Raw genomic sequence first — 56,520 nt, 5'->3', positions numbered from 1 at the left:
ACAGCCCGGCGCCCGCGAGCATCCAGCGGAAGCTGCGGTCGTGGCGCGCATCGCGCGATGCGCGCCGTTCGGCGGCGGCGATGAGGGTTTCCTGCATGACTGCAATCCCGCGAGGCTGAAACTCCTCCCCTTCGCGCAGCGAGGGGGAGGCCGGGAGGGGGTCGCTCTTCGGCGATGCCTGAAGCACCCCTCCCCAACCCTCCCCTCCGCGCTGCGCGCGCAAGGGAGGGAGTCGGATGCTTAGTACTTCAACGCCCCCGTCCAGTGCGCCTTCGCCTGCGCCTGCACCTTGGCCGGCAGCGAGACGTAATGCAGCGCACTCGCCTGCGCGGCGCCGTTGGCGAACACCCAGTCAAAGTAGGCGAGCGCGGCTTTCGCATTCTCGGCGTTCTTTGGCTGCTTGGACATCATCACGAACACGGTTGCGGCAATCGGCCAGGCCTTGGCGCCGGGCGCATTGGTGATCACCAGGTTGAAGTCCTGCGCCTTGTCCCACTCGGCGCTGTCGGCGGCGGCCTGGAAGCTCTCTTCGTTCGGCGCGACGAACTCGCCGGCTGCGTTCTGCAGCAGCGCGTAGCTCAACTTGCTCTGCAGCGCGTAGGTCAGCTCGACATAACCGATGCCGCCCTTGATCTGCTTCACGTAAGCAGACACGCCTTCATTGCCCTTGCCGCCGATACCGACCGGCCAGCGCACGGTGATGCCCTCGCCCGCCTTGCTCTTCCACTCGCCGCTGACCTTGGCCAGGTAATTGGTGAAGTTGAAGGTAGTACCCGAGCCATCCGAGCGATGCACGACCGTGATCGCCTGATCCGGCAGGGTGACGCCCGGATTGAGCGCGACGATGGCGGCATCGTTCCAGCGCTTGATCTTGCCGAGGAAGATGTCGGCCAGCACCGGGCCGTTGAAGCGGATGCCACCCGGCGTGACGCCGGCGACATTGACCACCGGCACCACGCCGCCGATCACCAGCGGAAACTGCACCAGGTTGGCGGCGGCCAGTTCGGCGGTATCGAGCGGCTTGTCGGACGCGCCGAAGTCGACCGTCCTGGCCTTGATCTGGGCGATGCCACCACCCGAGCCGATGGCCTGGTAGTTGATCCTGGTCTGGGTGACGGCGCGATAGTCGGCCGACCACTTGGCCATGACCGGGTAAACGAAGCTCGATCCGGCGCCGATCACGTCGGCGGCCGGGGCGATGCCGCAGGCGCTGAGCGCAACCAGGGCGACGAGCAACTTGCTCTTGAGCATGCGCAACATGGTCGTGTCCTCAGAACATGAACTGGAAGCGGGCGGTAACGAGATTGGGGTCGTCGGAAACGCCCGCCTTCTCGCTGCTCACCGCCGTGTAGTCGAGCGAGAGCTTGAAGTTCGAGCGCCAGTACCAGTTGGCACCGACGGTCCAGTTCTGTTCCTCACCACCGAGCACGGCGCCATCGTCGAGGTTGACCGCCGAATAGCGCAGGCCGAGTTGCAGCGCACCCTTGCCCGGATCGTTCGGCACCGGATAGCTGAACACGCCCTGCTTGTAGGTCTTGAACTCGCCGGTCACGAACCAGGTGCCGTACACGTAGTAGCCGTCAGCCACATAGTTGTCGAAGCCGGCGCCGCGCGACACATCGGCGCGCAGGTATTCGCCCTGCACCGCCCATGGGCCATTCGAGTAGGCGGCTTCGAGTCCGATCTGGTTGTTGCGCTCGGCCCCCGCCAGATTACCGGTGTCGACCAATCGGAAATTCGCGAGATCGGCTTCCGGGCGGGTGGAGAAGCGTGCGACGCCCTTGGCCTGTTCCTGCGACAGCGCCGCGATACCGAAATGCAGCGTTTCCTCGAGTTCGTAGATCGGCGCGTAGGTGGCACGGGCGATGACGCCGGTGCCCTTGCCGGCATTGTTGGTCAACTCGCGATCGTACACACCGATCGATGCCGTCCAATTGCTGCCGAACTGCATGTAGTCGACGCCGAGACGGCGTCCGATCGTGAACAGGTTCGGGAGCGCTCGCGACACGAAGTCGATGCTCTTGGTCGAGATCAGCTCTTCCATGTTCATGTTCTGCTTGTACTGGCCGACGCGAACCTGGCCGCCCGGGCCCATCATGAACTTGGCGTAGACATCAAGCCACTTGTCGGCACGCGGGTCGTAGCCGACGTAGAACTCGGTGTTCTTCTCGTTCTTCAGGCGGAAGATGATCTCGGCACGACGGAACTCGGCATCGTTGACGAAATCACGATGGTCGTCGTCGAACCAGTTGGCATCGGTCTGCAGGACACCGTCCACAAAAGCGTCATATTCGCCAATGCGATCGAACTGGTACTCGGCATGCGCCGGCAGGGAAAGCGCACTGGCAACGGCAAGAACGGACAAACGACGAATATGTGACATAGCGGCGACCCCAGGGTGACGGACGGGCGCGCACTGTATTGCCGGGATTTGACTGCTTTATGACACCGCCGCCGATTTGTTGCGACAGCGTGTCGGAATCATGACCGGCCCGAGCCCGGTCAGCGCGTCCAGTCGGCCTCGCAGCGGCGATTCGGTCCCATCCCCCTGCACCCGCATCGCCAAGCTTAGGAGCGGCCAAGCGCCTCGGCGCTCAAGCCACCACCCGCCAAAGCCGCCGAAATCCGTATGGCCCATCGATTCGTAGGCGGCCCAAACCGTCCGGTGCGCACTTGACGGTCGGTCAAGTGCGCCGACGGCACCCTTGGCGCACCTATTCCAGACTGTCGCCGAACAAGCCGTCCGAAAGGCAGGATCTGGAGCGCACGGGATCCACATAAACGTTCATGTCCATGCCGCTTTGAAACAGTTCGCCATCCCCGCGCAATACCGTCCAGCGCCCACCATCATGGGTCGTCGGTCGATAGCGTACATGCACGGTGGAAGGCAAGTAGGTGCCTTGGAAAACGGGCGTAACGAATACGGCTGCACAGGGGGAATTGTTCAGAAGCGGGTGGTCCAGGATCAAGTCCAGACTGGGGCTGACTGCGGCCGCCGCGGTGAAGGCATAGGGCACGAAGTCATTGGCCAATGTGACATCGAACATCGCCCCTGGCGGCATGACGACCATATCTTGATTGAAGACCGCCCAGCGGGCGTTGAAGCTGTCGTACCAGACACCAATGGGATGATCATTCAGCACGCCACCCACGGGCACCGCGCGCTGCACCACCACGGGTTTGGCGAACGGATTGCCATTCAGCGGCGCCCAGTTCAAGTAGCGACATGCGCACTGATATTGCTCACATCGGCTGTATGCGACAGCGTCTGGTGGCGATTGCTGTCGAGCACGAAGAACTGCCGCGGTGGCGAAATCGACTGTTGGTTCTGGCTGAAAATCACCGTGCGAGACGGCGCTGTGATGAAGCTGTATACGCCCAAATGGTTGGGTGCCCAAGCCGGCAATGGGAAACCTTCGATCACGCTCTGCACCATGACCTCACTCAACGGCCGCGACATCGACGTGGGCAAGTTGGTGATGTTGGAGACGGAGTTTTCAGCCGTCGCCCTATGCAGGTCGGCGCCGCCGAATTGATAGTCGTGGGCACCAATGGTCGGAACCGTGCCGGTCACACCGTCGAAATCACCGCCTGCAGGGATCGATGACGCAAGTCCGGCATTGATCGCCGGCGAAGCCGGAGTCAGATGAAAATCGTAGGTTGACGCAAACAACGGGTCTGCCACCACCCAGCCGATTTCACCAACCAAGGTCTGCGGCGTCTGGTGATAGAGATTGTGCGCAGCCAGCACCTGCGCGCCAGCGAACTTTTCCACGCCAAACGTCGCGACCCTTGAGAAGATATTGTTGTCCACCTCTGCGCTCGCCGAAGTGCCCGAAACGGTGACACCGAACAGCCGCGTGCGGATCGTGTTATTGCGGACCCTGGCTTGCAATGCTGTTGCGCCGGATTGGGCGACCAAGCTGACCCCCGCTTCGCAACCGTTGATGAGGTTGCGGTCGATCTCTGCACTGACGGTCGCGCCAGCGAGCGCGTGAAGGGTCAAGCAAGCTCCGATATCGTGATTCAGGGATTCGATTCGATTCCGTCGAAACCTGAACTGCTGGTTGCCGTCCAGCACGAACGTAACTGGGTCACGCTCCACGGTCGTCTTGATGAACTGGCTGTCGGCGATTTCCACGGAAACAGACGGCGGACTGCCATTGTAGCCCACGCCATGACCGCCCACGAAACGCAGGTGGCGAATGCGCAGGGTCTTCTGCGAGGCCGTCTGCGGCGTGGCGACCGAGATCCCCGCCGTTAGGCCGGCCAGGCCGGAAATGTCCAGTTGATTCAGTTCAACCACGTGCTGATCTATCGGCTCGTTGCTGCCCAGGCTGACCGAGATCGGCGTGTTGATCAGTTGCACATTCTCCAGCACATTGACATTGCCGGTGCCAGCAAAGGACGACTGGATGCTGACGGTGGTGTTCCGAAAGCGCCCGCGCGCCAGCGGCGCGCTGCGCAGCGTGATCGGCTTCGAGATCACCAGCGAGTCCGTGATCTCGCCGGCACCACTGCCGATCTGCACCACATCGTTGATCGCAGCGGCGTCCACGCAGGCCTGAAGGGTCGTGTCACAGGGGGCGCTGCCCGGCCAGGTCAATGTCGCGGCGGAGGCCGGAGCCTGGCAAAGGATGGGGATCAGGACCAGCACCAGCAGGGCGGTCCAGCGGATCGGAAAGCGAGTGGATCGGGTCATGGCAGGGGCTCCTGGTCGGGGTCTTGAATGCCGTATCGCAGGAACCCGGAAAAACCGCGCATCCGGGCGGAGCGACCGCCATAATCCGCCGGTGGACCCGACCGACCTGCCGCCCGACACCTTCGCCACGCTCACCGCCACCCTGGCCGACCGGGCGCGGTCGGTCACGCGCATGGCCGAGTTGTTCGCCGTGCTGCACGGGGAACTGCGCAGCGTTGCGCGCAAGCACCGGCAGTCCCTGAATGCCTCCGCCACGCTTGATACCACCGGTCTCGTGCACGAGGCCTACCTGAAACTCAGCGCGGCGCACATCGAGGCACCCACGGACCCGGCGCACTTCTTCGCGCTCGCGGCGCAGTCGATGCGCCAGATCATCATCGACCGGGCGCGACGCACCCTTGCCGGCAAACGTGGCGAAGGCGCCGCGCACGTGCCGCTTGACGACATCACGCTGGCCGACACCGACGAACAGGTGTCCGTGCAGGCCCTCGCCGTTCACCAGGCGTTGGCACAACTGGAACAGGCCAGCCCGCGGCTGGCGCAAACCGTCGTACTGCGGTTCTTTGGTGGCCTGACCGAGGAGGAAGTGGGCGAAGTGCTGGGGCGTGATCCGGCGACGGTCCGTCGCGACTGGACCAAGGCCCGCGCCTGGTTGTTCCGCGCGCTGTCCGATCCGGCCGCATCCGGATCCTGAGCGCGGCCACCGTGCGCCCGTTCGAAGAACTCGAGGCCGCCGTCGATCGCCTGCTGGCGCTGGCACCCGATGGCCGGGCCGCGGCGCTTGCGGAACTGGCCGCGGTCTCCGCTGATCTCGCCCGCGATGCGGCAGGTTGGCTCGAGGACATCGAGGCCTCCCGGGGATTCCTCGAAACCGCGCCCGCCCGGCAATCCGGACAGCGCGTGGGCCCGTGGTCGCTGCTGCGTCCGATCGGTCGCGGCGGCATGGGCGAAGTGTGGCTGGCCGAACGCGCCGACGGCAGTTACCGGAAGCAAGTCGCGATCAAGTTCTTCCGCACCGACCGGGCCGGCACGGCGCGTCGCCTCGAACAGGAACGGCAGGTGCTCGCTCGGCTGGTACATCCGGCGATCGCGCGCCTGCTCGACGCCGGCGATGACCCCGCGCTGGGGCCGTTCCTGGTCACCGATTGGATCGACGGGCAGCCGCTCGACCGCTGGCTCGAAACCCGCCAGCCCGACCGGGCAACCCGGCTCGCCGTATTCCGAGCCATCGCCGACGCCGTCTCGCTCGCGCATCGCGAACTCGTCGTCCATCGCGACATCAAGCCGGCGAACATCCTCGTGGACGGTGCGGACCAACCCTTCCTGCTCGATTTCGGCATCGCGAAGGTGCTTTCGGACGGCGCCGGCCCTTCGGAAACACAGGATCTCGCAGCAACGCCCCATTGCGCGGCCCCGGAGCAATTGCGCGGTGAACCGGTGGGCACGCGCACCGATGTGTATGCCCTCGGCGCCCTGCTGCACCGCGTGTTGTCCGGGCGGGATCCGCTGGCGTTGTCCGGCCTGCCCATCGCCGAGTTGGTGCGCCGGGTCTGCGAGGAGGTGCCGGCACCGGCCACCCGCGACACCGGGCAGCCCGATGCCGACCTCGACGCGATCTGCCGGCGTTGCCTTGAAAAGGAACCGGACCAGCGTTATCCGGGCGTCGATGCCCTGATCGCTGATCTCGATGCATGGCGCAATGGCCAGCCGGTAGCGGCACGCCAGGGGGGCTCTTGGTATCGCGCGCGCAAGTTCCTGCGCCGTAACCGCTGGGCCGTCTCCGCGGCAGCGGCCGTGTTGCTGGCGATCCTGGCCGGCGCCGCCACCACCGCATGGCAAGCCCGCGAAGCCGCGCGCGAGGCCGTGCGTGCCACCGCGGTCCGCACGTTCCTGATGGACCTGTTTGCCACCATCGATCCGGAGGTCCACCACGGTCAACCTGTGCCCGCGGAAGCGCTGGTCGCGGAGGGCGAACGTCGCGTGCGCGCCGAAACCGGCATGGAACCCGCCCTCCGCCACGAGTTGTTGAAGATGCTGGCGCGGATGCGCCTTGACCTGCGCCAGTACGAACCCCGGCGGGCCAACCTGGAAGCAGCGTGCCCGCTTGCCGACCAGGTGTACGGTGCCGGCCATGAACTCGCCATCACCTGCCGCATCGAATGGGCCGACAGCCTGCGGCAACTGAAGCAAACGGAGGCCGCGGAACAGGTCCTTGCCGCCGCATTGCAGCAACTCGGCACCGGCACCCCAATGCCGGCCGTGGAAGCTCTGGCGCAGGAAGTGCAGTTCATGGTCGATCGCGACCAGGGGGAACCGCAGGAAGCGGAACGGGCGATCCGGCGCAGCCTGGCCTTGGCCCGGTCGGCCGAACCCGAGCCCGGCGTGCAAACGCTGAACTCGTCGGAGCAATACGCCATGTTTCTGCAGGCCTCGGGGCGCATGGATGAAGCCGAACCGCTGCTTCGCGCCGTTCTCGACTTCGATGCTGCACACCCGGATCGCCGTTCGCGCACCGAACAGCTGAACACGCAGTGGAATCTGTTGTCGTCGTGGTGGGCGCGCGAGCGTTATGCCGACCTGGCCCCGGCCATTCGCCAGCTCACTTCACAAACAGAACGCAATCTCGGCCAGAACCATGCCACCTGGTTCCGTCTGCGCCAGCTCGCAGCCAATGTCACCGCGCGTTTCGGCGACCCACGGACCGCAGTCGCCCTGCGTGAAGCGACCGACACCACCGAAGGCATCGCCGATTTGGCCGACGGGCGGTTCCGGCAGATGTTATGGGCGGACCAGGTCATCGACCTCGCGGCGATCGGCCGGACCGACGCAGCCATGGCTATGGCAACACGAACGCTCGAATGGACCGAGACCCGTCGTCTGCCGCCGGCGCCGTGGTTCATCGCCAGCTACGGCGCCCTGTACGCGGCACTGCTTGCGGGAGACCAGACGTCGGCCGAGCGCTGGAAAACACAACTCGACACCGCTTTCGCCGACCTCGACCAGAACCTTCAAGGCCCGTATCGCAAGTTCCTTGATCAGGCGCATGCGGCCTTTGCCTTGCGGACGGGCGACGCCTCCGCGGCCGAAGCCGCGATCGAACGTGCGATCGCCGTGGCCCAGCCAGCCGGCGCGCCTAGCACCCATGCCGTCGAACGAATCCGGGCCCAGCGTGCGTTTCTGCTGGTCGATCTCGGCCGGTGGAACGAAGCCGCAGCCGAACTCGAAACCGTCCGTGCCGCGCTGGTGAAACGCCTCGGACCCGATCACCCGAGCCTCTTGCAGATCGACGCGGCCCGTGCGGCGCTGCCCGAAGATCTTCGTGGCGACCTGACCCCGGAACGGATCGAGGTGGCCCGCGCCGGCTTCGAGGCCGTGTATGGGCGCGCGCCGGATCGCGTCCGCCTGTGGTGAGCACGTCAATCCCCGTCCTACCCGCATAGCGCGATGCGAGGAACTCGTACGGTGACGGCGTGAGCGGTGGTTCCGGCTTCTGTGGCTCCGGACGTCTGTGGCTCCATGCTTTGTGGGTCCGGGCCCACAGAGCAGAGCCTTCGCTGCCCGATTCGACTTAGACCGGCGCGGCGCCGTCGAGCGACGACATGTCCGGATCCGACGCGGGATCAGGTTCGTCGGGACGGAACGATTCGAGCACGTGGTCGGCGTCCGTCGTCTGCGTTTCCGGCACCCACACCGAGACGTACCCCGGGAGCAGGCCGAAGCTGCCGGTCAGGTCTTCGCCGTGGATTTCCGCGGGGATGCCGTCGTCGCAGAGCCGATCTCGCACCAGGTGGGCGTCGATCAGGTTCTCGGCGACGTAGATGCAGCGCATGCGCCCTCACTGCTCCATCAATTCGACGCCGTCCAGTCCCTGCGACAGCGAGTGCGCGTCGCCGCCCTGGGCGAGCTTGATGCGCAGACGCACCTCGTTCGCGGAATCGGCGTGACGCAGGGCATCCTCGTAGGAAATCTCGCCGGCCTGGTAGAGCTCGAACAGGCTCTGGTCAAAGGTACGCATGCCGAGATTGGTCGACTCCTTCATCACCTCCTTGATGCGGTGGATCTCGCCGTCGCGGATGAAGTCCTGGACCAGCGGTGTACCGAGCAGGATTTCCATCGCTGCGCGCCGGCTCTTGCCGTCCGGGGTCGGCACCAACTGCTGCGCGACCACGCCCTTGAGGTTCAGCGAAAGGTCCATCAGCAACTGCGGACGGCGATCCTCGGGGAAGAAGTGCAGCACGCGGTCCAGCGCCTGGTTGGCGTTGTTCGCGTGCAGGGTGCACAGGCACAGATGGCCGGTCTCGGCGAAGGCGATCGCGTGCTCCATGGTCTCGCGCGTGCGTACCTCGCCGATCAAGATCACATCCGGCGCCTGGCGCAGGGTGTTTTTCAGCGCGTTCTCCCAGGTGTCGGTGTCGATCCCGACCTCACGCTGGGTGATGATGCAACCCTCGTGCTTGTGCACGAATTCGATCGGGTCCTCGATGGTGATGATGTGACCGGTCGAGTTCTGGTTGCGATAGCCGATCATCGCTGCCAGCGAGGTCGACTTGCCGGTACCGGTGGCGCCGACAAACATGATCAGTCCACGCTTGGTCATCGCCAGGGTCTTGACCACCGGCGGCAGTCCGAGTTCCTCGACCCCCGGGATACGCGTCTCGATACGACGCAACACCATGCCGACCTGGTTGCGCTGGTAGAAGCAACTGACGCGGAAGCGCCCGACGCCCTGCAGCGAAATCGCGAACTGGCACTCGTGCGTTTTTTCGAATTCCTCGCGCTGCGACGGCGTCATCACGTTCAGCACCATGTCGCGACTGACCTGCGGCGTCAGCGGTGCCTGGGTGATCGGCGCGATGCGTCCGTTCACCTTCATCGACGGCGGAATGCCGGCGGTGATGAACAGGTCCGAGCCCTTTTTGTGGACCATCAGTTTGAGAAAGGAGGTGAAGTCCACGCTACTCATGTTTGCTCTCCGGGCCGGGCCAGTGATCAACGCAGATGTACGACGATCACTCGAACAGCTTCTTGTCCTTGGCGTAACTCGATGCCTGGGTACGCGTGATCAGGCCGCGTTTGACCAGGTCCTGCAGGCACTGGTCGAGCGTCTGCATGCCGACCGCGGCACCGGTCTGGATCGACGAGTACATCTGCGCGACCTTGTCCTCGCGGATCAGGTTGCGGATGGCGGGAATGCCGACCATGATCTCGTGCGCCGCGACGCGGCCACCGCCGACCTTCTTCAGCAGCGATTGCGAGATCACCGCACGCAGCGATTCAGAAAGCATCGAACGCACCATCGGCTTTTCGCCAGCCGGGAACACGTCGATGATGCGGTCCACGGTCTTGGCGGCCGACGATGTATGCAGGGTGCCGAACACCAGATGCCCGGTTTCCGCGGCGGTGAGCGCCAGGCGGATGGTTTCCATGTCGCGCATTTCGCCGACCAGGATGTAGTCCGGATCCTCACGCAGTGCCGAACGCAGGGCTTCATTGAATCCGTGCGTGTCGCGGTGTACTTCGCGCTGGTTGATCAGGCACTTCTGCGACTGGTGCACGAACTCGATCGGGTCCTCGATGGTGAGGATGTGGCCGTATTCGTTCTTGTTGATGTGGTCGACCATGCCGGCGAGCGTGGTCGATTTGCCGGAACCGGTCGGGCCGGTGACCAGCACCAAGCCCTGCGGCACATCGATCAGTTCCTTGAAGATCTTGGGCGCGCTCAAGTCCTCCAAGGTCAGGATCTGGCTCGGAATGGTACGGAACACCGCACCGGCGCCGCGGTTCTGGTTGAAGGCGTTGACGCGGAAGCGGGCGAGCCCGGGAATCTCGAACGAGAAGTCGGTCTCCAGGAACTCTTCGTAGTCGCGGCGCTGCTTGTCCGACATGATGTCGTAGACCAGCGAGTGCACCGCCTTGTGGTCGAGCGACGGGATGTTGACGCGGCGCACATCGCCATCGACGCGGATCATCGGCGGCAGGCCGGCCGAGAGGTGCAGGTCGGAGGCCTTGTTCTTGACCGAAAACGCAAGCAGCTCAGCGATATCCATGCAGCACTCCGGGGCGGGTCGTAAACTCGGCTCGACTATAGCCCTTTTTGCGGGCCCGCAAAACGCGAGCGCTCCCGAATCATGACCACCCTCGACGAACGATTTTCCCGCATCCGCACGGCGCTGGCCTCCGCTGCCGACGGCCGTCCCCTGCAACTGCTGGCGGTCAGCAAGACCCAGCCCGCAGCCGCGGTGCGTGCACTCGCTGCGCTCGGCCAGCGCGTCTTCGGCGAGAACTATGTGCAGGAGGCGCTGGCCAAGCAACGGGAACTGGGCGACCTCGATCTGGAGTGGCACCTGATCGGACCGCTGCAATCGAACAAATGCCGGGAAGCCGCAACCCGCTTCGACTGGGTGCAGACCATCGACCGTGAAAAACTGATCCCGCTGCTGGCGAGGTTCCGCCCGACCGGGCGACTGGCGCTGAACCTGCTGGTGCAAGTGAACATCGACGACGAAGCCAGCAAGTCGGGTTGCGCCCCGGGGGAGATCGACGCACTGGCCGATGCCATCGCCGCACTCCCCCAACTGCGCCTGCGCGGCCTGATGGCGATCCCGCAGCCGACCTCGGACCGGGCGCGACGACGCGATGCGTTTGGGCGCATGCGCGAATTGTTCGATCGAACCCGCACCCGCCATGCGCAGGTGGACACCTTGTCGATGGGCATGTCCGATGATTTCGTCGACGCCATCGCCGAAGGCGCCAACCTGGTTCGGATAGGATCGGCACTCTTTGGTCCGAGGCAGGTTTCTTGATGAACCACATCGCATTCATCGGCGGCGGCAACATGGCGCGCGCGCTCATCGGCGGGCTGCTCGCCCGCGGCACCGACCCGCGCCGCATCCACGTCGCCGAACCGGTGGAAAACGCCCGCTACGGTCTCGCTGCCGAGTTCGGCGTGCAGGTGCATGCCGAGAACCGCGATGCGCTGGCCGCCGCCGACGTCGTCGTGCTGGCGGTGAAACCGCAGGTGATGGCTGCGGTCTGCACCGGCATCGCCGATCTGGTCGCGAGTCGCAAGCCGCTGTTGATCTCGATCGCAGCCGGCATCCGCCTCTCGAATTTCCGCAACTGGTTGGGGGCGTCGGCGCGCCTGGTGCGCTGCATGCCCAACACGCCCGCGCTGATCGGGGCGGGCGTGACCGCGTTGCACGCCGATGGCAACGTCGACAACGAATCGCGTTCGCGCGCCGAGGGCATTCTGGCTGCCACCGGCGCCACCGTCTGGATCGACGATGAAGACCTGATGGACACCGTCACCGCAGTCTCCGGCAGCGGCCCGGCCTATTTCTTCCTGCTGATGGAGGCGATGGTCGCCGCGGCCATGCGCCAGGGCCTGAGCGCCGATGCCGCACGCATCCTGGTGTCGAACACCGCGCTCGGTGCGGCGCGCATGGTCCACGAGGGCAGTGACGACCCGGCCACGCTGCGCGAACGCGTCACCTCGCCCGGCGGAACCACCCAGGCGGCGCTCGAGCGATTCGAGTCCGGCGGCTTCCGTGCGCTGGTGGATGCCGCGATCACGCGTGCGACCGAACGCGGCCGCGAACTCTCCGGCCAGTTCGGAGGCTGAGATGGGCCACCTCGCCAATGCCGGCGCGCTGATCGTGCAGGTCCTGTTCGGGCTCGCCATCGGGCTGTTCTTTTTCCGCTTCCTGATGCAGGGACTTCGCGTCGATTTCCGCAATCCGCTGTCGCAGTTCGTCTACCGCGCGACCAACCCGGTGCTGATGCCAGTCCAGCAGGCATTGCCGGTGATCCGCGGCTGGAACCTGGCAGCGCTGCTGGTCACCTTCCTGCTGATGCTCACCGAAACCTGGCTGCTCTACTGGTTGGCCGGGCGCGCGCTGCCGGTGCTTGCGCTCGGGGTGATCGCGCTGGCGCTGCTGATCGAGTTCGCGGCCAATGCACTGCTGTGGACGGTGGTGCTGCGCGCGATCCTCAGCTTCGTCTCGCCCGATCCGCGCAGTCCCTTCGTGCAGATCCTCAATCGCATCAGCGACCCGATCCTGAAGCCGTTCCAGCGACTGATCCCGCCGCTCGGCGGCCTCGACCTGTCACCGCTGTTTGCGCTGCTGGTACTGCAGCTGGTGCGGATGCTGATCGCCGCGCCGTTGATCGAGTTCGGCATTGCGCTGACCGTTGGCGGAAACTGACATGACCGAGATTCTCGCCATCCGCCACGCCCAGGCCTCATTCGACGCCGACGACTACGACCAGTTGTCAGCGCTCGGCGAAGACCAGGCGCAGCGACTCGGGCGCTGGCTCGCGGCCGACCACGACCTTGGCTTCGACGCCATCGTCGTCGGTGCCATGCGCCGCCACCAGCAGACCGTAAGCGCGATCGAGCAAGCGTTCGCGGCGAGCGGGCGCAGTCTGCCCGAAGTCGAGATTGATGCCGGCTTCAACGAGTTCGACCACGGCGCGGTGTTTGCCGCTTTTCTCGCCGAGCATCCCGAGCATCGCCCGGCGAATCGTGACGCCATGCCCGGCCCGCGCGACCGCATGGCGGTGGCGCGTTACCTGATGGCGGCGCTGCGGCACTGGGCCAGCGGCGCGCTCGATGAGCACCTCGACGAAGGCTGGTTCGCGTTCCGCGCGCGCGTCGCCGCGGCGATGGCGTGCCTGACCGAACGCCACCACGGACGCGAGCGCGTGCTGCTGGTGACCTCGGGCGGCGTCATCGCGCAACTGGCGCAACGCGCGCTGGAAGTGCCGGACCTGCGTTCGGTCGACCTGAACATCGCCATCCGCAATTCCGCGATCAGCGAATTCGTGATCTACGAAGGCGGCGTACGCCTGCTCGGCTTCAACCAGCTGCCGCACCTGGCGGCACCCGGCGAGCGCCGGCTCTGGACCCACTTCTGAGGAATCGCATGGCGCTGTCATCGCTGTTTCCGTTCTCCGATCGCGCGCACGCGCTGCACGCCGAACTCGAGCGCTTTGTCGCCGAGCGTGTGTTACCGGGCGAAGCCGCCTACGACGCGCATCTGGAGCAACCCGGGCAGCGCTGGACGATTCCGCCGCTGATGGAAGCGCTGAAGATCGAGGCGCGGCAGCGCGGGCTGTGGAACCTGTTCCTGCCCGACCCGGTGCACGGCGCCGGGTTGTCGGTGCTCGACTACGCACCGCTGGCCGAACTCAGCGGTCGCTCCCTGATCGCGCCCGAGACGATCAACTGCAATGCCCCCGACACCGGCAACATGGAAGTGCTGCACCACTATGGCTCGCCGGCGCAGCAGCAACGCTGGCTGCAGCCGCTGCTGGCCGGGCGCACGCGCTCGGCGTTTGCGATGACCGAGCCCGACGTGGCCTCCAGCGACGCCACCAACATCGCGACGCGCATCGAGCGCGACGGCGAGCACTACGTCGTCAGCGGTCGCAAGTGGTGGGCCAGCGGCGCCATGGACCCGCGCCTCGACTTCTTCATCGTGATGGGCGTGACCAACCCGGACGCCGAACCGCATCGCCGCCACAGCCAGATCATCGTGCCGAAGACCACGCCGGGCGTGACCGTGGTGCGGCCGTTGCACCTGTTCGGCTTCGACGACGCGCCTGGCGGCCACGCCGAAGTGCGCTTCGACGGTGTGCGCGTGCCGCTCGATCACCTGATCGCCGGCGAAGGCTGCGGCTTCGAGATCGCGCAGGGCCGACTCGGCCCGGGTCGCATCCACCACTGCATGCGCCTGATCGGCCTGGCGCAGCGCGCGCTCGATGCGATGGTGCTGCGCGCGCGCACGCGCATCGCCTTCCATCGCCCGCTTGCCGACCAGGGCATGGTGCGCGAGGCGATCGCGCTCAGCCGCTGCGACATCGAGCAGGCGCGCCTGCTCACGCTCGCCGCCGCGCAGAAGCTCGACCAGGGCGGCGCGCGTGGTGCAAAGGAAGAGATCGGCATGATCAAGATCGTCGCCCCGCGCATGGCCCAGCGCGTGCTCGACCGCGCCATCCAGATCCACGGCGCGCTCGGCGTCTCGGAAGACTCGTTCCTGTCGAAAGCCTACGCCGGCGCCCGCGCGCTGAGCCTCGCCGACGGTCCCGACGAGGTGCACATCACCGCGCTGGCGAAGTCGATGGTGGCGGTGCGCTGAACGCGTTGGAAGCCACCGGCGTGTTGACAACCGCTATACACCAATCTCAGAATTCGCATCTCTGATGCACACACAGGAATCGCCATGCGTGATGCCGCCATCAACCTGCGTGCGCTACCAGGGCAGCGCGACCTGATTGACCAAGCCGCCAGCCTGCTTGGCAAGAATCGTTCGGACTTCATGCTCGAAGCGGCCTGCGAACGAGCGCAGGCGGTGTTGCTCGATCAGGTGTTCTTCAAGCTCAACACTGACAAGTTCAAACGATTCACCGCGTTGCTGGATGCGCCGGTCCGTCCCAATCCCGGCCTCGATCGGCTTTTCGCCGTGAAGGCTCCGTGGAATGCCGGCTCGACATGAGTCTGAGACTCGCCGCACCGCAGCCACTTGCTGTCGATCATCTGTTGGACAGCTTCTCCTGCGGCGAGGCAACGCTCGACGAGTGGCTCCGACGCCGCGCGCTGGTCAACCAGCACAGCGGCGCTTCCCGCACCTTCGTCGCGGCTGATCCTGACGGTCGCGTCTTCGGCTACTACTCGCTCGCCGCGGGTGCGGTGTCGCACGCCACGGCCACGACCAACGTCAGACGGAACATGCCCGATCCGATACCGGTGATGGTGCTGGCGCGCCTTGCGGTCGACCTGCGCGCGCAAGGCATCAAGCTCGGCGCCGCGCTGCTGCAAGACGCCGTCCATCGCGCAGCGGCCGTTGCGCAGAATGCCGGTGTTCGCGCGTTGCTGGTCCACGCACTGCACGACCATGCCAAGCGCTTCTACGAGCACTACGGCTTTCAGACTTCGCCACAGCATCCGCTGACACTGATGCTACGACTGCCCGGTTGACGGCGCCGGTCGCCTGCCCCACATTGAATCCGGACCATGCCCTGCCCGTCTCCCGCAGCGGGAGCGGGAACCGCAATCGCGAGCACATGCCATGAGCGACCTCCCACTCGATGCATTGACGGCCTGGTGCGAGACGCATGTTCGTGGCTTCCGCGGGCCGCTGGCGGCGACGAAATTCAAGGGTGGGCAGTCGAATCCGACCTATCGGCTCGACGCCGCCTCCGGCACCTATGTGCTGCGACGCAAGCCGTTCGGGCCTTTGTTGCCGGGCGCGCATGCGGTAGAGCGCGAGTTCCGCGTGCTCACCGCCCTGCACGGCCACGGTGTGCCGGTCGCGCAGCCGCTGGGCCTGTGCCTGGACGAGTCGGTGATCGGCGCCGTGTTCTACGCAATGGCCTTCGTCGAGGGGCGCATCTTCTGGGACCCGTCGCTGCCCGAGATTCCCGTCGCCGAACGCGGCGCGTATTACGAGGAAATGCTGCGCGTGCTGGCCGCCTTGCACGGCGAGGACGTGATCGCACTCGGGCTCGGCGACTTCGGCAAGCCCGGCAACTATTTTGAGCGCCAGATCGCGACCTGGAGCAGGCAGTACCGCGCCAGCGAAACCACGCGCATCGAGGCGATGGAGACGCTGATCGCAGCACTGCCGGAGCGCTGCCCGCACGACGACGGTCGCGTCGCCCTCGTGCATGGCGACTTCCGCATCGACAACCTGATCTGGCACCCGAATGAGGCACGCATCGTTGCGATCGTCGACTGGGAGCTGGCCACGCTCGGTCACCCGCTCGCCGACCTCGGCTACCTGTGCATGGCACTGCGCCTGCCGCGCAACCCGGCGCTGCCCGGACTCGCCGGAGGCGATCGCGCCGCGCTCGGCATTCCCGACGAAGCCGGCATGATCGAGCGTTACCGCGCGCTCAGCCACCGCCGCGACGTCGGCGACTGGGCGTTCGTGCTGGCGTTTTCGTTCTTCCGCCTCGCCGCGATCGCGCAGGGCGTAGCCAAGCGCGCGCAGCAGGGCAATGCCTCGAATGCACGCGCCAGCGAGGCCGGCGCGATGGCGGCGATGCTCGCGGAACTGGGAGCGGCGCAATTGCAGTCGCCAGCCGCGACATCAACATGAGCCTCGGCATCGAGCGCTGGACCGAGACGCTGCGCCTGCTCGGCATCGCGCCGAACGCGACCCAGCTCGCGCTCGGCGAAGACTTGCTGCAGCGTTATTGCGAGCCGCATCGGCACTATCACTCGCTCGCGCATCTCGAAGACTGCCTGCGCCAGGCTGCGAACCTGCGGCCGCAGTTCGCGCATGCCGGCGAGGTCGAATTCGCGCTCTGGTTCCATGACGCGATCTACGACACGCGCAAGACCGACAACGAGCAGCGCTGCGCCGACTGGGCGCGACAGTCGGTGATCACGGCCGGCCTCGACGCCGCCGTCGCGCGACGCATCCACGAGCTGATCCTGGCCACCCGCCATGCCGCGCTCCCGGCAACCGCCGATGCCGCGTTGCTAGTCGATATCGACCTGTCCATCCTCGGCGCCGATGCCGCACGTTTCGACGCCTACGAACACGAGATCCGCAGCGAGTACCACTGGGTACCGAGCTTCCTGTTCAACCTCAAGCGCAAGCAGCTGCTGCGCGAATTCCTCGCCCGCCCGAAGATCTATTCCAGCGCGGAATACCAGCGCCGACTCGAGGCACCTGCGCGCGCCAACCTGGCACGCTCGATCGCGCGCTGATCGTCGGATCCCTCGCTGCGCTCGTTGATCCGACCTACATTCGGGCGGCGCCTGGAGGCCTCGTTGGTGGCGGATCAACCGCCGCGTTCCACCGCCAGCACGAACTGGCTCTTGCCGCTGCGTTTGGCGCGGTAGCAGGCGGCGTCGGCGCTGCGCAGGGCGGCTTCGATGTTGCTGCCGCTGGTGCGGGCGACGCCGATGCTGGCACCGATTCGCGGTGAGGTCGGGCCGCCGGTGACCATGGCCGCAACGCCCTGCACGATACGTTCGGCGGTCTGACGCGCGCGGAACTCGTTGCCGTGCAACAGCAGGCAGAACTCATCGCCGCCGAGGCGCGCCGCCACGTCGACGCCGCTGTTGCGCAAGACCGCGGCGACATCGATCAACACGCGATCGCCGGTCTCGTGCCCAAGGTTGTCATTGACCGCCTTGAAACCGTCAAGATCGACGTACAGCAGCCAGTGTTCGGCACCGACCTCGCAGTTGGCGAGTGCTTCGAGAAAGGCGCGGCGGTTGAGCAGGCCGGTCAGCGGATCGACCGCAGCCATTTCCGCCAGCATGCGGTTCAGGTGTTCGCTCTCGCCACGTGCCTCGCGTTCACTGCGATGCAGTTCGAGCAGATGCTGCTGGATGCGCTCGATCATCTGCTTGAACCAGACCGCGAGGAAGATCGACAGCACCACCATCACCAGCGGGACACGCTGATAGGCGGTAACGTCCCAGCCTTGGACGACGGTGAACAAGGTCGGCACCGGCCGCTGTGCGAGCCAGTAGGCAGCCAGAATCTGCGCCAGGATCAGCAAGCTCCACGCGATCGCACTGCGCCGGTCGAGCATCAGTGCCGCGACCATCACCAGCGTCGGCAACACCATGTTCACGCCTTGCAGGCGCCCACCACCGCCGAGGTTGGCCAGTGCCGTGATCGCGAACAGCAGGCCGATGAACAGATTGCCCCACAGCAACAGGCGCGCACTGCGCCGGAAGCCGAACACGCACATCACGCAGCCGAGCGCCGCGATTGCGTAGATGATGCCAAGGGCGATCATGCCGTGGCTCGCGTCCGCGATCGCGAAGTAGCTGCAGGCGAGCGCACAGGCCAGACCGAAGCCCATCAACAGCATGCTCGACGCGAGTTGCGGCACGTTGTCGCGCGGAAAGCGTGCCGGCGGCAGCAGCCACTCGGCGATGCGCGTGGCGAGCGTGCCGAGCGTGGCCGGTGCTGCGCTCATGGATACAGCAGTCGGTAATGCCAGGCGCCTTCGCGCCATTCGTGGCGATGGCGCTCGTGCAGGCGGAACGGCACGCCATACCAGAACTCGACCAGGTCCGGCACCAGGCGCAGCCCGGACCAATGCGGCGGACGCGGCACCGGGGCATTGGCGTAGCGTTGTTCGGCGTCGGCGAAGCGCTGCTCGAAGGTGGCGCGATCCGGCAACGTCTGCGACTGCAGCGACGCCCAGGCGCCGAGTTGGCTTTCGCGCGGCCGCGTGGCGAAATAGGCGTCGGCCTCGGCGTCGTCGACCGCTTCGACGTGGCCCTCGATCCGCACCTGCACACCATCGCGCAGATGCTTCCAGTGGAAGCACATCGCCGCACGCGGCTGCGCATGCAATTGCCGGCCTTTGTCGCTGTCGAGATTGGTGTAGAAGGTGAAACCTCGCACATCTGCGGTCTTGAGCAGCAACATGCGCGAGGACACGCGTCCGCCGGCTTCCGCTGACGCCAGGCTCATGGCGTTGGCATCGAGCTCACCAGCGGCCTGGGCTTCGGCCATCAGGCGGTGGAACGTACTCAGGATTTCTTCGGACAGCATCGCTTGCACTCCATGCGCCGGAGTGCCAAGGCGATCCGGCCAATCAACGGGAAGAGATCACTTCGCCGGTTCGAGCCGGTAACCATGTTGGTACACGGCACTCAGCACCCAACTGCTCTCGCCGGTCAGCATCATCTTCTTGCGCAGGCGGCTGACGTGGGTGTCGACGGTGCGGGTGTTGACGTCACCACCGAGGTTCCAGACGTTTTCCAGCAGCGCCGCGCGGCTGACGATGCGGCCATGGCGACGGAACAGGTAGGAGGCGAGATCGAACTCGCGGTCGGTCAGTTCGATCAGGGTGCCGTTCAGGGTCACCGAACGCTTGTCCAAGTCGAATTTGTACGGCAGCACTTCCTCGACCCAGGACCCGCCGCCGCCGCTCGCGGTATTGGCGACGCCGCTGCGGCGCAGCACCGTCTGGATGCGCGCGATCAGTTCCGAGGACTTGGCCGGTTTGACCACGTAGTCGTCGGCGCCAGCCTTGAGCCCGGAGACGATGTCTTCCTCGGCCGTACGTGCGGTCAGGAAGATCACCGGCAGTCGCGCATGCGCCGACTGTCGCAACCAGTCGAGCAGATCAAGCCCGGAGCCTTCGCCCAGGTTCCAGTCGAGCAGCAACAGATCGATCGATTCGGCCCCGAGACGACGCCGGAAGTCCTTGACCTCGGTGTAGGCCCGCACCATGAATCCGGCCTGCTCCAGCCATGCGCGATACAGCTCGGCCTGGTCTCGATCATCCTCGAGCAGCCCCACTACTACGGCTTCGTTTGCCATTCCCGTTCCTCGACCGCCCCCGGGCGGTGTGCGCACCGCAAACAACTGTTGCGGTAAGGACGCAACAATAAGCCACGCGCACCGGAATGAAAAGCCGCCCGAGCGGGCGGCTGTGTGCAACGGGCTCTTCAGGTTACTGTGTGGTGGCTCATTCGACCTGGAAGCTGATCTTCAGGTTGACGCGCCATTCGCTTACCTTGCCGTCGTCGGCCGTCACGACCTTGATGTCGTTGACCCAGGCGCCTTTGATGCCCTTCACCGTCTTGGCCACTTTCTTGAGCCCGGACTGCACCGCGTCCTCGATGCCCTTCGGCGAAGAACTGGTGATCTCGATGACCTTCACGATGCTGGCTGCCATGGTTTGCCTCCTGGATGGGGATTGTGCGGATGCACGCCGCGAGTCTACTCCCGCGTCACCGACAAGATGGAAGCGTAGCCAGCGCGAAAATCGGGAAAGCGCAACTGGAAGCCGGTAGCGCGCAAGCGCGCATTCGACACCCGCTTGTTTTCCGCTGCCGCACTCACCACGGTTTTCGGCAGGCGCGGCAGCCGCATCGCGTCGGCCAGCCAGTCCAGCACCTCGGGCTGTGCGGCCGGGTCATCGTCGACCAGGTTGAAGATGCCGCGATCGCCGCACAACAGCAGGTGCGCCACCGCCGCAGCGGCATCCTCGATGTGGATGCGATTGCTGAACTGGGGCGGTTCGGACACTGCAAGCGGCTCGCCCGAGCGCAACCTTTGGGGCAACAGATCGCGTCCCGGCCCGTAGAGGCCGCCAAGGCGCAGGGCCAGTGCCTCGCGACCGCTGCGGCGAGCCAGCGCTTCGGCATCGAGCAGCACGCGGCCATTGAAGCGCTGCGGCCGGCATGGGCTGTCTTCATCGACCACGCCGCCGCCATGGTCACCGTAGACGGCGGTGCTCGACACAAACGCGATGCGGCGCAGTCCCGGCAACGCATCCAGCAGGTGCTGCAAGGCATCGAGGTAGACGGCGCGGTAACCTGCTTCGTCGCGCACCGCGGGCGCCAGGCAGTGCACCAGCAAGTCGAAGTGATCAGCGATGCGATCACCGAGCGGGCGCGCCAGATCCAGCGCCAGCACGCTGGCGTCGGCGGGTCGCGGCCGGCGCGCGATCGCGACGACCTCGCAGCCGCGTGCGCGCAAGTTGGCCGCGATCCGCGTTCCCAGATCACCGGCACCGGCAATCAGGACGCGCCGTTGCGCCGGCATCTCAGGCTGCGGCCGGCGTCAACGGCGCCGCGGGCGGCGGGCCGCGCCGCGGCGGCCTGGGCAAGTAGCGCAGCCAGACCAGCCAGACCACGAGCGCGTCGAGAATGATCAGCGCCTGCCACAGGTAAAGATGGAACCACTCGAACCAGACACGATGGCATTCTTCGCCCGGAATGCACTTCGCGGTTTCCCACTCGCCGAGGTAGAACAGGCTGATGATGCGCACCAGATTCAGCGCCTGGATCGCGACGAAGCCGGCCAGGAATCCGAGCAAGCGATGTTTCCATGGCGCCGGAAAGGCGAAGATCGCCGCGAACAGGATGATCACCGCCTCGACGCCGTTGCAGCCGCGCTCGATGGTGACGCCCCACGCCACGCGCGTGCTGTGAATGGCGTTGCCCGAGGTGCTGACGGAATCGTCGAAGAAGCCGATCAGCCAGGTGGAGAACGTCGCCAGACCTTCGGTGAACGGATAGATGACGTGCGTCTCGACCGGCCCCAGCACCTCGACCGTGAACAGCACGAACAACAGCACCAGGAACAGGATCGAGAAACGCAGCATGCCCGCGACACAGCAGAACGGAAGGGGCGCGATGCTAGCATCCCGCCATGAATCCTTCGCCGAATCTGTTCCTGGTCGGACCGATGGGTGCCGGCAAGAGCACGATCGGCCGGCGCATCGCCGCCCACATCGCCTTGCCCTTCATCGACCTCGACGAGGAACTCGAGCGGCGCAACGGCGTCAGCGTCGCGCTCATCTTCGAGCTCGAAGGCGAAGCCGGTTTCCGCCAGCGCGAGGCGCGTCTGATCGAGGAACTCAGCCGACGCGAGGGCATCGTGCTGGCCACCGGCGGCGGGGCGGTGCTGGACGCCGCGAACCGTCGCCTGCTGCACGCCCGCGGCTTCGTGCTCTACCTCTCGACCAGCGTGGCACAGCAGCTGAACCGCCTCGCCCGTGACTGCAAGCGCCCGCTGCTGCAGGCACCCGACCGCCGCGAACGGCTGGAGGCGATGGCACAGTTGCGCAACCCCCTGTACCAGGAAATCGCCGACATGACCGTCCACGGTTCGAACATTGCCGTCGCCCAGGCTGCGCGCCAGATCGCGGCGCAGCTGGAAGCCCGGTGGCAGCGACGCGGAGTCGCGGCATGAAACGCGTGGTCCAAGTCGCGCTCGGTGCGCGCAGCTATCCCGTCACCATCGCGGCCGGCCTGCTCGACGATGCCGACGCGATCCGTGCCTGCGTCGGCGGGCACCACGTGTTGATCGTCAGCAACGAAGTGGTCGCGCCGCTGGCGCTGGAACGTGTGCGCTCGGCGCTCGCGGGGCTTGCAGTTTCCAGCCTGGTGCTGCCGGACGGCGAAGTCCACAAGTCGCTGGTCAGTGCTGATCGCCTGTTCACGGCGCTGGCGAAATCCGGTGCCAGCCGCGATGCCACCGTGATCGCACTTGGCGGCGGCGTCGTCGGCGATCTCGCCGGCTTCGCTGCGGCCTTGTGGATGCGCGGCGTAGCGCTGGTGCAGATCCCGACCACGCTGCTGGCGATGGTGGATTCCTCGGTCGGCGGCAAGACCGCCGTCAACCTCAGTCAGGGCAAGAATCTGGTCGGCGCCTTCCACCAGCCACGCGCGGTGCTGATCGACCCGCTGGTGCTGGCGACGCTGCCCAAGCGCGAATTGCGCGCCGGCCTCGCCGAAGTGGTGAAGTACGGCGCGATCGGCGATGGCGCCTTCTTCGGCTGGTTGGAGCACCATGCCGAAGCGCTGCTGATGCTGCGTCCCGATTCCACCGCCGAGGCAATCGAACGCAGCGTGCGGCACAAGGCCGGCGTGGTCGCCCGCGACGAACGCGAAGATGGCGAACGCGCCTTGCTGAACTTCGGCCACACCTTCGGCCATGCCATCGAAGCGCTGGGCGCTTACCGCGGCCTCAATCACGGCGAAGCGGTGGCGGTCGGCATGATCCTCGCGGCCGAGCTGTCCGCCCGTATCGGCATGGCCACCAGCACCGACTACAACCGCTTGAACGACCTGCTGGCAAGACTCGGACTGCCGACGCGCATTCCACCAGGGCAAGCCGCCAGCCAGTTGCTGGACGCGATGCGGCTCGACAAGAAGGCCCTGAGCGGCGAGTTGCGCCTGGTGCTGTGGCGCGGCATCGGCCAGGCGGAACTGGTGGCCTCGGTGCCGGAGGCGACGATCCTGGAAACGCTCCGGGCCGGTGGCGCCAGCGGATAACCAGCACCGACTCGCACCGGCTGGCACCAGTGGCCAGCGCCAGGCGTCGCAGCTGTGTCAAAATCGCCACCCTTGCGCCCGCTCAGTGGCGCAGCCTGGCGGGACGAACGATGGCAAAGAACATGCGTATCGCGGCGATGAGTGTGGCCGCACCGGAACTCGAGCAGATCAAGGCAATCATGGCCTCGCTGCGCGGCGACGCTGGCGCCCACTGGGAATGGAGCGGCGACACCGCCGGTGCCGACGTGCTGATCATCGATGCCGACTCGCTCTACGGGCACATGGACTGGCTGCGCGCACAATCCAGCGGTCGCAATGTCATCTGCCTCACCGCCTCGAACGGACACGAACAGGACAATGTGTTGCATCGTCCGGTCGGTGTGGGCGGGATCAAGGCCAGCCTGCTGCGCGCTGCGGGCGCGGGACCGGAAGCCGTCGATGTTGCCGAGCCGGTGGCTCCAGTCACCGAGGAAGCGCCAGCCACCACCCCGGCAGCAGCCGTGGCCGCGGTGTTCAAGCGCATCACCGGACAACAGCGCACGGTGACCGATACCGCGCCCGCGCCCACGCCCGCACCTGCGGCAGTCGCGAGCGCAGCGGCCAAGCCCGCACCGGCCGCCAATCCGATGGCCGCACCCAACCTGCTGCCGCGACGCGTCACCGGCCAGCAGCCGGCGGTCGCTGCAGCGCCCGCGTCCGCGCCTGCACCCGCTCCGACACCAGCACCGCCTGCGGTGCCGCGCGAATGGACCCTGGCCGACTACTTCCTGCCCGAGAACCTTGCCGAAGCGCGACGCCTGGAGCGCAGCGGACAGCCGCCACTGATCGTCGATGCCGCCGCCGACCGCTACTACGGCGGCCTGACGCTCAAGCCGCTGTTGCCGTACTGCCTCGGCCACATCAAGCCGGTCGAATGGCAGGCGGTATCCGCTGCAGAAATCGAAAAACTGCGCGCGATGAATGCCGGCTTGCCGCTGTCGCGACTGCTCTGGCTGTACGTGATCGGCACCTCGAATGGCACCACGCTGCTGCCCGGGTTCGACCTCAACGGCAAGTACAAACTGGTCAAGTGGCCGCAGATCGAACGCGAGTTCCCGAAGCACTTCCGCATCGGCACCGCGATGATGAAAGGCCCATCGACGCTGCAGGAAATCGCCGACGGCTCCGGTGCGACGGTCGGCGAGGTGATCGACTTCGTCAACGCCTACGCCGCTATCGGCTTTGCGATCCAGGACGGCGGCACGCCAATCAGCGACCGCCGCGCCCTGCTGGAGCGCCTGCGCGCCCGCACCGCCTGATTCCCCCTCGATCCGTTTCCAAGGAGATTTCGATGTTGCGCAATATCCTGTTGAGCCTGGCCCTCGGCACCGGCGCGTTTGTCGTTGCGGCGCAAGATGCTGCGGCTCCGGCCACTCCAGCCGCTGCAGAAAAGCCGTCCGCCGCAGTCGCGGTTGCGAGCAAGGTAAGACTGAACACCAACATGGGCCCGATCGTGATCGAACTGAATGCGGCCAAGGCACCGCAGACGGTCGAGAACTTCCTGCAGTACGTGAAGGACAAGCACTACGACGGCACCGTGTTCCATCGCGTGATCAACGGCTTCATGATCCAGGGCGGCGGCTTCACCCCGGAACTGGTGCAAAAGCCGACGCGCGCGCCGATCCCGAACGAAGCCAGCAACGGCCTCGGCAACCTGCGTGGCAGCGTCGCGATGGCGCGCACGATGGACCCGAACTCGGCCACCGCGCAGTTTTTCATCAACGTCGCCGACAACAAGAACCTCGACCACGTCAGCAAGGACAGCGGCTACACCTGGGGCTACGCAGTATTCGGCAAGGTGATCTCGGGCATGGAAGTAGTCGATGCCATCAAGGGCGTGACCACCGGACCCAAGGGCCCGCTGCCGGGCGACGTACCGACCTCGGCGGTCGTCATCAACAGCGCTGAAGTGGTACCCTGATCCACACTCCGCGCCGGGACCGCGCTCCCGGCGCGCTCCCGGCGCGCTTTCGGCGCCGGCGGTTCCCCGCCCTCCGCGGAAACTCTGGAGCCTACACCGATGCGCTTCGTTGCCCTTGCGCTGCTGCTTTGCGTCACCTCGTCCGCCATCGCGGGCAGTCTATCCAACGACAACTGGTCCGGCCGGACCGCCATCAACCCAGCAGTACTCGGATCGGGCGGCTTCACCGACACCCTGTCCGGTATCGAGTCGGCCAGCGTCGAGTCCACCGACCCGCTGCTGGTGTGCAAGAACGGCGATGCCACGCAGCGTGGCAACACCGTCTGGTACCAACTCGATCTCACCGCCGCGAGCGGCCCGACCTACCTGAACCTGTCGGCTGCGGGTTACGACAGTATCGTCGCCGTCTTTACCGGCGACACGACCAGCGGCTTCTCCCCGGTCGTCGGTGCCTGCAACGACGACGGTGGCAGCGGTTTCGTGGCATTGCTCGCCGGCGCGCGCCTGGACGCCGGCCATGACTACTCGATCATGATCGCGCGACCATCGCCGAACCCGAACCCGGCCACGCTCGGCTTCAGCGCGATCGCGTCGCCGCAATACCAGGTGACCAAGACCGACGACAGCGCCGATGGCAGCTGCAGCGCGGTGGATTGTTCGCTGCGCGAGGCCGTCAGTGCCAGCAATGCCATCCCGGGCGCGGTGCTGATCCCGGCCGGCCAGTACACGCTGACCTTGTCCGCGCCGAGTGGCGAAAACGCCAACGCGACCGGCGACCTCGACATCGTGCAGGGCATCGGCGTCTACGGCGCCAGCGCGTCTGCAACCGTGGTGCGCGGCATCCAGCCCGGTGGCAACCGCGAGCGCGTATTTGACGTCGAGCCCGGCAACATCGCCAACCGCGGCATCACCGCGAACTTCGCCGACCTGAGCATCGCCGATGCCTCCTCGGTCGGGCCGGGCGGTGCCATCAATGCCAATGGCGCCACCAGCGTCGCCGAGCATCTTGCCCTCAACGGCGTCGTGATCCGCAACAACGCATCGACCACCAACACCGGAGGCGGCGTGCATTCGGCCGGACCGACCGTGGTCGCGAACAGCACGTTCATCGGCAACACTTCCAGCAGCGATGGCGGCGGACTCGCCCTGAACGGTTCGGTGATCACGCGCAGCGACGTCTTCAACAGCAGCTTCGCGAACAACACCGCAAACTCCGATTTCGTCGGCGGAGGCGGCGGCATCCGCTCGCATACCGACCTCTACGTCTACAACAGCACCTTCTCCGGCAATCAGGCGCGCCATTCCGGCGGCGGCGTGCTGTCGACCACCAGCAACGGCAAACTGACGCTGCTCAATGTCACCCTGTTCGGCAACCGTGCCGACGCCAACGGCAACGGCGGCGCGAGCGGCGGTGGGCTGCGTGCGGAGGGCCTGAGCGCAATGCTGCGCAACACCGCGTTCGGCGCCAATCTCCTCGGCAGCGGCGGCGGCGTCGCCGAGGACTGCGCGGTCAGCCCGGCGGTGGCCGGCAGCGGCAACACTTCGTTCCTCGGCAACCACCTTGAAGTCAGCAGCGGCCAGACCAACTGCCCGTTGGCGGATGCGAGCAACGTGCTCGGCACGCCGACCCTGCTGGGCGCGCTCGCCGACAACGGCGGCAGCACCCAGACCCATCTGCCGGGCGCGACGTCGCCGCTGATCGACAGCGGCTACGTGTCCGATTGTCTGAGCCGCGACCAGCGTGGCATCGCGCGTCCGCAGGATGGAGATGGCAACGCCACCGCGATCTGCGACAAGGGCGCGGTCGAAGTCGTATGGGTGCTGCCCGACCCGATTTTCCTGGACGGATTCGAGTAGCGCGGCAATGACAATGCTGTTCATCTCCGACCTGCATCTCGACGAGAGTCGGCCGCAGGTCACGCGGCTGTTCCTCGACTGGCTGCAGCGCGAGGCGACCGGCGCCGAGGCGCTCTACATCCTCGGCGACCTGTTCGAAACGTACATCGGCGATGACGACGATGCCGAACTGGTTGCCGACGTGGCCGCGGCGCTGCGGGCCGTGTCCGACCGCGGCGTCGACATCGGCTTCGTGCACGGCAACCGCGACTTTCTGATCGGCGACGCCTTCGCGCTGCATGCCGGGCTGCGCCTGCTCCCGGAAACCCGGGTCATCGACCTGTACGGCGAGCGCACCCTGCTGCTGCATGGCGACACCCTGTGCAGCAGCGACCTTGCCTACCAGGGCGTGCGCAAGCAATTGCGCGATCCCGTCTGGCAAGAGCAATTCCTGGCGCAACCGCTGGCCGCACGTCGTGCCTTCGCCGCCGCCGCGCGTGCCGAGAGTGCGCGGCATACGAGCCAGGCAAGCGAAATGATCATGGACGTGGACGCGTCCGCCGTCACCGCCGCGCTCACGCAGCTTGGCGCCACGCGCATGATCCACGGCCATACGCACCGGCCCGCTATCCATGAGCTTGGCGGCGGGCGCCAGCGTATTGTGCTGGGCGACTGGTACGAACAGGGTTCGTTGCTGCACGTCGATCGCACCAGCCTGGCGTTGCAGCAGCTGCCAATGGTGTAGCCGGGATACGGAGTGATTCCGAAATTTCGCAGGCGCTTTCCGGACGGATGCGGGCGCCTGCGCATCGCGATCACGGCAAGCTGGGTGTCACGGAGAACCCACCATGACCCCAGCTCGCAACACCGGCTTCACCCTGATCGAACTGATGATCGCCGTCGCCATCGCCTGCGTGTTGCTCGGCATCGCATTGCCGGCTTACTCGGCCGCGAAGGCTGCGGCGCACACCGCAACACTGCGCACCGCGCTGGTCGCCGCAATGCTCGACTCGCGCACGGCCGCAGTCATTCACGGCCGCGACACCATCCTCTGCCCCAGCAACGATGGTCTATCCTGTACCAACAGTTTCGAGTGGCAGCATGGATTCATCGCCGCAATCGACTCCAACGACAACGAACGAATTGATGACGCCGACCACCGACTGCTGTATCAGCGCGAAACCAAGGACGTGCGCCTGCTCACCAGCAGCGGGCGCAAACGCATCCAGTTCCAGCCGAACGGCAGCAACGCCGGCAGCAATGCCACCTTCACCTTCTGCGATGACCGTGGACCGACCCGCGCCATTTCCCTGGTGATGAACAATCGCGGTGATCTGCGCGAAACCCGCCCGAGTGCGACTGCCATCGCGGCCGCATGCGCACTCTGATCAACCGCCGCTCGGAAACGCTTCGCGGTGCGCAACCACGTAGTCGTAGAGCAGTTCCGTCAGATCGTCAGGATATTCGCGGAAGGCCTCGCTGAGGGCTTCCCAGTATTCATGCACCGGGCGCTCCAGATGGGCGATCTGGGTGTGCCGCGCCGGTCGTTCCACCTCAGGCGCTTCGGCGCCGAACAGGGCCACTGCCTCGGCCGTGATTGCCGCCAGTCGCTGGGCGCCAATCTCGCGCAGCGCCTCGCCGGCAAACCAGGCATGGTCGCCGCCGGAGTTCGCGAAGTACTGCTCGAACCCACCGCCGTTGACATCGGCCTCCAGCTCCCAGATGCAGCGGAACACCTGCTCGGGTCGCGTCAGCGACTCGAAGGGCTCGCGCCAGAAGCGGGCATCGGGATGCTCCGCCAACTCGCCCAGATATCGGTTCTTGTCCATGCCACCCCGGATCGCTCGCGCGCAGCGTACCCGAAGCGTAATGCCGCGTGCATCGCTGCAAACCGGCCTTGCCGAGGCTGCGGCTTGTCCGGGCGCCGATCCGGGCGCATGGTTGGGGCAAGGAGAACCCTGCCCATGAACCAGTGCATCCGCGAGATCAGCCAACGCTTTCCAGGACGCCCCGCCGAGGATGGTGCCGGCGTCCGCCTGACGCGTTTCCTTGATCCGAGCCAGGCGCGGCTCACCGACCCGTTCCTGATGCTCGACGAGTTCCGCTCCGATGTCGCCCAGGACTACATCGCCGGGTTTCCGATGCATCCGCACCGCGGCTTCGAGACCGTGACCTGCATGATCCAGGGACGCATGCGCCATCGCGACAACCAGGGCAACACTGGCGACCTCGGCCCCGGCAGCGTGCAATGGATGAGCGCGGCACGCGGCATCGTCCACGAAGAGATGCCGCAGCAGGAAAACGGTCTGCTCTGGGGGTACCAGCTGTGGCTGAATCTGCCGTCGCGCGACAAGATGGCTGCGCCCCGCTACCAGGACATCGACGCGACGCAGATTCCGCAGTCGCCCCTTGATGGTGGCGGCCACGTACGCATCATCGCCGGTAATTACGCGGACGTCCCCGCTGCGGTCACGGAGCGCGCCACTGCCGCGCACCTGCTCGACCTGCACCTGCCGGCGGGAAAACGCTTCTGCTGGTCCGCGCCGGCTGGTCACACCGTGCTGCTGCAGGGCGTGGTCGGGATGATCCGGGTGGGCTCAACGAAGGCCTTGCTGCAGGAGCGCGAACTGGTGCTGCTTGGTGACGGCACGGAGCTTGAGCTGATCGCCAACGCCGACGCGCGCGTGCTGGTCTTCACCGGCACCCCGATCGGCGAGCCAACGCCCGCCTACGCTCCCTTCGTGATGAACAGCGCCGCAGAAGTACGCCAGGCCTTCGAAGACTTCCGCGCGGGGCGCTTCTGATTCCACACCGCCTTGCGCCTCGTCTGCAGCAGCGTCGCCGGTGGCGACCGGCGACGCTGGCAAGGGCGGTCATCGCGAACGCGCCCAATGGCAAAAAACGCAGGCGTCGCGTCGCTGGTCGCGACCGGGGTCGCTCCTACTTCGCCCGTTTCAACGCCTTGAGGCGTTGAGGCAAATCGCTATGCCTAAGCGGTGTCCATGCCCCTACGCCCACAGAAAAGGGCCGCCCCTTGCGGAGCGGCCCCAATTTTTTACTTCAGCGATTCAGCTGATCAGATCATCTGGCGACGGGCGCCGAGTCCGAGCAGGCCGAGTCCGATGACCAGAGCGGCCAGCAAGACCTTACCGAAGTCAGTGACCGCCGGAACCGGCACGCTGGCCAGGCCGAGGCAGCTGACGGTGTAGTCGAGCACGTCATCCGGAGCGGCATCCTGCGTGAGGCACTGGATGGTTCCGGCTCCGGACACGCCCGCGGCGCCGGTCAGGCAGGTGTAGGGCACAACCGCTGCACCACCGGCCGGGACACTTGCCGGGACCGCGCCGAGCGTCACGTCGCCAGTCGCGGTGCAGGACAACGTGCTGGCCGAACCGGTGTTGGTCAGGTTGATCGAGCCGGCAACATTGGAGTTCGGCGGACCCACCAAGGCGATGGCGCCTTCCGCCGGATTCGCGGTGATGTTGACCGCGGCCATCGGGCAGTCCAGGTTCCAGGTGCGGGGGGTCGGAGCCTGCGGCACCGCATCGATGCTCGGGGTTTCCGTGCAGGTCAGGGTTCCCGCCTGGGCGGCAGCGGCCGCGGCGCAGGAGACCGTCACCGTGCCGTCGACACCCACAGCCGCTGGCGAGACCGCGCTGTAGGGACCAGCGCCACTAACGCTGTATCCGGCGCTGGCGGTCGTGCAGCTGACCGACATCGATTCCGGATTGGCGTCGCCACCGTCCACGCCGCCGTTGATGTCAACGGTAACGTTCTGGGTGGTGATGGCGCCGAGCGAGGCGCCCTGGGCGAAGGTCAGCGTGGAAGCAGCGGCCGGAGCGTAGGTGACGCCCGGTGCCGATTCCGGCGTACCCGCCGGGCAGAGGACGTCCCACAGACGGGTGACACCCGCGCTGTCGAAGTCGGTCTCGGTGCAGCTGACGGTACCGCTGAAGGGAGCAACCGCGGCGGTGCACGAGAACGCCAGGTTCTGCGAGCCGTTGGCACTGAACGTGAGCGAACCAGGCGCAACAGCGATACCACCCGCGCCCGTGCAAGCGGACATCGTGGCCGAGCCGGTGCCGGACTGGCCGGCCGCGGTGATCACCACGTTGTCGCTCGCCGTCATGCCGATGCCCACGATGGGCAACGTCACTTCCGGCGTCGCATCCGAGGTCGCGTCCGCGTCGAAGTTCGGCGCAGCCGTCAGCGTCGGAGCCTGGTTGCCTGCCGGGCAGGTGAAGTTCCAGGTGCGAACGTTGACTGCATCCGGGTTCGGCTGGTCCTGACGGGTTTCCGTGCAGGAAGCAGTACCCGTCTGCGTGGCATTGGTCGACACGCACTGCAGGGTCAGGTCGCCATCCACGCAAGCGCCACCGGCGGTGCAGGTGTCTGCGCCATCGGTAAACGTGACGTTGCCGATCGACGCCGAGCAGGCGCTCAACACGGTCGTGCCGCCATTCGAACCACCCGCCATCGCCAGGGTGATCGGCGCGGTGGTCGTGCCACCCACGCTACCCGCTGCCGGGAACGTCACCATACCCGCCGGAGCCGGCGTGTACGTGATCGTCGGGCCTACGGCGGGGCCGGCGGTGACCACCACGTTGCCATCGGTGGCCGAAATAGCCACCGGATTGGCCGCGTCGTCTTCCGCGTTCAGCAGCGTAAACGTGTACGGATAGCTGCCGGCAGCAACGCCCACGTGATCGATCACGAACGTGCAGACATCGTACGTGCCGGCAGCAATCGCGGTAGCAGAGGCTTGCGTATAGGTGATGTTTACCTGACCGGCGCCGTCTTCGTTGAACAGCGAGCACAGAGCTCCGGCTCCGACGGAAGTCAAGCTCGTGATATCGAACTGCGCGTCGTCGAAATTCAACGAACCCGAGTGGTTTGCGGCGACGCCGTCAGCAACGAAGCGCAGCGTCACCACCGCACTGCTCGCACCAGGCGGGGAAATACCCGGATTGACAGGTGAAAGGATGACACTCACAGCGGCAGTCGCTGATGCCGACGCGAGCGCCAGCAGGGCGCCGCTTACGGCGATCGAAATTTTCTTGTTTAGCATCTCGTCACTCCGATTGGTTTACTCAATCCAACTTCTGAACTTTCGCCGATCCCATCTGGGCAACCTCGCCATTGCGGTCGGAAGCCTCGAAAGTATCGATGACAGGCGCGGACTTGCTATTCGACACGTAGGAAAGCTTGCCGACGCGATTCAATCCGGCCGGGAACACCCCGCCTTCATTGTTGACAACAGTCACGGCGACGATTTTCCCGTCGTAGACCTTGCAAACACCGATGAAACCCTTCGGCAACTCCGAGAGGCAACGCGAGGCATCGATCTGCTTTGCGCCATCGGGAAAGACCACGCGGAACGTGAAGGATGCGGCGTCGCCCGAACTTTCAAAATCGAGCGACATGATCTTCGAGCCGCCCTTCGTCTCGACTTCCATTCCGAGCGGGGCGTTCTCGGACTTGGCACTGACACCAGCAGCGGCGAAAAACAGCGACGCGGCAACTGCAAACTTGATGTTCATTAGAGTTCTCCTGAATCCAGTGAGGTTCGCTATATCGCGATTAGAGGGGCATGCCGCACGCGCGGGTGCCGCCCGATGCCGTGTCGGCATTCACGAGGTTCAAGAGGCAGGTCGCATCACCCGACGTGACTGAGCCATTCTCGGAGCAGTCGGTCTGACCAAGCTTCAAACCCGGCTCGCTATTTCCCGCGATGGCGTTAACTTCTTGCAACAACTGGGTGACGTCGCCAGACGTGCACGTCCCGTTATTGCTTGCATCGCCACGCCTCAGCGACCCGATCGCCGTACTTCGGCGCGATTCGAATGCATCAACAGTGACTCCCGTTCCGGCTCCGCCGGAAACCCAGCCGAAACGAACGTAGTCAACACCATCTCCCGCGTCTGCAAGGACGATGTTGCCTGCCGTGAGCGTCGTCGTAGACGGCGTGGTGAGGGTGTAATTCGCGTTGCCACGATTGCCGATGAGAGACACCGCCAAGGTACCGCCATTCGTTCCGGCTCCACGCTGGAAGTTGGTTTCGATCATGTACCAGCGGTTGGCGACGATCGCGCCGCCGTTCGCGGTGGTGATCGAGACTGGGGTGCCGAAGCCGCCAGCACCGTTGCTGCCGTAGAACTTGAAGGCGTTCGCGGCCGCATCGAACGTGATCTGGAAGATCGCGTAGTCGGCCGTTTCATCGGCCATGGCCTGGAAGACCACGGCTTCGCCGGTGTTGTTGGGTTTCACATAGAACCGCGAGATATAGGCCGCCTCGGTGAGCGGGGAGCCGTCCTGGACATAGCTACCGGCCGCGGCCGAAGCCAGACCGCACTTACCCGAGTAACGGGGGGTTTGCGCCGCATTGGCGTCGGAAGCGACGGGACCATCGGCGATCGGCGTGCCGACCACTGCGGTTACGCCGCCCTGGCCCCACTGGGTGGTGTTGCAGGCCGCCATGGCGGCGTTCATGCCGACGAGCGCGGCGACTGCGAGGAACAACTGAGACTTGCGGATCATGGATTTCCTCCTGATTCCCAACGATTGACGCCCTCGCGGCCGAAGCCTGAGCGCGAACTGAACCCCAAACACCCGCGACCTTAACAGCAATTCTTTACAAGTTGAAGCCTGGCCGCGGGCGCGGACCTTCGGACATGCCGCCGGGCACCCTGCGGGCGGCGGCTGAATGACCTTCGAGGACTAGTAACGCAGCTCGGGAACAAAACCGGACAGCCACGGTCCCCGCTGCCGATCAGCAGGGTGCCAAGTGCCGGTAACGTTCTCGGCAACCATGGAGCCCCACGTGCATCTGCTGCGCAACCTGCTGATTTCACAGCTTTTCCTGGGCATGCGCCGGTTCGTCGGCGCACCTGGAGCGATCAACCGCGCCGCTTCGCCTTCTCGGAATCCGCGCGCTGCGCCGCGATGGCGGCCAGGTAGCCGTCCGGCAAGCCGGTCACGTATTCGCCGGAGAAGCAGGAGGTATCGAAGCGGCTCAGGGCCTCGTTGCCGTCGGCCACCGCTGCGACCAGATCATCGAGATCCTGGTAGATCAGCCAGTCGCAGCCGAGGTACTGCTCGACTTCCGACTCGCTGCGACCGTGCGCCACCAACTCCTCGGCCGCCGGCATGTCGATGCCATAGACATTGGGATGTCGCACCGGCGGCGCCGCGCTTGCCAGATAGACCTTGCGCGCGCCGGCCTCGCGCGCCATCTGGATGATCTGCTTCGAGGTGGTGCCACGCACGATCGAGTCGTCGACCAGCAGCACCACCTTGTTGCGGAACTCGAGCTCGATGGCGTTGAGCTTGCGCCGCACCGACTTCACCCGCTCCCCCTGCCCCGGCATGATGAAGGTACGCCCGACATAGCGGTTCTTGACGAAACCCTCGCGATACTTCAGGTCCAGCACCTGGGCCAGAGCCAGCGCGGCAGTGCGCGAAGTATCGGGAATCGGGATCACCGCCTCGATGTCGTGGTCGGGGCGCAGGCGCTGGATCTTCGCCGCCAGCCGCTCGCCCATGCGCAAGCGCGCCTTGTATACGGACACATCCTCGATCATCGAGTCGGGGCGCGCGAAATAGACGTATTCGAAGATGCACGGCGCGTGCTGCCCCGGCTCGGCGCACTGGTGCGCGTGCAACTCGCCCTCGGCGCTGAGCACGATACCCTCGCCCGGACGCACGTCGCGCTCGCGCTTGAAGCCGAGCAGGTCGAGCGCGACCGATTCCGAAGCGACCGCCCACTCCGGGCCTTCCGGCGTCTCGCGCTTGCCGAGCACCAGCGGGCGGATGCCATGCACATCGCGAAACGCCACCACGCCGAGACCGAGCACGATGGCGACCACGGAATAGCCGCCGACGCAGCGCTGGTGCACGCGGGCAATGGCCGCGAAGACATCGTCCACCTGCGGCCTGGCGCCATCGCGCGCCGCCAGTTCGTGCGCGAAGATGTTGAGCAACACTTCCGAATCGGAGCCGGTGTTGATGTGGCGGCGGTCCTGTTCGTACAACTCGCGACGCAGCTGGTCGGTATTGATCAGATTGCCGTTGTGCCCGAGCGCGATGCCGTAGGGGGAGTTGACGTAGAACGGCTGCGCCTCGGCCGCGCCCTCGCTGCCTGCGGTCGGGTAGCGGCAGTGGGCGATGCCGATGCGACCGCGCAAGCGCGCCATGCTGTCGCTGTCGAAGACATCCTTGGCCAGCCCCTTGCCCTTGTGCCGCAGCAGCCGCGCACCGTCGAACGTGGCGATGCCGGCGGCATCCTGGCCGCGATGCTGGAGCACGGTGAGTCCGTCGTACAACGCGGCGCCTACGTCACTGCGTCCGACGATGCCAAGAATGCCGCACATGGAGAACCTCAGGGATTGGAGACGGGGCCGACGCGCTGCAGCGCATCGATCGGAGCGGAGGGGAGCAGCGCCGGCGCTTCGGAGCCGTCGAGACGGATCTGCGCAGCGATGCGCTCGGGCAGTTGCGCGCGGGCGCGCTCGGCGAGCATGACCACGTGCGGCAGCAGGCGCGAGCCGCGCCACCAGGCATCGCGCGGCAGCGGCGTCAGCCCGAGCATCAGCACCACCAGCACCACCAGCACCACGCCGCGGGCGATGCCGAAGACACCGCCAAGCAGACGATCAGTGCCGGACAGGCCGGTGCCGGCAACCAGTTTGCGCAACATCCAGGTGGCGATCGCGCCAACCAACAGGACACCGACGAAGACCAGCGCATAGGCCAGGAAGATGCGCGCCGAAGGCGTTTCGATGGCAGTACCGAGTGCGTCCGCGAGCTTCGGTGCCAGCAGTGCCGAAGCCGCCAGTGCCAGCGCCCACACCACCAGCGCCATCACTTCGACCACCAGACCGCGAAACAGGCCGATCACGACCGAAGTCGCGACTGCCAGCACGATCAGCCAGTCGGCCGGGCTCACGGATAGGGAACCACGATGCCATCGATACCGAAGCGGCGCTTGACGCCGGCTTTCACCGCATCGGCATCAGCGCGCTTGTTCTCCGGCCCGATGCGCACGCGCCAGAGCACTCCGGCCTCGGTGTTGATCTTCTCGACGAAGGCGGCAAACCCGGCCTGGCGCAACTGATCGCGTTTGGCATTGGCTTCGGCTTCGAGCTTGAACGCGCCGACCTGCACCGCCCACACCGAGGTGGCCGCGGCGCTGCGCGCGATCGCCGGCGCGTCACTGGCGGGGGTGTCGTCGGTTTCGCTGATCGTCGCTGGCAGATCGGCGCGCAGGCGGCGCACCTCGAGCCGCGCCGCTTCAGCCTGGCCGCGGGTTGCGTACGGACCGATGCGCAGTCGCGTGGTCTGCTGCCCGTTCACCGCGACTTGATCGCTGAGCACCTTGAACCCGGCACCGCGCAGTTGCGCCGCCAGCGCCTGCGCATTCGCGGCATTCGCGTAGCTGCCGAGCCCGATCAGAAAGCGCCCGCTTGCCGGCGTCGGCAAGTCGGCCGCAGCCGCGGACGCGGAAGGCGCAGAAGCGGCGGGTGCGGCCGTCGCCGGAGCGCTCGCGACCGCTGCTGCGGGGTTCGCGGCAACGGGCGTCGCCTGCGCCCCAGCGGCGGCGCCGGAAACGGCATCGACGCGCACTGGAGCCTGCGTGTCCACCGCGGCGACAGCATCGGGCTGAGCGGAAACAGCGTCAGTCGCGGGCGCCGATTCGGCGTCCGCCGAAGCCACGCCGATGGCTTCGGCCACGCTTGCGGGCGCGGTGGCGACGGGCAAGTCGAGCGGCACCTCGCGGGTTTCGAAATCGCGCTCGGGCATGGCCGGAATGGCCAGCGGCAGCGACTCCGCACCACGCTCGCCGGCGCCATCGAGCACCATCGGCACAAAGATGACGGCGAGCACAATCAACACCGAAGCGCCGATCAGCCGCTTCTGCAAGGTCGGATCCATGGCAATTCCCGGCATGACGGAAGGCGCGGATTATACGGGCCGCGTCGCCCGCCGCGTCGCGTCAGTTTGCGGGCGTAGCACCCTGGTTCAGCACCGGGCCGAGCGCCGCCACCAGATGGAACGAGCCGAACGCGAGAATGCGCTCACCCGCCTTCGCCTCTGCCACGGCGGCGGCCAGCGCCGCGCGCGGATCGGAATGCAGCGAGCAGCAATCGTCGCCGAGCAGATCACCAATGCGCCGACGCAGCGCGGTCGCGTCCAGGCCGCGCGAACTGCAGCCATCGAGGCCAGCCAGATGCCAGTGCGCCACGCGCGCCAGCAGCGGCTCGACGATGCCGGCGATGTCCTTGTCGGCGAGCGCCGAGAACACCGCCCGCGTTCGCCGCGGGTGACGTCGCAGCCATTCGGCCAGCACTGCCGCGGCCTGCGGGTTGTGGCCGACATCAACCACAGTCTCGATCGGACCCGGAAACACCTCGAGGCGACCGCGCACCTGCGCCTCCGCGAGACCGATGCGCAAGGCGCGAAACGGCACCTGCAAGTGTTCGCGCAACGCCATCAACGCGGCGATTGCAGCCGCCGCGTTGCTGTGCTGCACCGGCGCACGCAACGCCGGGTGCGGCAAGCGCAGGCTGGTGCCGACCCCGATCCAGCGCCAGTCGTCGCCACCGACATCGATACGGAACTCGTGCCCGAGGCGCAGCGGGTGTGCGCCGATGCGCTCGGCCTCGGCGAGCAGACTCGACGGCGCATCGGCATCACCGATGATCGCCGGCCGACCGGCGCGGAACACGCCCGCCTTCTCGATCGCGATCTGGTCGCGGGTAGTCCCGAGATACTGCTGGTGATCGAGATCGACGGTGGTGACGATGGCGGCGTCGGCGTCGATCAGGTTCACTGCGTCGAGGCGTCCGCCCAAGCCAACCTCCAGCACCGCGACATCGAGCGCGCGCTCCGCGAACAGATGAAACGCCGCCAGCGTGGCATATTCGAAGAAGGTCAGCGACACCTCCCCACGCGCCGCCTCGACGGCCTGGAAGCCGGCGACGATGTCGGCATCCGTCGCCGCAACGCCGTCCACCACGATGCGTTCGTTGAAAAGAAACAGGTGCGGCGAAGTGAAGCTGCCGACGCGGTAGCCGGCAGCCCGCAACATGCTTTCGAGAAAGGCGACGGTCGATCCCTTGCCATTGGTTCCGGCGACGGTGATGACGATCGGGGCGGGCCGTGGTTGTCGCATCCGCTGGTGGACCTGGCGGATGCGTTCCAATCCCAGTTCGATGCGGTCTGGTGGCACGGCAACAATCCGCGCCAACCATGCTTCCAGCGAATCCTGCGTTTCCATGCCACTCCAATCGGGCGTCCGCAACGGCGCGCACCCTGCGCAGTTCGACGCAAACGCCGTGCCGCGGCGTTCCCGCCGCTGCAACGAATTGTCCGATCGTTCAGCCAGCAGCGGCGCGCGGCCGGCGCATCAGGATCGCGAGCAGGTCGGCCAGCTTGTCGCGCATCTGGCGGCGATCCACGATCAGATCAATGGCGCCGTGCTCGACCAGGAACTCGCTGCGCTGGAAACCCTCCGGCAGCGTCTCGCGCACGGTCTGTTCGATCACGCGCGGGCCGGCGAAGCCGATCAAGGCCTGCGGCTCGCCGACATTGATGTCGCCGAGCATCGCCAGACTGGCGGAAACGCCTCCGGTGGTCGGGTGCGTCATCACCGAAATGAACGGTAGTCCGGCCTCGCGCAGGCGCCCGAGTGCGGCCGAGGTCTTGGCCATCTGCATCAGCGAGAACAACCCTTCCTGCATACGCGCGCCGCCGGAAGCCGAGAAACAGACCAGCGGCGTGCCATGCGCCAGCGCGTGTTCGGCGGCGAGCGTGAAGCGTTCGCCGACCACCGAACCCATCGATCCGGCCATGAACGAAAACTCGAACGCGCAGGCCGCGATCGGCATGCCCTTCAGCCGCCCATGCAAGGCGACCAGGGCGTCGGTCTCGCCGGTCTGCTTCTGTGCGGCGACCAGACGATCCTTGTACTTCTTCGAATCCTTGAACTTGAGCGCGTCAGCGGGCGCGAGATCGGCACCGATCTCGGTGCCAGTGCCCTCGTCGAGAAACAGCTTCAGCCGCTCGCGCGCCAGGATCGGCATGTGGAAACTGCACTTCGGGCAGACCTGCAGATTGGCTTCGAGTTCTGGCTGATACAACACCGCGCCGCAGCCCTCGCACTTGCCCCACAGGCCCTCGGGCACCTTGCGCTTGTCGCCACCCTGGGTGCGGATGCGCTTCGGCATCAATTTGGCGAGCCAGCTCATTGGATCGCCATCACTGATCGGGGGGTGGAGGTCATGGTCGGTCTCGGGTTTGCGGGTACCGGAATGCGACGGGGAACGAGCCATCAGACGGTCTCCGTCGTGCGGGCGGCATCAATGGCGCGGCGCAAGGGTTGCAGGAAATCGCGGGCGCGTTGTTGCGCATCCGTTAACGAGGTCGCGGCGGCCAGTTGCTCGACCAGCGCGCTACCGACGACCACGGCATCGGCATGCGGCGCCAGCGCTGCAGCCTGCGCGGCAGTCTTGACGCCGAAGCCAACCGCGATCGGAACCCGGATCTTGCCGCGCAATGCGTCCAGCTTGTCGCCGACATCGGCCATCACCAAGCGGTCGGCGCCGGTGATGCCGGCGAAGGACACGTAGTAGACGTAACCCTGGGCCAGTTCGCCCATGGTCGCGATGCGTGCGTCGGTGGTGGTCGGCGAGGCCAGGAAGATCTGGTCGAGCGCGTGCTGCGCGAGCACCGGACGCACGCTGTCGGCTTCCTCGGGTGGGCAGTCGACGATCAGCAGTCCATCGACGCCGGCGGATTTCGCACTCGCCGCGAACTGGTCCCAGCCGTAGTACTCGACCGGATTGAGATAACCCATCAGCACCACCGGCGTGGTCGCGTCGCGCTGACGGAATTCGCGCACGATCATCAGCGTGCGGTCGAGCGTCATGCCGCGCTCGAGCGCACGTTCGCTGGATTTCTGGATGACCGGACCATCGGCCATCGGATCGGAAAAGGGCATGCCCAACTCGATCAGGTCGGCGCCGCTCTCGACCAGCGCATGCAGGATGCCGCCCATCCAGTCCGGGTGCGGATCGCCCGCGGTCACGAAAGGAATCAAGCCGCAGCGGCCTGCGGATTTGAGCTCGGCCATGCGGGTTTCGATGCGCGTGCTCACAGCGACATGCCTTCGCGCTTCGCGATCGTGTAGATGTCCTTGTCGCCGCGCCCGGACAAGTTCACCAGCACCAGCTTGTCCTTCGGCAGATCGCGCGCCAGCTTGATGCCCTGCGCCACCGCATGGCTCGATTCGAGCGCGGCGAGAATGCCTTCGCTGCGTGCCAGTTGATGGAACGCCGCCATCGCCTCGTCGTCGGTGATGCCGACATAGTGGGCGCGACCGATGTCCTTCAGCCATGCGTGCTCGGGGCCGACACCGGGATAGTCGAGGCCGGCCGAGACCGAGTGCGTGTCGCGCACCTGGCCGTTTTCGTCACAGAGCAGATAGGTGCGGTTGCCGTGCAACACGCCGGGACGACCCGCGACCAGCGAAGCGGCGTGCAGGCCGGAGCCGATGCCCTCGCCCGCCGCTTCCGCGCCCCAGATCGCGACATCGCGATCGTTGAGGAAGGGATGGAACAGGCCGATCGCGTTCGAGCCACCGCCGACACAGGCGACCAGCGCGTCCGGCAGGCGGCCGTACTCGGCCAGCATCTGCGCACGCGCTTCGCGGCCGCAAACTGCATTGAAATCGCGCACCAGCATCGGATAGGGATGCGGGCCGGCGACGGTACCGATGATGTAGAAGGTGTGCGCGACATTGCTGACCCAGTCACGCAGCGCCTCATTCAACGCGTCCTTCAGTGTTTTCGAGCCGCTGGTCACCGGCACTACGGTCGCGCCGAGCAGCTTCATCCGATAGACATTGATCGACTGGCGCTCGATGTCGGTCGCACCCATGTAGACCACGCATTCGAGCCCGAGCCGAGCCGCGACCGTGGCACTGGCGACGCCATGCTGGCCGGCACCAGTCTCGGCGATGATGCGGGTCTTGCCCATGCGCTTGGCGAGCATGGCCTGGCCAATGGTGTTGTTGATCTTGTGCGCGCCGGTGTGGTTCAGGTCCTCGCGCTTGAGCAGAATCTGGGCGCCGCCCACGGCTTTCGACAATCCGCGCGCGTGGTAGATCGGACTCGGTCGGCCGACGTAGTGACGATAGTCGTAGTCGAGTTCGGCAATGAAATCGGGATCGTGCTTGAGCTGTTCGTAGGCCGCCGCCAGTTCGGCCAGCGGTGCCATCAGCGTGTCGGCGACGAAGCGACCGCCGTAGGGCCCGAAATGCCCGCGCGCATCCGGCATGGACATCAGGTCATCGGGACGCAAGGTGGGTTCAATCGGTTCGAGCACGGAAAACCTCATCGGCGAAGCGACGCATTTTTGCATGATCCTTGATGCCGGGCGCGGATTCGATGCCCGACGACACATCGACCGTGTGCGGCCGCACCCGGCGTACCGCGTCGGCCACCGTCTCCGGAGTCAAGCCACCGGCCAGAATCAGCGGAGCCGGCAGCGCAGCGGGAATCCGAGACCACTCGAAGCCGCGGCCGCTGCCACCGGACTGGGCGCCGCCATGACTGTCGAACACCAGACCATGACAGCCGGCGCGGGCATGGGACTCCAGATACGCCATCAGCCCGGCGTCGGGGAGCGCGCCCATCGGCACCGCCTTCCACCACGGCCGCCCGAACGCCGCACAAAACTCCGGCGGTTCGTCGCCGTGAAATTGTGCGAGCAGGCGCGGTGAACGCGCCAGGATCGCGGCGACCTGGTCCGCCGCGGCGTTGCGAAACAACGCGACCGGGACAACCGATGCCGGCACGGCGTCGAGCAGGACGTCGAGTTGCGCCGGATCGAGTCGGCGCGGGCTGCCACTGGCGAAGATGAAGCCGAGCGCATCGGCGCCGACGTCCACGGCCAGCCGCACATCCTCGACATGGGTGATGCCGCAGAACTTGATGCGCGTCTTCACAGCGATACCTCGTCCGGCAGGCCGAAGCGTCGTTCGTAGCGCGGCCCGACGAAGACCAGGCCCTCCGGCGGCGCGGTCACCCCGGCCAGCGTGCGATCACGCGCCGCCAGCACTTCGCCGATCCACTCGCCCGGCTTCTGGCCGTGACCGACCTGCATCAAGCTGCCGATGAGGTTGCGCACCATGTGATGCAGGAAGCCGTTCGCTTCGATGTCCATGTGGATCAAATCGTCTTCGCGCGAAAACTCGATGCGGCGCAGGTCGCGCACCGGCGAGTGCGCCTGGCAGGCGACAGTGCGGAAACTGGTGAAATCATGGATGCCGACCAGGCACCGGCTGGCCATCTGCATCACCTGCACGTCGAGCGGCAGGCGAATCCACGACAGCCGCTCGCGGGCGATGGCCGGGCGCACCAGTCGATTGAGGATCGTGTAGCGGTAACGCCGCGACTGCGCCGAGAAGCGCGCATGGAAATCCTGGGCCACCGGCTGCACCCAGCGCGCCACCACCGATTTCGGCAGATGCGTGTTGGTGCCGAGCAACCACGCGCGCTCGACCCGCTTTGCGTCGCTGTCGAAATGCACGACCTGGAACGCGGCATGCACGCCGGTATCGGTACGCCCGGCAGCGGTGACCGCCAGCGCATGGTGGGCGACCAACGAGATCGCCTTTTCCAGCGTCGCCTGCACGGTGCTGCCGACGCGCTGCGTCTGCCAGCCGTGGAAGCGCGAGCCGTCATATTCGAGCGCCATCGCGTAGCGCGTCACGAGCGGTGTCTCGCACGCGGGAATCGGGAACTTCGAGCGCAGTTCATGGCCAAGGCACACAAGCAAAGGGCCCGGAGTCTACCGGGCCCTTTGTGTCGGCACGAATCGAAGCGCGCTAGCGGATTTCGGCGAGCAACTTCGCGGCCTCGTCCTTCTGCGAAGCGCTGCCCTCGGCCATGACTTCCTCGAGCATGCTGCGCGCACCATCGGCGTCGCCCATGTCGAGATAGGCGCGCGCCAAATCGATCTTGGTCGCGACCGCATCATCGCCCATGAACTCGTCCTTGACCGCATCCATGGACTGGGTTGCCGACTCGGAGCCGGACTTGCCGAATGCAGCGAGATCAATGGGCGGCAGTTCGAAGGAAATCTCGCTCGCCTTCGGGCCCGCGGCCGATGCGTCGAGATCGAAGTCGAACGACAAGTCCTGCTTCGCAGCCGGGGCCGAAGCCGCGGCGCGCTTGGAGGTGTCGTCGATCAGGTTGAAGTCGAAGTTCTCCGCCGCCGCCGTCGGCACCGTAGTGTTCCGTGCCGGCGCTGCTGCCGGCGTCTCGCCGAGATCGAAGTCGAAGTCGTCGTCGACCGCACCTGCTGGCCGTGACTTGGGCTCGTGCCCATCGAAATTCGGCATCGCGGCAAACGGGTCGGCGAAAGCATTGCCGCCCGGCGCCGGGGCGCCGGAGGCATCGGCGAACATCGGATGGGTCGGGCACAGGTCGCGCCCCATCAGCAGTGCACCCTGCCACTCGGGCGCCGTCGGGTCCGGCAACTGTGCGTACATCGCTTCCGCAGCCGCTTCGAACTTGTCGGCGTTGCGACGCATGTAATAGAACTCGAGCACGTTCAAATGCGCGTTGAGATCGGTCGGATCCGAGGCCAGCGCCGACAACATCGACGACTCTTCGCTCTCGCCGCCGACGGTGGCGCCGAACTGACCAGAGATCGAGCCGGGCGCAACCGCCGGTCTTTCGGACTTGCGTCGGCGCGAAACCACCATACCCAGCCCGGCCAGGACCGCGAGCAGACCGAGTCCGCCGAGGACGTACTTGTTCATCAGTGCTCCATACCAAGGCTCGCCCGCGGGCGCAGCCGGTTCGCCGACCACGACCGGCTCGGCATCAACGATCGGCAACACTTCGGCGGGTTCCGCCGTGGTGTCCGGGGTCGCCGGCTCCGCGGTCGCCAGCGGATCGAAAACGGCAGCGTCGGGCGTGGTCGTTGTGCCATCTGGCAGGGTGGAGGACGTATCCGGAGTCGCACTGGACAGAGGATCGACTGTGACCGGCACCGGCTCGACCGGCGTCGGCTCGACCGGCGCAACAGCGATCGGCTCCACCGGAGTCGATACCAGCGCGCTTGCCGCAGCCGCAGCCGCAGCCGCGGCCTTGCGGTCGGCTTCGAGCGTCGCGCGCTCGGCGCTAGTCAACTTGTCCTGCAGGTTCTTGAGCTGGCTGTCCTTGAGCGTGAGCAGGCGCTGGTTGGTCGAGTTGATGTTCTCGAGCTCCTTGACGCGTGAGCGCAACTCACCGGACTCCTGCTGGGCGCTGGTGAGCGTCTCGCGGGTGCGCGCAAGATCGGCGCGCACGGCGGCGCTGTCGCCAGTGCCTCCGGGTGCGCCGGGGCGATCCGAAGTGCTCTGTCCCGACGCCGGCGGCACCAACTCCAGGCGCGAGCCTGGCCGCGTACCGGTACCAGCGGACCCGGGCAAGGTGCCGCTCGAAAGGACGCTGGCATCGGAGACCGTGGTCGGACGCGTGGCCTCGATCCAGCTCTGGTTCTGGCTGACGATTTCGGCGGCGGCCTCGGCGGCGGCGAGGCCTTGCAAGTCTGCTTCGCCCGGAATACGCAGGACCGCACCGCGCTTCAGCGCATTGACGTTGTCGCGGAAGAATGCATCCGGATTGGCTCGCAGCAAGGCAAGCATCATCTGGCTCGGCGTCACGTTTGCAGGACGCGTGTTGTTCGAGATCTCCCACAGGGTCTCGCCACTGGCCACTGGCCCGTACTCACTGGGCGACGATGCAGCGGGCGTTGCATACGGTTCTGGCTCGGGCGTCGGCTCGGGTGGCTGCGGCTCAGCGGCCGGCTCCGGCTCCGGCTCGCTGCTGGCCAATGGTTCGCTGGCGGCTGGCTCCGACTCGGGTGCGACTGCCGCTGGCTCGGCTTGCGCCGACTCCGGCTCGGCCGCGGCCGCCGCGGGCGCCTCTGCGGCAACAGGCTCGGGCAATGGCTCGGGCTCGGCGATCGGTGTGGGTGCGACCGCTTCCGGCTCGGCAATCGGCTCGACCGAAGCGGCGGGCGCGATCGCCGATGGCGGCGCACTGGGTGCGCTGACCGGCACCGTGATCGGCGGTTCCAACAGCACCGAGTATTCGCGCAGGAAGCGCCCGTTGGACCAGTTCACTTCGACCAGGAAGGTCAGGGTCGGCTCGCGAATTGCCTGGTTCGAATGCACCAGAATCACCGGCTCACCGCGCGCGTTCTTGCCGACCTCGAACTCCAACGGCGTCCCGATATCGCCGATGTCCAGCCCGACCCGCGCGAATTCGGCGGCCGCCGCCAGATCAACGCGGAGCGACTCGGCTTCCGCCGGTGTGCTGACATAGACCGGTATCTCGGCGCGCAGCGGTTGATTGAGCTCCGACTTCACGGAAATCCCGCCCAGTCCCAGCGCATGCGCAGCGGAGCTGCCCAAAGCCAAGGCTACGGCGAGAGAGAGCGGCAACGGTCGGTTCATGCCTGTTTCCCCAGTTCGTCCAGTTGGGCCACAACCGTCGCAGACGGTCATTGATCTTAGAATCGAGCTTATAACACGCCCCTAAGTGCAGGGGAAGATTGGGTTTCCGGGTGGAATCACGCCATCCGCGAGCCCCTGGGGGCAGCGCAGGGCGCTCGGGTTACAGATACTCCGCGATCAGCCGTTCGGCAATCTGTACCGCATTCAAGGCCGCGCCCTTGCGAATGTTGTCGCTGACCACCCACAGATTGAGGCCGTTCGGGTGGGAAATATCCTCGCGGATGCGGCCGACGTAGACCGCGTCGTTGCCTGCCGCATGCGTGACCGGGGTCGGATAGCCGCCCGCAACACGCTCGTCCACCACCTCGATCCCGGGCGCGGCCTGCAGCAGCCGGCGCGCCTCGGCCGCGCCGAGCTTCGCGCGCGTCTCGATATGCAGCGCTTCGGCGTGGCCGTAGAACACCGGCACGCGCACCGCGGTCGGGTTCACCACGATCGACGCATCTTCGAGGATCTTCTGCGTCTCCCAGACCATCTTCATTTCTTCCTTGGTGTAGCCGTTGTCCATGAAGTCGTCGATGTGCGGAATCAAGTTGAACGCGATCTGCACCGGGAACTTCTTCGTCTCCGCTGGCTGAAAATTGAGCAGCTGCGAGGTTTGCCTGCCGAGTTCTTCGAGCCCGGATCGACCGGCGCCGGAAACCGACTGGTAGGTCGCAACGTTGATGCGGTTGATGCCGACGGCGCGATGGATCGGCGCCAGCGCGACCAGCATCTGCATCGTCGAGCAGTTCGGATTGGCGATGATGCCGCGCGTGGTGTAGCGCGCGATCGCGTGCGGATTCACCTCCGCCACGACCAGCGGGATGTCGTCGTCGTAACGGAACTGCGAAGTGTTGTCGATCACCACGGCGCCTGCTGCTGCAGCGCGTGGCGCATGCACGGCCGAGACCTTGCCGCCAGCCGAGAACAGCGCGATGTCGATGCCATTGAAGTCGTACTGGTCGAGGTCCTGGGTGACGAAACTGCGATTGCCGAGCTTGACGCGCGTACCCGCCGAGCGCTCGCTTGCGAGCGGCACCAACTCGCCGACCGGAAAGTCGCGCTCGTGCAGGATGTTCAGCATCGTCTCGCCGACGGCACCGGTGGCGCCGACGACGGCGACGTTGAAGCTGCGGTTCTGGTTCATCGTGTTTCCTTGGCAGTGCGAATTGCTCGCGGCGGAGTGAGTCGGGCAGTGATCAGGTTCGTGGCCGAGCGAGGGATCCGTTCGGCCTGAGCCTGTCGAAGGCCGTTCACTCGAACTCTCCATTGCGGGCCTTTCGCGACCGCCCTTCGACAAGCTCAGGGCGAACGGGGGTTTGGGGTGGTCTTGGTCTTGGTCGTGGTCGCGGGTATGCGCGGCTGAACCTCGCCGACATCACCGCACTGCGCACGATGGCGCAACGCATGATCGATCAGGGTCAACGCCAGCATCGCCTCGACGATCGGTGTGGCGCGAATGCCGACGCAGGGATCATGGCGGCCGGTGGTGACCACCTCGACCACATCACCATTCACGTCGACACTCTCTCCCGGCAGGCGCAGGCTCGAAGTCGGCTTGATCGCAACACTGACGACGATGTCCTGCCCGGTCGATATCCCGCCGAGAATTCCGCCGGCATGGTTGCTGCGAAATCCGGCCGGCGTCATCAGGTCGCGATGTTCGCTGCCGCGCTGCGCCACACTGGCAAAGCCGGCGCCGATCTCGACACCCTTGACCGCGTTGATGCCCATCATCGCCGCGGCGAGATCGCTGTCGAGCTTGCCGTAGATCGGCTCGCCCCAACCCGGCGGCACCTTGCTGGCCACCGCATTCACGCGCGCTCCGACCGAATCGCCGGACTTGCGCAATGCGTCCATGAACGCTTCGAGTTCGCCCAGCATCGTTGCGTCCGGCCAGAAGAACGGGTTGTGCTCGACCTCGTTCCAGTCGAATGCGCGCGGCGTGATTTCGCCGATCTGCGCGAGATACCCGCGCACCGCGATGTCATGGTGTTCGCGCAACCAGCGCTTGGCGATCACCGCCGCAGCGACGCGCATCGTCGTCTCGCGTGCGCTCGAACGCCCGCCACCGCGCGGATCGCGGATGCCGTACTTCTGCCAGTAGCTGTAGTCGGCGTGTCCGGGACGGAACTGCCCGGCGATGTTCGAGTAGTCCTGGCTGCGTGCATCGGTGTTGCGGACCAGCAGCGCCAGCGCCGTGCCGGTGGTGCGCCCCTGATAGACACCGGACAGGATCTCGACGCGGTCTTCCTCACGGCGTTGCGAGGTATGCCGCGAACGGCCAGTGGCGCGTCGCGCCAGATCGTGTGCGAAATCGTCTTCGGCAATCGCGATGCCCGGCGGCACGCCGTCGATCACACAGCCGATCGCCGGCCCGTGGCTCTCGCCAAAGGTGGTGACCGAGAAGATCTTGCCGAAGCGGTTGTGGCTCATCGAGCGCGACGCTCCGCGGCCAACGCTTCGATCTCCAGGTGCCAGGTGAGCAGGTCTTCGCGCTCGATCTGGAAGATGCCCATCTGCCCGACCTGGAACTCGATCCAGTTGAACGGCACCTGCGGCAGCAATTCGACCAGCGCGCGCTCGGACTCGCCGACTTCGCAGATCAGGAAGCCGTCTTCGCTCAGATGCTGCGGTGCAGCCGCCAGGATTTGCAGCGCGAGGTCGAGGCCGTCTTCACCCGCACGCAGTCCGTTCTCCGGCTCGAAGCGATATTCCGCCGGCAGCGCATCGACTTCGGCGTGGGTGACGTAGGGCGGATTGGTCACGATCAAATCGTAGACCTCGCCGTCCAGCGCAGCGAACAGGTCGGACTCGATCAAGCGCACGCGATCGCTGACCAGCAGGCGTTCGGCATTCTCGCGCGCCAACGACAACGCCGTGGCGCTGATGTCGACGCCATCGACCTGTGCCTCCGGCAGATGGTGCGCGGTCGCGATCGCGATGCAGCCACCACCGGTGCAGAGATCGAGTACACGCTGCAGCGGCCGCCCGTTGCGCCATGGCTCATAACCCTGTTCGATCAACTCCGCGATCGGCGAGCGCGGCACCAGCGCACGCTCGTCGCACTTGAACGAGAGATCGGCAAACCAGGCCTCGCCGGTGAGATAACACGCCGGCTTGCGTTCGCGGATGCGGCGCTCGAACAGATGCAGCACTTCGCGCTTCTCGTCCGCGACCAGGCGCGCCTGGCCATACGCCGGTTTCAGATCGTGCGGCAGGTGCAACGCGTGCAGGGTCAGCTGGGTGGCCTCGTCGAGGGCATTGTCGTAGCCGTGGCCGAAACTCAGGCCGGCGGCGGCAAAGCGCGAGGCGCCGAAGCGGATGAAATCGATGATGGTCTTCAGTTCGTCGGTCATGGCCCGATGATAGACAGCTTGGCCCGATATACTCCACGACCTTTCTGCCAATTTCCTGACCTCATGCGGCAACTTCCCTGGATTATCGTGCTGGTCGCCGTCGCGACCGGCTTCGGCCTGTGGCTGGGCCTGCGCCCCGCCGGCCCGGTTTCCAGCGCCGCGTTTTCGGCACTGTCGGCCTACCCGCAGCCGCGCGCGCTGTCGCCGTTTTCGCTGGACGGCGCGGACGGCAAGGCGGTGGACGCGGCGCGGCTGGCCGGCAAAGTCCAACTTGTATTCTTCGGCTTCACCCATTGCCCCGATGTCTGCCCGACCACGCTTGCATTGATGCGCGATATCGACCGCTTGCTCGCCGCCGCCGGACTCGACGAGCGTGTCGGTTTCCTGTTCGTGTCGATCGACCCGGAGCGCGATGAGCTGAAGGCGCTCGGCGAATACACGAAGTACTTCAGCCCGCGGATCCTGGCCGCGACCGCCGACCACGAACGGCTCGGCGCGCTCACCCGCGAGATGGGCGTGCTGTACGTGCGCGAAACCACGGAATCACCCGACTACAGCATCGACCACAGCGCTGCGGTGTTCGTGCTCGATGCCGAGGGTCGCCTGCTCGGCCGCTTCCCGCCGCCGCTCGACCCGAAAAAAGTGTTCGCCGACCTCCGGCAACTGGCGGGCCAGTGATGTCGCCGTTCGTCGTCCTGCAATACCTGCTGCCGCACCGGCTGTTGTCGGCGCTGGCGCTGCGCGTCGCGCGCATCGAGACGCCCTGGTTCAAGAACGCGATGATCGGCTTCATCGCGAAGCGCTTCGGCGTCGACTGGAGCGAGGCCGCGTCCGCGAATCTCGATGACTACGCGCATTTCAATGCCTTCTTCACGCGCGCGCTCAAGCCCGGAGCGCGCACCGCGGCCGCCGAAGCCGACGCCATCGTGATGCCGGCCGACGGTCGCATCAGCCAGTGCGGGCCGATCCGCCACGGGCGCATGTTCCAGGCCAAGGGCTACGACTTCAGCGCCGCCGAACTGCTCGCCGATGTCGAGCTTGCCAAGCGCTTCGATGGCGGTGTGTTCGCGACCATCTACTTGTCGCCGCGCGACTACCACCGTGTGCACATGCCCTGGAGCGGACGCCTGCTGGAAACGCGGCACGTTCCCGGGCGACTGTTCAGCGTCGGCACCGGCACCGTCGCGCAGGTGCCGCGCCTGTTCGCACGCAACGAACGCCTGGTCTGCCAATTCGAGACCGAGTTCGGCCCGATGGCTGTGGTCATGGTCGGCGCGCTGCTGGTATCCGGCGTCGAGACCGTCTGGGGTGGTGTAGAAATTCCGGCCTATGCCGATCGCGTGATCGTGCGCGACTACCGCGCAGCACCGAAGCCGGTGCAACTCGAGCGCTTCGCCGAAATGGCGCGTTTCAACTACGGGTCCACGGTGATTGTGCTGCTGCCGCCGGCGATGGCGACGCTCGATGCGTTGCTGGCGGCGGAAGTGCCGGTGCGCGTGGGCCAGCGGCTGGCGCGACGCGGCAGCTGAGCACGCGGATTCCGCGACGCAGGTCACGCACACCGCGTGAACCCGTCCGTGGTTTTCCACAACCACCGCCGCAAATTGACGAAATGTGACCCAAGGCGCTCTCCCAACGCGCGCGAAGACGATGATGGCCGCCATCCACCACGCATCGGGAGCCCAGCATGGAAGTCGTCAGCAACAACAAATGGCTGCAGCGCACCACCGTATTCGCGCGTTACCTGAACCTGCTGCGCCAGTACAACACGGTCAATGACGCGATCTCGTCGCTGCTCCCGGAGCAACGCCGCAGCATCGCCCTGACCGCGCTCGCCGAACTGACGCGAGCCGAAACCTCGGACCAGGAGCCAGTGATCCACGAAGCGACCAACTGGTCGGTGGAAGCCGCAGTGGCGTTTGCGCGGGTGCGCTCGCCGCACAGCGCAATCCGCCTGGCGGGCCTGAAGCGCTGGCTCGTTTGCGCCTACCGAGCCACGTTCAACTCACCCTACGGCGAAGTGCAGAACCTGCATCGACTGGTGTTGCGCGCGCTGCGACAAATGCACGGTGAGGAACAGGGCAAGGCCAGCGATCTGCGCCGCGACCAGCACCGTTACGCCTGAGCTGCCGAGGTTTCGCAGCGCAACCCGGCGCCGCCGGGGCCAACGGCCCGGCGGCGCGGGCCTGTCCGGCCCAACGGAATCGGCCCCCTCCAGCCATCCTGCCCTGCCAGGACGCGTCAGTTCCGGACCGCCAACGTCAGATTGCCGAGGCTTCCAGAGAGTTCTCCGCTCCGTGCCTGCCCACGATTGACGTAATGTGACGCAGCACGTACATTCGCCCCCGAAGTTTCAGAACGTCACAACAACAAGATCGCCGGGGAGTCCAGATGGAGTTCATCAAGACGCACAAGTGGTTCCTGCGAACCACAGACTTTGCCCAGTACCTCGCCCTGCTGCGCCAGTTCAACGCCGTGAGCCGGGTCATCGTCGCGATGCAGCCGGCGCAACGGCGCCAGATCGCATTGATCGCCCTGGAGGAACTCGCACGTGCGGAAAGCGGGCAAGCGGTTCCGGCGCGAACCGAGGCCCGCAAGTGGACGGCGGAAGCCACGCAGATGTTCGCGCGCACACGCTCGCAGCACGCTTTCATCAATGGCCCCGCAGTACAACGCTGGCTGATCTGCGCCTACCGCGCGACGTTCAATTCGCCCTACGGTGAAGTCCAGAGCCTGCACCGCACGGTGCTGCGCGCGCTGCGCCACATGCAGGGCGACGCACCGGTGCGCACCAGCGACGTGCGTAGCGACCAGCGTCGCTACGCCTGAGCCCGCAGCGCCTGCGCGGTACCTGAAACGACCGGCCTCGCGCCGGTCGTTTCATTTCAAGCCCGACAACTGGGAACGCGCAACCTCTGCCCGGCCCGAATGGCGTAGCTCGGCGGATGCAGTCCGTTGGCAGCGGCCACGGCCGGCAGGCCACAGCCGAATCGGCGCGCAATGGCATGCAGGGTTTCGCCTTTGCGCACGACGTGGGTACGCCCAGCGCTGCCTGCCGATGACGCCACCCAGGTCGAGCGCGCTGATGCCGGCGGTCGCGCGGCATTGAGTTCGGCCGCGGTCTGCGCCAGCAGGCCACTGCGACAACGCGCTTCGTAGGCTTTCGCCGCTGCTTCCGGAACGTCGAGACGGGTGCCGATGTCAATGCGGGTGTCGGCCTCGTACTTCGGATTCAGATTGCGCAGCGTGCGAAACCAGCCGCGGGCATTGCCGAACTGGCCCATGCATACCGCCAACTCGTTGATCGAGGCAGTGCGTTCCAGGGTGATCGCAGCCGGGCGCGCGTCGAAGGTGGGGAACTCCAGTCCGTAGTCCTGCGGATGCAGGAACAACCAGGCGGCGGCCAGCACCATCGGCACGTAGTCGCGGGTTTCCGGCGGTACCGCGTTGTACACCGGCGCATCCCAGAATCCGCGGCTGCCGTTGCCGGACAGCCGGCGCATGCGGCCTTCGCCGCCGTTGTAGGCACCAAGCGCCAGTTCGAGATCGTTGTTCAATTCTCGGAAGCGGTCGTTGAGGAAGGCGACATTGGCGCGCGTGACCAAGGTTGGGTCGAAGCGGTCGTCGAAACCGCTGGCACGGCCGAGGCCATAGCCGCGCGCGGTCGCCGGCATGAACTGCAGCAGACCCGCGGCACCGGCACGCGAAACTGCGTGTACCTTGCCGCCCGACTCCTTGGTCATGATGCCGAACAGCAGCGCTTCCGGCAGCCCCGCCTGCTCGTACACCGGCCACATGCGATGGCGCAGGTACTGGTAGTGCTCGTACGCATCGAGCAGGTTCGGGCGCATCCAGGTGAGCCATTCCTCGATCCCGGCCTTGACCGCGCCATTGAGGCGGATGACCTCGTCCAGCCGCTTGCCGTTGAGCATTGCGGCGGAACGCGCCAACTCGGGCACATCGCCTGCGGGCGACGCGGCGTGGGCATGACGATCGGTTGTGATCAGTGCCTCGACCGGATCCGGCGGATCGGCTTCGCGCTCGCCGAGCAGTGCGTGCGCCATGCGCGCATTCGCGGTCGACTGCGCCCGCAACGCGGTCATCGCATCGCAGTTATCTGCCTGCAGACAAGCGGTTACCGCCGCGTCCAATGCCAACCGCGATCGGGTCAGGCCCTCGCCACCGGCATTCGCCTCGCCGCGGTGCCAGTTCTCGAGCGCCACTTCGAATGCGGACAACGCCGCAGCGACTTCATCGCCAGCCGACATCGCCACCGGCGCATCGCCACGCGGCGACGGGGTGGTGCATCCGGCGAGTGCCAGAGCGAACGGGAGTATCCAATAACGCATGACCGACATCCTGCAAGAACTTCACGCACGGTAACTACGAAGCCGGGGCGAGGCAACCCGCAACGCGGCATCGCCACGTTGTTTCGCGGCTAGAATCGCCGTCTGCATCCAGGGAGATCGACGGTGACCGGCATTCATCTCGGCAAGGGCGAACAGGACGTATATCTGCTGTCGAGGTACGGCAATCGCCATGGATTGATCGCCGGCGCGACCGGCACCGGCAAGTCGGTGTCGCTGATGGTGCTCGCGGAGGGATTCTCGCGGCTGGGCGTTCCGGTCTTCCTCGCTGACGTGAAGGGCGATCTCGCCGGCCTCAGCCAGCCCGCTGCCGCGCCGGGTGAGAAGCTGCAGGCGCGCATCGCCAAGCTCGGCATTGCCGGCTGGAAGCCAGAGGCCAATCCGGTCGTGCTCTGGGACATCTATGGTGAGCGCGGCCACCCGGTACGCACCACCGTTTCCGAGATGGGTCCAAACCTGCTCACGCGCCTGCTCGAACTGAACGATGTGCAGGAGGGCGTGCTGCAAGTGGCGTTCCGCGTCGCCGACGACGAGGGCCTGCTGCTGCTCGACCTCGACGACCTGCGCGCCCTGCTCACGTTCGTGTCGGAGCATGCGAAGGAGATCTCGGCCAAGTATGGGCTGGTGGCGCCGCAGTCGATCGCCGCGATCCAGCGCGCACTGCTGCAACTCGAGAACGACGGTGGCGCCCGATTCTTCGGCGAACCCGCACTCGACCTCGCCGACTTCATGCGCCAGGACATGTCCGGCCGCGGCATCATCAATGTGCTCGCCGCCGAGCAGCTGATCCTGAAGCCGCGCGTCTATTCGAGCTTCCTGCTCTGGATGCTGTCGGAGTTGTTCGAGAACCTGCCCGAAGTCGGTGACCTCGACCGGCCCAAGCTGGTGTTCTTCTTCGATGAGGCGCACCTGCTGTTCGACGACGCGCCGCCGCAGCTGCAACAGCGCGTGGAACAGGTGGTACGGCTGATCCGCTCCAAGGGCGTCGGCATCTACTTCTGCTCGCAGCTGCCGGACGATGTGCCGGCGGTGGTTCTCGGCCAGCTCGGCAACCGCATCCAGCATGCGCTACGCGCGTTCACGCCGCGCGACCAGAAGTCGGTGAAGACCGCCGCCGAGACCTTTCCGCCGAATCCGCGCGTCGATGTGGTCGAGGCGATCACCCAGCTCGGCGTAGGCGAAGCGCTGGTCACGACGCTGCAGGAAGGCGGCATCCCGCTGCCGGTCGAGCGCACGTTGATCGTGCCGCCGCATTGCCGAATCGGCGCGATCACCGATGAGGAACGCAAGGCGCAGCGTGCGCGCTCGCCAGTGGGCGCGAAATACGACACGCCGACGAACCGCGAATCGGCCTTCGAGCAGCTGCAGGCAGCACGCGCCGACACCGCGCAGGGCAACGCCGCGCCTCCGGCGCCAGCGCCGGCCGCGAATGGCGAGCCGACCTGGGGCGAGCGCTTCCGCGAGTTCCTGTTCGGCACCCGCCGCCGCCAGGGCGCGATCGAGACCGTGGCCAAATCGGCAATGCGCACCGCCGGCACGCGTATGACCAACCAGATTCTGCGCGGCGTGCTCGGCGGCGTCAGCGGTGGCCGTCGCCGGCGCTGAAACATGAGCCGATGGCGACCACCGCAACCGGGCAGCACCGCGATCATCACGCCCGCGGGCCAGCGTCGGCTCAAGCAGGAACTCGATGAACTCTGGCGCCTGCGCCGACCCGAGGTGGTGCGCGCGCTGGCCGCTGCGGCGGCCGAGGGCGACCGATCCGAGAATGCCGAGTACACCTACCGCAAGAAGCAGCTCGGCGAGATCGACCGCCGCGTGCGCTACCTGAGCAAGCGCCTGGAAACCGTGCGCGTGGTGACCGAACCACCGAGCGACTGCAGCGCCATCTTCTTCGGCGCCTGGTTCGAGGTGGAACAGGCCGAGACCGGCGCGCTGCGCCGCTACCGTATCGTCGGTCCGGACGAGACCGACGCCGAGCGCGGCCACATCAGCATCGACTCGCCGCTGGCGCGCGCGGCCCTGAAGAAGCGCGTCGATGACGAGTTCCACGCCGAACTGCCGTCCGGGCGCTGCAGCTTCATCATCGTGGATGTTCGTTACGAAGCGGAATCGGCATGAACACGCATGGACAAGCAGGCAGAACTGGTTAGGATCGGGCCATCCGCTTGCTGTACCCGATGTTCTTCCTGTCCACGTACGTGCACCCAGGAGTCTCCCATGGTCGCCAGCAGCATCCGCCGGATCGTCGCCTCGCTCGTTCTCCTCGCCTATGCGTCGGTCGCCATCGCCGACGCCATCTCCATCCGCGCCGACGAGTGGCTGCCCTACAACGGCCCGTCGAACAAGAAGCCTCCCGGCTACATGATCGAGCTCGCCGAGAAGATCGCGGTCGCCAACGGCCACACCCTCGCCTACTCGACCATGCCCTGGGACGATGCGGTGGCAGCGGTACGGCGGGGCGCGCATGACTGCGTGGTCGGGGCGCTCCAGTCCGATGCCGAGGACTTTGCCTTCCCCGCCGAGTCCTGGGGCATGTCGCAAAGCGCGTTCTATACGCTCGACGACACCAAGTGGCGCTATAGCGGCATGGACAGCCTGGCCAACATGCGTCTGGCAGTGATCGAGGGCTACAGCTACAGCGACGAAATCGACGCCTACGTCGAGAAGAACAAGGCCGACCCGGCGCGCATCGTGATGATCTCCAGCGCCGGGCGCGCGCAGATGAACGCGATGTCGCGACTGGTGGCGAAGAAGGCCGACGTCTTCATCGAGGACATCAACGTCGCCAAACAGACCATCGCCAAGCTCAATCTCGCCGGGCGCGTGGTGATGGCCGACATCGCCACCGAGTCGGACACGCTCTACATCGCCTGCACCCCGGCGGACCCGCGCGGCAAGCGCTACGCCGAGATGTTCTCGGCCGGCATCGCCAAGCTGCGCAAATCCGGTGAACTGGCGACCATCCTCGACA

The 56,520-nt window shown here is 66.2% G+C and carries 58 protein-coding genes (2 of these 58 only partly in view); 26 read left to right on the top strand and 32 right to left on the bottom strand.

What is annotated here, in order from left to right:
• The 5 genes from pstC to IPG63_10890 form a co-directional block, all read right to left on the bottom strand.
• A protein-coding gene (gene pstC, locus IPG63_10910; protein MBK6727755.1) for a phosphate ABC transporter permease subunit PstC crosses the window boundary here: on the bottom strand, positions 1-97 show its 5' end (the start). It extends 869 nt beyond the left edge of the window; only the first 97 of its 966 coding nucleotides appear in the window; its start codon is at positions 95-97; its stop codon lies beyond the left edge, outside the window.
• Positions 98-240: 143 nt separating this feature from the next.
• Positions 241-1,260, bottom strand: a complete 1,020-nt coding sequence (gene pstS, locus IPG63_10905; protein ID MBK6727754.1) for a phosphate ABC transporter substrate-binding protein PstS — start codon at positions 1,258-1,260, stop codon at positions 241-243.
• Positions 1,261-1,270: 10 nt separating this feature from the next.
• Entirely contained in the window at positions 1,271-2,383 is a 1,113-nt protein-coding gene (locus IPG63_10900) for a porin (protein ID MBK6727753.1), read from the bottom strand.
• A gap of 331 nt (positions 2,384-2,714) precedes the next feature.
• Entirely contained in the window at positions 2,715-3,218 is a 504-nt protein-coding gene (locus IPG63_10895) for a hypothetical protein (protein MBK6727752.1), read from the bottom strand.
• Complete coding sequence (locus tag IPG63_10890) at positions 3,215-4,702, bottom strand: hypothetical protein (protein MBK6727751.1); 1,488 nt, start codon at positions 4,700-4,702, stop codon at positions 3,215-3,217. Before IPG63_10890 ends, IPG63_10895 begins: the two co-directional genes overlap by 4 nt.
• 91 nt (positions 4,703-4,793) lie before the next feature.
• Between IPG63_10890 and IPG63_10885 the strand changes: the two genes are divergently transcribed.
• Both IPG63_10885 and IPG63_10880 read left to right on the top strand, forming a co-directional pair.
• On the top strand, positions 4,794-5,396 hold the full coding sequence (locus IPG63_10885) for a sigma-70 family RNA polymerase sigma factor (GenBank protein MBK6727750.1): 603 nt from the start codon (positions 4,794-4,796) through the stop codon (positions 5,394-5,396).
• Between the two features lie 11 nt (positions 5,397-5,407).
• On the top strand, positions 5,408-8,113 hold the full coding sequence (locus tag IPG63_10880) for a serine/threonine protein kinase (GenBank protein MBK6727749.1): 2,706 nt from the start codon (positions 5,408-5,410) through the stop codon (positions 8,111-8,113).
• Between the two features lie 157 nt (positions 8,114-8,270).
• Here IPG63_10880 and IPG63_10875 read toward each other — a convergent pair whose 3' ends face one another.
• From IPG63_10875 to IPG63_10865, 3 genes are read right to left on the bottom strand one after another with little or no spacing between them, the layout of a single operon-like run.
• Positions 8,271-8,531 carry a DUF2007 domain-containing protein gene (locus tag IPG63_10875; protein ID MBK6727748.1) on the bottom strand — a complete coding sequence of 87 codons (261 nt, stop codon included), beginning with the start codon at positions 8,529-8,531 and terminating at the stop codon, positions 8,271-8,273.
• 6 nt (positions 8,532-8,537) lie between these two features.
• Entirely contained in the window at positions 8,538-9,665 is a 1,128-nt protein-coding gene (locus IPG63_10870; GenBank protein MBK6727747.1) for a PilT/PilU family type 4a pilus ATPase, read from the bottom strand.
• Positions 9,666-9,711: 46 nt separating this feature from the next.
• The gene (locus IPG63_10865) at positions 9,712-10,749 is read right to left on the bottom strand and encodes a type IV pilus twitching motility protein PilT (protein ID MBK6727746.1); all 1,038 of its coding nucleotides are present in this window, start codon (positions 10,747-10,749) and stop codon (positions 9,712-9,714) included.
• Between the two features lie 81 nt (positions 10,750-10,830).
• On the opposite strand from IPG63_10865, the gene IPG63_10860 reads away from it, so the two are divergent.
• From IPG63_10860 to IPG63_10820, 9 genes are all read left to right on the top strand, one after another.
• On the top strand, positions 10,831-11,505 hold the full coding sequence (locus IPG63_10860; protein MBK6727745.1) for a YggS family pyridoxal phosphate-dependent enzyme: 675 nt from the start codon (positions 10,831-10,833) through the stop codon (positions 11,503-11,505).
• On the top strand, positions 11,505-12,323 hold the full coding sequence (locus tag IPG63_10855) for a pyrroline-5-carboxylate reductase (GenBank protein MBK6727744.1): 819 nt from the start codon (positions 11,505-11,507) through the stop codon (positions 12,321-12,323). Before IPG63_10860 ends, IPG63_10855 begins: the two co-directional genes overlap by 1 nt.
• Before the next feature lies 1 nt (position 12,324).
• Entirely contained in the window at positions 12,325-12,906 is a 582-nt protein-coding gene (locus IPG63_10850; protein MBK6727743.1) for a YggT family protein, read from the top strand.
• A gap of 1 nt (position 12,907) precedes the next feature.
• The gene (locus IPG63_10845; GenBank protein ID MBK6727742.1) at positions 12,908-13,618 is read left to right on the top strand and encodes a histidine phosphatase family protein; all 711 of its coding nucleotides are present in this window, start codon (positions 12,908-12,910) and stop codon (positions 13,616-13,618) included.
• 8 nt (positions 13,619-13,626) lie between these two features.
• Positions 13,627-14,841 (top strand): acyl-CoA dehydrogenase family protein, encoded by a 1,215-nt coding sequence (locus tag IPG63_10840; GenBank protein ID MBK6727741.1) that lies wholly within the window; start codon positions 13,627-13,629, stop codon positions 14,839-14,841.
• An 84-nt stretch (positions 14,842-14,925) separates the two neighbouring features.
• The gene (locus IPG63_10835; protein ID MBK6727740.1) at positions 14,926-15,198 is read left to right on the top strand and encodes a DUF1778 domain-containing protein; all 273 of its coding nucleotides are present in this window, start codon (positions 14,926-14,928) and stop codon (positions 15,196-15,198) included.
• Positions 15,195-15,680 carry a GNAT family N-acetyltransferase gene (locus IPG63_10830; GenBank protein ID MBK6727739.1) on the top strand — a complete coding sequence of 162 codons (486 nt, stop codon included), beginning with the start codon at positions 15,195-15,197 and terminating at the stop codon, positions 15,678-15,680. The genes IPG63_10835 and IPG63_10830 overlap by 4 nt, the downstream gene beginning before the upstream one ends.
• Positions 15,681-15,771: 91 nt before the next feature.
• Positions 15,772-16,803: a phosphotransferase family protein gene (locus tag IPG63_10825; GenBank protein ID MBK6727738.1), complete on the top strand. Its 1,032-nt coding sequence runs from the start codon at positions 15,772-15,774 to the stop codon at positions 16,801-16,803.
• Positions 16,800-17,420 carry an N-methyl-D-aspartate receptor NMDAR2C subunit gene (locus tag IPG63_10820; protein ID MBK6727737.1) on the top strand — a complete coding sequence of 207 codons (621 nt, stop codon included), beginning with the start codon at positions 16,800-16,802 and terminating at the stop codon, positions 17,418-17,420. Before IPG63_10825 ends, IPG63_10820 begins: the two co-directional genes overlap by 4 nt.
• 74 nt (positions 17,421-17,494) lie before the next feature.
• Here IPG63_10820 and IPG63_10815 read toward each other — a convergent pair whose 3' ends face one another.
• The 6 genes from IPG63_10815 to xrtH form a co-directional block, all read right to left on the bottom strand.
• Entirely contained in the window at positions 17,495-18,649 is a 1,155-nt protein-coding gene (locus tag IPG63_10815) for a diguanylate cyclase (GenBank protein ID MBK6727736.1), read from the bottom strand.
• Positions 18,646-19,233 (bottom strand): pyridoxamine 5'-phosphate oxidase, encoded by a 588-nt coding sequence (gene pdxH / locus IPG63_10810; protein ID MBK6727735.1) that lies wholly within the window; start codon positions 19,231-19,233, stop codon positions 18,646-18,648. The genes IPG63_10815 and pdxH overlap by 4 nt, the downstream gene beginning before the upstream one ends.
• 57 nt (positions 19,234-19,290) lie before the next feature.
• A complete protein-coding gene (locus tag IPG63_10805; GenBank protein MBK6727734.1) occupies positions 19,291-19,980 on the bottom strand; it encodes a response regulator transcription factor in 690 nt (229 codons plus the stop codon).
• Between the two features lie 175 nt (positions 19,981-20,155).
• On the bottom strand, positions 20,156-20,365 hold the full coding sequence (locus IPG63_10800) for a dodecin domain-containing protein (GenBank protein ID MBK6727733.1): 210 nt from the start codon (positions 20,363-20,365) through the stop codon (positions 20,156-20,158).
• 44 nt (positions 20,366-20,409) lie between these two features.
• Entirely contained in the window at positions 20,410-21,237 is an 828-nt protein-coding gene (locus IPG63_10795) for an NAD-dependent epimerase/dehydratase family protein (GenBank protein MBK6727732.1), read from the bottom strand.
• Position 21,238: 1 nt separating this feature from the next.
• On the bottom strand, positions 21,239-21,799 hold the full coding sequence (gene xrtH, locus IPG63_10790; protein ID MBK6727731.1) for an exosortase H: 561 nt from the start codon (positions 21,797-21,799) through the stop codon (positions 21,239-21,241).
• 47 nt (positions 21,800-21,846) lie between these two features.
• On the opposite strand from xrtH, the gene aroK reads away from it, so the two are divergent.
• The 7 genes from aroK to IPG63_10755 all read left to right on the top strand — a co-directional run bounded on the left by aroK (position 21,847) and on the right by IPG63_10755 (position 28,658).
• Complete coding sequence (gene aroK, locus IPG63_10785; GenBank protein ID MBK6727730.1) at positions 21,847-22,389, top strand: shikimate kinase AroK; 543 nt, start codon at positions 21,847-21,849, stop codon at positions 22,387-22,389.
• Positions 22,386-23,474, top strand: a complete 1,089-nt coding sequence (gene aroB, locus IPG63_10780) for a 3-dehydroquinate synthase (protein ID MBK6727729.1) — start codon at positions 22,386-22,388, stop codon at positions 23,472-23,474. The genes aroK and aroB overlap by 4 nt, the downstream gene beginning before the upstream one ends.
• Positions 23,475-23,584: 110 nt before the next feature.
• Complete coding sequence (locus tag IPG63_10775) at positions 23,585-24,772, top strand: hypothetical protein (protein MBK6727728.1); 1,188 nt, start codon at positions 23,585-23,587, stop codon at positions 24,770-24,772.
• A gap of 32 nt (positions 24,773-24,804) precedes the next feature.
• Positions 24,805-25,434, top strand: a complete 630-nt coding sequence (locus IPG63_10770) for a peptidyl-prolyl cis-trans isomerase (protein MBK6727727.1) — start codon at positions 24,805-24,807, stop codon at positions 25,432-25,434.
• Between the two features lie 99 nt (positions 25,435-25,533).
• The gene (locus IPG63_10765; protein MBK6727726.1) at positions 25,534-27,291 is read left to right on the top strand and encodes a CSLREA domain-containing protein; all 1,758 of its coding nucleotides are present in this window, start codon (positions 25,534-25,536) and stop codon (positions 27,289-27,291) included.
• A gap of 7 nt (positions 27,292-27,298) precedes the next feature.
• Positions 27,299-28,015, top strand: a complete 717-nt coding sequence (gene lpxH, locus IPG63_10760; protein ID MBK6727725.1) for a UDP-2,3-diacylglucosamine diphosphatase — start codon at positions 27,299-27,301, stop codon at positions 28,013-28,015.
• A 103-nt stretch (positions 28,016-28,118) separates the two neighbouring features.
• Positions 28,119-28,658, top strand: coding sequence for a GspH/FimT family pseudopilin (locus tag IPG63_10755; protein ID MBK6727724.1), 540 nt, complete (start codon positions 28,119-28,121; stop codon positions 28,656-28,658).
• On the opposite strand, the gene IPG63_10750 is transcribed toward IPG63_10755, so the two are convergent.
• Complete coding sequence (locus IPG63_10750) at positions 28,659-29,099, bottom strand: DMP19 family protein (protein MBK6727723.1); 441 nt, start codon at positions 29,097-29,099, stop codon at positions 28,659-28,661.
• Between the two features lie 135 nt (positions 29,100-29,234).
• On the opposite strand from IPG63_10750, the gene IPG63_10745 reads away from it, so the two are divergent.
• Positions 29,235-30,074, top strand: a complete 840-nt coding sequence (locus tag IPG63_10745) for a pirin family protein (protein ID MBK6727722.1) — start codon at positions 29,235-29,237, stop codon at positions 30,072-30,074.
• Between the two features lie 272 nt (positions 30,075-30,346).
• On the opposite strand, the gene IPG63_10740 is transcribed toward IPG63_10745, so the two are convergent.
• From IPG63_10740 to prmB, 16 genes are all read right to left on the bottom strand, one after another.
• Positions 30,347-32,200: a hypothetical protein gene (locus IPG63_10740; GenBank protein ID MBK6727721.1), complete on the bottom strand. Its 1,854-nt coding sequence runs from the start codon at positions 32,198-32,200 to the stop codon at positions 30,347-30,349.
• A 160-nt stretch (positions 32,201-32,360) separates the two neighbouring features.
• Positions 32,361-32,810 carry a hypothetical protein gene (locus tag IPG63_10735; GenBank protein ID MBK6727720.1) on the bottom strand — a complete coding sequence of 150 codons (450 nt, stop codon included), beginning with the start codon at positions 32,808-32,810 and terminating at the stop codon, positions 32,361-32,363.
• Positions 32,811-32,850: 40 nt separating this feature from the next.
• Positions 32,851-33,807: a hypothetical protein gene (locus IPG63_10730; protein MBK6727719.1), complete on the bottom strand. Its 957-nt coding sequence runs from the start codon at positions 33,805-33,807 to the stop codon at positions 32,851-32,853.
• 359 nt (positions 33,808-34,166) lie between these two features.
• Positions 34,167-35,639, bottom strand: coding sequence for an amidophosphoribosyltransferase (gene purF / locus IPG63_10725; GenBank protein MBK6727718.1), 1,473 nt, complete (start codon positions 35,637-35,639; stop codon positions 34,167-34,169).
• An 8-nt stretch (positions 35,640-35,647) separates the two neighbouring features.
• On the bottom strand, positions 35,648-36,214 hold the full coding sequence (locus IPG63_10720; protein ID MBK6727717.1) for a CvpA family protein: 567 nt from the start codon (positions 36,212-36,214) through the stop codon (positions 35,648-35,650).
• Entirely contained in the window at positions 36,211-37,200 is a 990-nt protein-coding gene (locus IPG63_10715) for an SPOR domain-containing protein (protein MBK6727716.1), read from the bottom strand. Before IPG63_10715 ends, IPG63_10720 begins: the two co-directional genes overlap by 4 nt.
• 61 nt (positions 37,201-37,261) lie before the next feature.
• Positions 37,262-38,545: a bifunctional tetrahydrofolate synthase/dihydrofolate synthase gene (gene folC, locus IPG63_10710; GenBank protein ID MBK6727715.1), complete on the bottom strand. Its 1,284-nt coding sequence runs from the start codon at positions 38,543-38,545 to the stop codon at positions 37,262-37,264.
• Between the two features lie 100 nt (positions 38,546-38,645).
• The gene (locus IPG63_10705; protein ID MBK6727714.1) at positions 38,646-39,515 is read right to left on the bottom strand and encodes an acetyl-CoA carboxylase carboxyltransferase subunit beta; all 870 of its coding nucleotides are present in this window, start codon (positions 39,513-39,515) and stop codon (positions 38,646-38,648) included.
• A gap of 83 nt (positions 39,516-39,598) precedes the next feature.
• Positions 39,599-40,399 (bottom strand): tryptophan synthase subunit alpha, encoded by an 801-nt coding sequence (locus IPG63_10700; GenBank protein ID MBK6727713.1) that lies wholly within the window; start codon positions 40,397-40,399, stop codon positions 39,599-39,601.
• Positions 40,400-40,419: 20 nt separating this feature from the next.
• On the bottom strand, positions 40,420-41,610 hold the full coding sequence (gene trpB, locus IPG63_10695; protein ID MBK6727712.1) for a tryptophan synthase subunit beta: 1,191 nt from the start codon (positions 41,608-41,610) through the stop codon (positions 40,420-40,422).
• Between the two features lie 25 nt (positions 41,611-41,635).
• Positions 41,636-42,274, bottom strand: coding sequence for a phosphoribosylanthranilate isomerase (locus IPG63_10690; protein MBK6727711.1), 639 nt, complete (start codon positions 42,272-42,274; stop codon positions 41,636-41,638).
• On the bottom strand, positions 42,271-43,026 hold the full coding sequence (gene truA / locus IPG63_10685; protein MBK6727710.1) for a tRNA pseudouridine(38-40) synthase TruA: 756 nt from the start codon (positions 43,024-43,026) through the stop codon (positions 42,271-42,273). Before truA ends, IPG63_10690 begins: the two co-directional genes overlap by 4 nt.
• A gap of 130 nt (positions 43,027-43,156) precedes the next feature.
• Positions 43,157-45,778 (bottom strand): hypothetical protein, encoded by a 2,622-nt coding sequence (locus IPG63_10680; protein MBK6727709.1) that lies wholly within the window; start codon positions 45,776-45,778, stop codon positions 43,157-43,159.
• A gap of 160 nt (positions 45,779-45,938) precedes the next feature.
• On the bottom strand, positions 45,939-46,967 hold the full coding sequence (locus IPG63_10675) for an aspartate-semialdehyde dehydrogenase (GenBank protein MBK6727708.1): 1,029 nt from the start codon (positions 46,965-46,967) through the stop codon (positions 45,939-45,941).
• A 155-nt stretch (positions 46,968-47,122) separates the two neighbouring features.
• Positions 47,123-48,256, bottom strand: coding sequence for a chorismate synthase (gene aroC / locus IPG63_10670; GenBank protein ID MBK6727707.1), 1,134 nt, complete (start codon positions 48,254-48,256; stop codon positions 47,123-47,125).
• A complete protein-coding gene (gene prmB, locus IPG63_10665; protein MBK6727706.1) occupies positions 48,253-49,179 on the bottom strand; it encodes a 50S ribosomal protein L3 N(5)-glutamine methyltransferase in 927 nt (308 codons plus the stop codon). The genes aroC and prmB overlap by 4 nt, the downstream gene beginning before the upstream one ends.
• A gap of 87 nt (positions 49,180-49,266) precedes the next feature.
• Here prmB and IPG63_10660 point away from each other — a divergent pair, with 87 nt between their 5' ends.
• The 4 genes from IPG63_10660 (at position 49,267) to IPG63_10645 (ending at position 52,008) form a co-directional block, all read left to right on the top strand.
• Positions 49,267-49,857, top strand: coding sequence for an SCO family protein (locus IPG63_10660; protein ID MBK6727705.1), 591 nt, complete (start codon positions 49,267-49,269; stop codon positions 49,855-49,857).
• Complete coding sequence (gene psd / locus IPG63_10655) at positions 49,857-50,708, top strand: phosphatidylserine decarboxylase (GenBank protein ID MBK6727704.1); 852 nt, start codon at positions 49,857-49,859, stop codon at positions 50,706-50,708. The genes IPG63_10660 and psd overlap by 1 nt, the downstream gene beginning before the upstream one ends.
• 158 nt (positions 50,709-50,866) lie before the next feature.
• Positions 50,867-51,304, top strand: coding sequence for a hypothetical protein (locus tag IPG63_10650; GenBank protein ID MBK6727703.1), 438 nt, complete (start codon positions 50,867-50,869; stop codon positions 51,302-51,304).
• Positions 51,305-51,570: 266 nt separating this feature from the next.
• The gene (locus IPG63_10645; GenBank protein ID MBK6727702.1) at positions 51,571-52,008 is read left to right on the top strand and encodes a hypothetical protein; all 438 of its coding nucleotides are present in this window, start codon (positions 51,571-51,573) and stop codon (positions 52,006-52,008) included.
• A 56-nt stretch (positions 52,009-52,064) separates the two neighbouring features.
• Here the strand turns inward: IPG63_10645 and IPG63_10640 are convergent, their stop codons facing one another.
• Positions 52,065-53,528, bottom strand: coding sequence for a transglycosylase SLT domain-containing protein (locus IPG63_10640; GenBank protein MBK6727701.1), 1,464 nt, complete (start codon positions 53,526-53,528; stop codon positions 52,065-52,067).
• Positions 53,529-53,651: 123 nt separating this feature from the next.
• On the opposite strand from IPG63_10640, the gene IPG63_10635 reads away from it, so the two are divergent.
• The 3 genes from IPG63_10635 to IPG63_10625 form a co-directional block, all read left to right on the top strand.
• Entirely contained in the window at positions 53,652-55,151 is a 1,500-nt protein-coding gene (locus IPG63_10635) for a DUF853 family protein (protein ID MBK6727700.1), read from the top strand.
• 3 nt (positions 55,152-55,154) lie between these two features.
• Positions 55,155-55,667: a transcription elongation factor GreB gene (gene greB, locus IPG63_10630; protein ID MBK6727699.1), complete on the top strand. Its 513-nt coding sequence runs from the start codon at positions 55,155-55,157 to the stop codon at positions 55,665-55,667.
• A gap of 99 nt (positions 55,668-55,766) precedes the next feature.
• Positions 55,767-56,520, top strand: the 5' portion of a protein-coding gene (locus tag IPG63_10625) for a transporter substrate-binding domain-containing protein (GenBank protein MBK6727698.1). The gene runs 35 nt beyond the window's last position; the window shows 754 of its 789 coding nt (coding positions 1-754); the start codon lies at positions 55,767-55,769; the stop codon falls past the right edge of the window.

It is taken from the genome of Lysobacterales bacterium (assembly GCA_016703225.1).
Lineage (GTDB): Bacteria > Pseudomonadota > Gammaproteobacteria > Xanthomonadales > Ahniellaceae > JADKHK01.
The sequence above is the reverse complement of the archived record's forward strand: the minus strand, read 5'-3'. Positions and strand labels throughout refer to the sequence as shown.

What these genes read in the sequence shown, in the direction of transcription:
- psd (MBK6727704.1), top strand. Translation starts at nt 49,857, where the DNA reads ATGTCGCCGTTCGTCGTCCTGCAATACCTGCTGCCGCACCGGCTGTTG.
- prmB (MBK6727706.1), bottom strand. Translation starts at nt 49,179, where the DNA reads ATGACCGACGAACTGAAGACCATCATCGATTTCATCCGCTTCGGCGCC.
- IPG63_10700 (MBK6727713.1), bottom strand. Translation starts at nt 40,399, where the DNA reads ATGGCCGAGCTCAAATCCGCAGGCCGCTGCGGCTTGATTCCTTTCGTG.
- IPG63_10890 (MBK6727751.1), bottom strand. Translation starts at nt 4,702, where the DNA reads ATGACCCGATCCACTCGCTTTCCGATCCGCTGGACCGCCCTGCTGGTG.
- trpB (MBK6727712.1), bottom strand. Translation starts at nt 41,610, where the DNA reads ATGTCCATGCCGGATGCGCGCGGGCATTTCGGGCCCTACGGCGGTCGC.
- pstS (MBK6727754.1), bottom strand. Translation starts at nt 1,260, where the DNA reads ATGTTGCGCATGCTCAAGAGCAAGTTGCTCGTCGCCCTGGTTGCGCTC.
- IPG63_10875 (MBK6727748.1), bottom strand. Translation starts at nt 8,531, where the DNA reads ATGCGCTGCATCTACGTCGCCGAGAACCTGATCGACGCCCACCTGGTG.
- IPG63_10675 (MBK6727708.1), bottom strand. Translation starts at nt 46,967, where the DNA reads ATGAACCAGAACCGCAGCTTCAACGTCGCCGTCGTCGGCGCCACCGGT.
- xrtH (MBK6727731.1), bottom strand. Translation starts at nt 21,799, where the DNA reads ATGCTGCGTTTCTCGATCCTGTTCCTGGTGCTGTTGTTCGTGCTGTTC.
- IPG63_10835 (MBK6727740.1), top strand. Translation starts at nt 14,926, where the DNA reads ATGCGTGATGCCGCCATCAACCTGCGTGCGCTACCAGGGCAGCGCGAC.
- IPG63_10735 (MBK6727720.1), bottom strand. Translation starts at nt 32,810, where the DNA reads ATGAACATCAAGTTTGCAGTTGCCGCGTCGCTGTTTTTCGCCGCTGCT.
- IPG63_10860 (MBK6727745.1), top strand. Translation starts at nt 10,831, where the DNA reads ATGACCACCCTCGACGAACGATTTTCCCGCATCCGCACGGCGCTGGCC.
- pdxH (MBK6727735.1), bottom strand. Translation starts at nt 19,233, where the DNA reads ATGCTGTCCGAAGAAATCCTGAGTACGTTCCACCGCCTGATGGCCGAA.
- IPG63_10815 (MBK6727736.1), bottom strand. Translation starts at nt 18,649, where the DNA reads ATGAGCGCAGCACCGGCCACGCTCGGCACGCTCGCCACGCGCATCGCC.
- IPG63_10865 (MBK6727746.1), bottom strand. Translation starts at nt 10,749, where the DNA reads ATGGATATCGCTGAGCTGCTTGCGTTTTCGGTCAAGAACAAGGCCTCC.
- purF (MBK6727718.1), bottom strand. Translation starts at nt 35,639, where the DNA reads ATGTGCGGCATTCTTGGCATCGTCGGACGCAGTGACGTAGGCGCCGCG.
- folC (MBK6727715.1), bottom strand. Translation starts at nt 38,545, where the DNA reads ATGGAAACGCAGGATTCGCTGGAAGCATGGTTGGCGCGGATTGTTGCC.
- IPG63_10850 (MBK6727743.1), top strand. Translation starts at nt 12,325, where the DNA reads ATGGGCCACCTCGCCAATGCCGGCGCGCTGATCGTGCAGGTCCTGTTC.
- IPG63_10730 (MBK6727719.1), bottom strand. Translation starts at nt 33,807, where the DNA reads ATGATCCGCAAGTCTCAGTTGTTCCTCGCAGTCGCCGCGCTCGTCGGC.
- IPG63_10680 (MBK6727709.1), bottom strand. Translation starts at nt 45,778, where the DNA reads ATGAACCGACCGTTGCCGCTCTCTCTCGCCGTAGCCTTGGCTTTGGGC.
- IPG63_10800 (MBK6727733.1), bottom strand. Translation starts at nt 20,365, where the DNA reads ATGGCAGCCAGCATCGTGAAGGTCATCGAGATCACCAGTTCTTCGCCG.
- IPG63_10645 (MBK6727702.1), top strand. Translation starts at nt 51,571, where the DNA reads ATGGAGTTCATCAAGACGCACAAGTGGTTCCTGCGAACCACAGACTTT.
- IPG63_10870 (MBK6727747.1), bottom strand. Translation starts at nt 9,665, where the DNA reads ATGAGTAGCGTGGACTTCACCTCCTTTCTCAAACTGATGGTCCACAAA.
- IPG63_10845 (MBK6727742.1), top strand. Translation starts at nt 12,908, where the DNA reads ATGACCGAGATTCTCGCCATCCGCCACGCCCAGGCCTCATTCGACGCC.
- lpxH (MBK6727725.1), top strand. Translation starts at nt 27,299, where the DNA reads ATGACAATGCTGTTCATCTCCGACCTGCATCTCGACGAGAGTCGGCCG.
- greB (MBK6727699.1), top strand. Translation starts at nt 55,155, where the DNA reads ATGAGCCGATGGCGACCACCGCAACCGGGCAGCACCGCGATCATCACG.
- IPG63_10770 (MBK6727727.1), top strand. Translation starts at nt 24,805, where the DNA reads ATGTTGCGCAATATCCTGTTGAGCCTGGCCCTCGGCACCGGCGCGTTT.
- aroC (MBK6727707.1), bottom strand. Translation starts at nt 48,256, where the DNA reads ATGAGCCACAACCGCTTCGGCAAGATCTTCTCGGTCACCACCTTTGGC.
- IPG63_10840 (MBK6727741.1), top strand. Translation starts at nt 13,627, where the DNA reads ATGGCGCTGTCATCGCTGTTTCCGTTCTCCGATCGCGCGCACGCGCTG.
- IPG63_10855 (MBK6727744.1), top strand. Translation starts at nt 11,505, where the DNA reads ATGAACCACATCGCATTCATCGGCGGCGGCAACATGGCGCGCGCGCTC.
- IPG63_10825 (MBK6727738.1), top strand. Translation starts at nt 15,772, where the DNA reads ATGAGCGACCTCCCACTCGATGCATTGACGGCCTGGTGCGAGACGCAT.
- truA (MBK6727710.1), bottom strand. Translation starts at nt 43,026, where the DNA reads ATGGCGCTCGAATATGACGGCTCGCGCTTCCACGGCTGGCAGACGCAG.
- IPG63_10775 (MBK6727728.1), top strand. Translation starts at nt 23,585, where the DNA reads ATGGCAAAGAACATGCGTATCGCGGCGATGAGTGTGGCCGCACCGGAA.
- IPG63_10715 (MBK6727716.1), bottom strand. Translation starts at nt 37,200, where the DNA reads ATGGATCCGACCTTGCAGAAGCGGCTGATCGGCGCTTCGGTGTTGATT.
- IPG63_10820 (MBK6727737.1), top strand. Translation starts at nt 16,800, where the DNA reads ATGAGCCTCGGCATCGAGCGCTGGACCGAGACGCTGCGCCTGCTCGGC.
- IPG63_10650 (MBK6727703.1), top strand. Translation starts at nt 50,867, where the DNA reads ATGGAAGTCGTCAGCAACAACAAATGGCTGCAGCGCACCACCGTATTC.
- IPG63_10640 (MBK6727701.1), bottom strand. Translation starts at nt 53,528, where the DNA reads ATGCGTTATTGGATACTCCCGTTCGCTCTGGCACTCGCCGGATGCACC.
- IPG63_10765 (MBK6727726.1), top strand. Translation starts at nt 25,534, where the DNA reads ATGCGCTTCGTTGCCCTTGCGCTGCTGCTTTGCGTCACCTCGTCCGCC.
- IPG63_10745 (MBK6727722.1), top strand. Translation starts at nt 29,235, where the DNA reads ATGAACCAGTGCATCCGCGAGATCAGCCAACGCTTTCCAGGACGCCCC.
- aroB (MBK6727729.1), top strand. Translation starts at nt 22,386, where the DNA reads ATGAAACGCGTGGTCCAAGTCGCGCTCGGTGCGCGCAGCTATCCCGTC.
- IPG63_10755 (MBK6727724.1), top strand. Translation starts at nt 28,119, where the DNA reads ATGACCCCAGCTCGCAACACCGGCTTCACCCTGATCGAACTGATGATC.
- IPG63_10830 (MBK6727739.1), top strand. Translation starts at nt 15,195, where the DNA reads ATGAGTCTGAGACTCGCCGCACCGCAGCCACTTGCTGTCGATCATCTG.
- IPG63_10900 (MBK6727753.1), bottom strand. Translation starts at nt 2,383, where the DNA reads ATGTCACATATTCGTCGTTTGTCCGTTCTTGCCGTTGCCAGTGCGCTT.
- IPG63_10795 (MBK6727732.1), bottom strand. Translation starts at nt 21,237, where the DNA reads ATGCCGGCGCAACGGCGCGTCCTGATTGCCGGTGCCGGTGATCTGGGA.
- IPG63_10705 (MBK6727714.1), bottom strand. Translation starts at nt 39,515, where the DNA reads ATGAGCTGGCTCGCCAAATTGATGCCGAAGCGCATCCGCACCCAGGGT.
- aroK (MBK6727730.1), top strand. Translation starts at nt 21,847, where the DNA reads ATGAATCCTTCGCCGAATCTGTTCCTGGTCGGACCGATGGGTGCCGGC.
- IPG63_10750 (MBK6727723.1), bottom strand. Translation starts at nt 29,099, where the DNA reads ATGGACAAGAACCGATATCTGGGCGAGTTGGCGGAGCATCCCGATGCC.